This is a genomic window from Mycobacterium europaeum (assembly GCF_002102155.1).
GTDB lineage: Bacteria > Actinomycetota > Actinomycetes > Mycobacteriales > Mycobacteriaceae > Mycobacterium > Mycobacterium europaeum.
Window position 1 is genome coordinate 1 of the sequence record NZ_LQOU01000040.1, and the last position, 56,798, is coordinate 56,798.

The 56,798-nt window shown below is 69.2% G+C and carries 56 protein-coding genes and 2 pseudogenes (1 of these 58 running past the window's edge); 33 read left to right on the forward strand and 25 right to left on the reverse strand.

Going from position 1 to position 56,798, the window contains the following annotated elements; genetic code table 11:
• Positions 1–91: 91 nt before the first annotated feature.
• The 10 genes from AWC03_RS18300 to AWC03_RS18345 all read right to left on the reverse strand — a co-directional run bounded on the left by AWC03_RS18300 (position 92) and on the right by AWC03_RS18345 (position 11,579).
• Complete coding sequence (locus tag AWC03_RS18300; RefSeq protein ID WP_085242142.1) at positions 92–1,207, reverse strand: acyltransferase family protein; 1,116 nt, start codon at positions 1,205–1,207, stop codon at positions 92–94.
• Positions 1,204–2,295: an acyltransferase family protein gene (locus tag AWC03_RS18305; protein ID WP_085242143.1), complete on the reverse strand. Its 1,092-nt coding sequence runs from the start codon at positions 2,293–2,295 to the stop codon at positions 1,204–1,206. Before AWC03_RS18305 ends, AWC03_RS18300 begins: the two co-directional genes overlap by 4 nt.
• A gap of 100 nt (positions 2,296–2,395) precedes the next feature.
• Entirely contained in the window at positions 2,396–3,520 is a 1,125-nt protein-coding gene (locus AWC03_RS18310; protein ID WP_085242144.1) for an acyltransferase family protein, read from the reverse strand.
• Between the two features lie 91 nt (positions 3,521–3,611).
• Positions 3,612–4,790 carry an acyltransferase family protein gene (locus AWC03_RS18315; RefSeq protein ID WP_085242145.1) on the reverse strand — a complete coding sequence of 393 codons (1,179 nt, stop codon included), beginning with the start codon at positions 4,788–4,790 and terminating at the stop codon, positions 3,612–3,614.
• Positions 4,791–5,020: 230 nt separating this feature from the next.
• Positions 5,021–5,629 carry a dTDP-4-dehydrorhamnose 3,5-epimerase gene (rfbC, locus tag AWC03_RS18320; RefSeq protein WP_085242221.1) on the reverse strand — a complete coding sequence of 203 codons (609 nt, stop codon included), beginning with the start codon at positions 5,627–5,629 and terminating at the stop codon, positions 5,021–5,023.
• A 1-nt stretch (position 5,630) separates the two neighbouring features.
• Positions 5,631–6,626: a dTDP-glucose 4,6-dehydratase gene (rfbB, locus tag AWC03_RS18325; RefSeq protein ID WP_085242146.1), complete on the reverse strand. Its 996-nt coding sequence runs from the start codon at positions 6,624–6,626 to the stop codon at positions 5,631–5,633.
• Positions 6,627–6,652: 26 nt separating this feature from the next.
• Complete coding sequence (locus AWC03_RS18330) at positions 6,653–7,519, reverse strand: LLM class F420-dependent oxidoreductase (protein ID WP_085242147.1); 867 nt, start codon at positions 7,517–7,519, stop codon at positions 6,653–6,655.
• 22 nt (positions 7,520–7,541) lie between these two features.
• Entirely contained in the window at positions 7,542–8,384 is an 843-nt protein-coding gene (locus AWC03_RS18335; RefSeq protein WP_085242148.1) for an LLM class F420-dependent oxidoreductase, read from the reverse strand.
• 29 nt (positions 8,385–8,413) lie between these two features.
• Positions 8,414–9,889 carry an ATP-binding protein gene (locus AWC03_RS18340; protein ID WP_085242149.1) on the reverse strand — a complete coding sequence of 492 codons (1,476 nt, stop codon included), beginning with the start codon at positions 9,887–9,889 and terminating at the stop codon, positions 8,414–8,416.
• 4 nt (positions 9,890–9,893) lie between these two features.
• Positions 9,894–11,579, reverse strand: coding sequence for an NAD(P)/FAD-dependent oxidoreductase (locus AWC03_RS18345; protein ID WP_085242150.1), 1,686 nt, complete (start codon positions 11,577–11,579; stop codon positions 9,894–9,896).
• 275 nt (positions 11,580–11,854) lie between these two features.
• On the opposite strand from AWC03_RS18345, the gene infA reads away from it, so the two are divergent.
• From infA to truA, 8 genes are all read left to right on the forward strand, one after another.
• A complete protein-coding gene (gene infA, locus AWC03_RS18350; RefSeq protein ID WP_003418601.1) occupies positions 11,855–12,076 on the forward strand; it encodes a translation initiation factor IF-1 in 222 nt (73 codons plus the stop codon).
• Between the two features lie 42 nt (positions 12,077–12,118).
• Entirely contained in the window at positions 12,119–12,232 is a 114-nt protein-coding gene (gene rpmJ, locus AWC03_RS18355) for a 50S ribosomal protein L36 (protein ID WP_003879483.1), read from the forward strand.
• A 234-nt stretch (positions 12,233–12,466) separates the two neighbouring features.
• Positions 12,467–12,841, forward strand: a complete 375-nt coding sequence (gene rpsM, locus AWC03_RS18360; protein ID WP_007167900.1) for a 30S ribosomal protein S13 — start codon at positions 12,467–12,469, stop codon at positions 12,839–12,841.
• Positions 12,842–12,847: 6 nt separating this feature from the next.
• Positions 12,848–13,264, forward strand: coding sequence for a 30S ribosomal protein S11 (rpsK, locus tag AWC03_RS18365; protein ID WP_007167901.1), 417 nt, complete (start codon positions 12,848–12,850; stop codon positions 13,262–13,264).
• A gap of 10 nt (positions 13,265–13,274) precedes the next feature.
• Entirely contained in the window at positions 13,275–13,880 is a 606-nt protein-coding gene (rpsD, locus tag AWC03_RS18370; protein ID WP_085242151.1) for a 30S ribosomal protein S4, read from the forward strand.
• Between the two features lie 76 nt (positions 13,881–13,956).
• Positions 13,957–15,000, forward strand: a complete 1,044-nt coding sequence (locus AWC03_RS18375; RefSeq protein WP_068059401.1) for a DNA-directed RNA polymerase subunit alpha — start codon at positions 13,957–13,959, stop codon at positions 14,998–15,000.
• 119 nt (positions 15,001–15,119) lie between these two features.
• A complete protein-coding gene (rplQ, locus tag AWC03_RS18380; RefSeq protein WP_085242152.1) occupies positions 15,120–15,785 on the forward strand; it encodes a 50S ribosomal protein L17 in 666 nt (221 codons plus the stop codon).
• Positions 15,754–16,623, forward strand: coding sequence for a tRNA pseudouridine(38-40) synthase TruA (gene truA, locus AWC03_RS18385; RefSeq protein ID WP_085242153.1), 870 nt, complete (start codon positions 15,754–15,756; stop codon positions 16,621–16,623). Before rplQ ends, truA begins: the two co-directional genes overlap by 32 nt.
• Here truA and AWC03_RS18390 read toward each other — a convergent pair.
• Positions 16,620–17,240 carry a cutinase family protein gene (locus AWC03_RS18390; protein WP_085242222.1) on the reverse strand — a complete coding sequence of 207 codons (621 nt, stop codon included), beginning with the start codon at positions 17,238–17,240 and terminating at the stop codon, positions 16,620–16,622. The genes truA and AWC03_RS18390 overlap by 4 nt on opposite strands.
• Positions 17,241–17,297: 57 nt before the next feature.
• On the reverse strand, positions 17,298–18,155 hold the full coding sequence (locus AWC03_RS18395; protein WP_085242154.1) for a cutinase family protein: 858 nt from the start codon (positions 18,153–18,155) through the stop codon (positions 17,298–17,300).
• A 118-nt stretch (positions 18,156–18,273) separates the two neighbouring features.
• On the opposite strand from AWC03_RS18395, the gene eccB reads away from it, so the two are divergent.
• On the forward strand, positions 18,274–19,638 hold the full coding sequence (eccB, locus tag AWC03_RS18400; RefSeq protein ID WP_085242155.1) for a type VII secretion protein EccB: 1,365 nt from the start codon (positions 18,274–18,276) through the stop codon (positions 19,636–19,638).
• On the opposite strand, the gene mycP is transcribed toward eccB, so the two are convergent.
• Positions 19,609–20,880: a type VII secretion-associated serine protease mycosin gene (mycP, locus tag AWC03_RS18405; protein WP_085242223.1), complete on the reverse strand. Its 1,272-nt coding sequence runs from the start codon at positions 20,878–20,880 to the stop codon at positions 19,609–19,611. The genes eccB and mycP overlap by 30 nt on opposite strands.
• A 23-nt stretch (positions 20,881–20,903) precedes the next feature.
• Complete coding sequence (eccD, locus tag AWC03_RS18410; RefSeq protein ID WP_085242156.1) at positions 20,904–22,325, reverse strand: type VII secretion integral membrane protein EccD; 1,422 nt, start codon at positions 22,323–22,325, stop codon at positions 20,904–20,906.
• A 77-nt stretch (positions 22,326–22,402) separates the two neighbouring features.
• Here eccD and eccCa point away from each other — a divergent pair, with 77 nt between their 5' ends.
• The 9 genes from eccCa (at position 22,403) to AWC03_RS18455 (ending at position 32,403) form a co-directional block, all read left to right on the forward strand.
• A complete protein-coding gene (gene eccCa / locus AWC03_RS18415; RefSeq protein ID WP_085242157.1) occupies positions 22,403–26,092 on the forward strand; it encodes a type VII secretion protein EccCa in 3,690 nt (1,229 codons plus the stop codon).
• Complete coding sequence (locus tag AWC03_RS18420) at positions 26,089–27,321, forward strand: type VII secretion-associated protein (RefSeq protein ID WP_142278430.1); 1,233 nt, start codon at positions 26,089–26,091, stop codon at positions 27,319–27,321. The genes eccCa and AWC03_RS18420 overlap by 4 nt, the downstream gene beginning before the upstream one ends.
• Before the next feature lie 49 nt (positions 27,322–27,370).
• Positions 27,371–27,688, forward strand: a complete 318-nt coding sequence (locus tag AWC03_RS18425) for a WXG100 family type VII secretion target (RefSeq protein WP_085242224.1) — start codon at positions 27,371–27,373, stop codon at positions 27,686–27,688.
• 16 nt (positions 27,689–27,704) lie between these two features.
• Positions 27,705–28,001 carry a WXG100 family type VII secretion target gene (locus AWC03_RS18430; protein WP_085242159.1) on the forward strand — a complete coding sequence of 99 codons (297 nt, stop codon included), beginning with the start codon at positions 27,705–27,707 and terminating at the stop codon, positions 27,999–28,001.
• Between the two features lie 232 nt (positions 28,002–28,233).
• Entirely contained in the window at positions 28,234–28,677 is a 444-nt protein-coding gene (gene rplM / locus AWC03_RS18435) for a 50S ribosomal protein L13 (protein ID WP_085242160.1), read from the forward strand.
• A 17-nt stretch (positions 28,678–28,694) separates the two neighbouring features.
• Entirely contained in the window at positions 28,695–29,174 is a 480-nt protein-coding gene (gene rpsI, locus AWC03_RS18440; RefSeq protein WP_090423388.1) for a 30S ribosomal protein S9, read from the forward strand.
• Between the two features lie 151 nt (positions 29,175–29,325).
• Positions 29,326–30,663, forward strand: a complete 1,338-nt coding sequence (glmM, locus tag AWC03_RS18445) for a phosphoglucosamine mutase (protein WP_085242162.1) — start codon at positions 29,326–29,328, stop codon at positions 30,661–30,663.
• A gap of 43 nt (positions 30,664–30,706) precedes the next feature.
• Positions 30,707–31,036 carry a type VII secretion target gene (locus tag AWC03_RS18450; RefSeq protein ID WP_085242163.1) on the forward strand — a complete coding sequence of 110 codons (330 nt, stop codon included), beginning with the start codon at positions 30,707–30,709 and terminating at the stop codon, positions 31,034–31,036.
• Positions 31,037–31,038: 2 nt separating this feature from the next.
• A complete protein-coding gene (locus AWC03_RS18455; RefSeq protein ID WP_085242164.1) occupies positions 31,039–32,403 on the forward strand; it encodes a hypothetical protein in 1,365 nt (454 codons plus the stop codon).
• Positions 32,404–32,407: 4 nt separating this feature from the next.
• Here the strand turns inward: AWC03_RS18455 and AWC03_RS18460 are convergent, their stop codons facing one another.
• The 4 genes from AWC03_RS18460 to AWC03_RS18475 are packed head-to-tail and all read right to left on the reverse strand — an operon-like array spanning position 32,408 to position 34,962.
• Positions 32,408–33,451: an LLM class F420-dependent oxidoreductase gene (locus AWC03_RS18460; protein ID WP_085242165.1), complete on the reverse strand. Its 1,044-nt coding sequence runs from the start codon at positions 33,449–33,451 to the stop codon at positions 32,408–32,410.
• A gap of 50 nt (positions 33,452–33,501) precedes the next feature.
• Entirely contained in the window at positions 33,502–33,852 is a 351-nt protein-coding gene (locus tag AWC03_RS18465; protein ID WP_085242166.1) for a nuclear transport factor 2 family protein, read from the reverse strand.
• Positions 33,853–33,877: 25 nt separating this feature from the next.
• A complete protein-coding gene (locus AWC03_RS18470) occupies positions 33,878–34,717 on the reverse strand; it encodes a dienelactone hydrolase family protein (protein ID WP_085242167.1) in 840 nt (279 codons plus the stop codon).
• Positions 34,718–34,740: 23 nt separating this feature from the next.
• Positions 34,741–34,962 carry an Rv1535 family protein gene (locus AWC03_RS18475; RefSeq protein ID WP_085242168.1) on the reverse strand — a complete coding sequence of 74 codons (222 nt, stop codon included), beginning with the start codon at positions 34,960–34,962 and terminating at the stop codon, positions 34,741–34,743.
• A 642-nt stretch (positions 34,963–35,604) separates the two neighbouring features.
• Here AWC03_RS18475 and glmS point away from each other — a divergent pair.
• From glmS to groL, 13 genes are all read left to right on the forward strand, one after another.
• Positions 35,605–37,470, forward strand: coding sequence for a glutamine--fructose-6-phosphate transaminase (isomerizing) (gene glmS, locus AWC03_RS18480; protein WP_085242169.1), 1,866 nt, complete (start codon positions 35,605–35,607; stop codon positions 37,468–37,470).
• A gap of 92 nt (positions 37,471–37,562) precedes the next feature.
• Positions 37,563–38,474, forward strand: a complete 912-nt coding sequence (locus AWC03_RS18485) for a DUF4436 domain-containing protein (RefSeq protein ID WP_085242170.1) — start codon at positions 37,563–37,565, stop codon at positions 38,472–38,474.
• 74 nt (positions 38,475–38,548) lie between these two features.
• Complete coding sequence (locus tag AWC03_RS18490) at positions 38,549–39,226, forward strand: rhomboid-like protein (protein WP_085242171.1); 678 nt, start codon at positions 38,549–38,551, stop codon at positions 39,224–39,226.
• 45 nt (positions 39,227–39,271) lie between these two features.
• A complete protein-coding gene (locus AWC03_RS18495) occupies positions 39,272–40,693 on the forward strand; it encodes an NAD(P)H-hydrate dehydratase (RefSeq protein WP_085242172.1) in 1,422 nt (473 codons plus the stop codon).
• A gap of 15 nt (positions 40,694–40,708) precedes the next feature.
• Positions 40,709–42,091, forward strand: coding sequence for a glutamate decarboxylase (gene gad, locus AWC03_RS18500; protein ID WP_085242173.1), 1,383 nt, complete (start codon positions 40,709–40,711; stop codon positions 42,089–42,091).
• A gap of 227 nt (positions 42,092–42,318) precedes the next feature.
• The gene (gene alr, locus AWC03_RS18505; protein ID WP_085242174.1) at positions 42,319–43,494 is read left to right on the forward strand and encodes an alanine racemase; all 1,176 of its coding nucleotides are present in this window, start codon (positions 42,319–42,321) and stop codon (positions 43,492–43,494) included.
• A gap of 52 nt (positions 43,495–43,546) precedes the next feature.
• Entirely contained in the window at positions 43,547–44,599 is a 1,053-nt protein-coding gene (locus tag AWC03_RS18510; RefSeq protein ID WP_142278433.1) for an alpha/beta fold hydrolase, read from the forward strand.
• On the forward strand, positions 44,592–45,056 hold the full coding sequence (gene tsaE, locus AWC03_RS18515) for a tRNA (adenosine(37)-N6)-threonylcarbamoyltransferase complex ATPase subunit type 1 TsaE (protein WP_085242176.1): 465 nt from the start codon (positions 44,592–44,594) through the stop codon (positions 45,054–45,056). The genes AWC03_RS18510 and tsaE overlap by 8 nt, the downstream gene beginning before the upstream one ends.
• Entirely contained in the window at positions 45,053–45,676 is a 624-nt protein-coding gene (tsaB, locus tag AWC03_RS18520) for a tRNA (adenosine(37)-N6)-threonylcarbamoyltransferase complex dimerization subunit type 1 TsaB (protein WP_085242225.1), read from the forward strand. Before tsaE ends, tsaB begins: the two co-directional genes overlap by 4 nt.
• Complete coding sequence (gene rimI, locus AWC03_RS18525) at positions 45,673–46,140, forward strand: ribosomal protein S18-alanine N-acetyltransferase (RefSeq protein WP_085242177.1); 468 nt, start codon at positions 45,673–45,675, stop codon at positions 46,138–46,140. Before tsaB ends, rimI begins: the two co-directional genes overlap by 4 nt.
• A complete protein-coding gene (gene tsaD, locus AWC03_RS18530; RefSeq protein ID WP_085242178.1) occupies positions 46,137–47,168 on the forward strand; it encodes a tRNA (adenosine(37)-N6)-threonylcarbamoyltransferase complex transferase subunit TsaD in 1,032 nt (343 codons plus the stop codon). Before rimI ends, tsaD begins: the two co-directional genes overlap by 4 nt.
• Before the next feature lie 200 nt (positions 47,169–47,368).
• Positions 47,369–47,671 (forward strand): co-chaperone GroES, encoded by a 303-nt coding sequence (gene groES, locus AWC03_RS18535; RefSeq protein ID WP_007167930.1) that lies wholly within the window; start codon positions 47,369–47,371, stop codon positions 47,669–47,671.
• Between the two features lie 81 nt (positions 47,672–47,752).
• Positions 47,753–49,375: a chaperonin GroEL gene (gene groL, locus AWC03_RS18540; protein WP_085242179.1), complete on the forward strand. Its 1,623-nt coding sequence runs from the start codon at positions 47,753–47,755 to the stop codon at positions 49,373–49,375.
• 324 nt (positions 49,376–49,699) lie between these two features.
• Here groL and AWC03_RS18545 read toward each other — a convergent pair whose 3' ends face one another.
• The gene (locus AWC03_RS18545) at positions 49,700–50,962 is read right to left on the reverse strand and encodes a fatty acid desaturase family protein (protein WP_085242180.1); all 1,263 of its coding nucleotides are present in this window, start codon (positions 50,960–50,962) and stop codon (positions 49,700–49,702) included.
• A 133-nt stretch (positions 50,963–51,095) separates the two neighbouring features.
• Positions 51,096–51,338, reverse strand: a complete 243-nt coding sequence (locus AWC03_RS27050) for a hypothetical protein (RefSeq protein WP_142278431.1) — start codon at positions 51,336–51,338, stop codon at positions 51,096–51,098.
• Between the two features lie 404 nt (positions 51,339–51,742).
• Between AWC03_RS27050 and AWC03_RS18550 the strand changes: the two genes are divergently transcribed.
• Together AWC03_RS18550 and AWC03_RS18555 are read left to right on the forward strand one after the other, a co-directional pair.
• Entirely contained in the window at positions 51,743–52,024 is a 282-nt protein-coding gene (locus AWC03_RS18550) for a hypothetical protein (RefSeq protein ID WP_085242181.1), read from the forward strand.
• A gap of 6 nt (positions 52,025–52,030) precedes the next feature.
• Positions 52,031–53,111 (forward strand): annotated as a pseudogene (locus AWC03_RS18555) (ATP-binding protein); the annotation flags it as partial.
• 36 nt (positions 53,112–53,147) lie between these two features.
• Here AWC03_RS18555 and AWC03_RS18560 read toward each other — a convergent pair.
• From AWC03_RS18560 to AWC03_RS18580, 5 genes and pseudogenes are all read right to left on the reverse strand, one after another.
• Positions 53,148–53,414, reverse strand: a pseudogene (locus AWC03_RS18560) (hypothetical protein); the annotation flags it as partial.
• A 106-nt stretch (positions 53,415–53,520) separates the two neighbouring features.
• Entirely contained in the window at positions 53,521–53,898 is a 378-nt protein-coding gene (locus AWC03_RS27935; protein WP_244275356.1) for an HPF/RaiA family ribosome-associated protein, read from the reverse strand.
• A gap of 252 nt (positions 53,899–54,150) precedes the next feature.
• Positions 54,151–55,629 (reverse strand): glycoside hydrolase family 130 protein, encoded by a 1,479-nt coding sequence (locus AWC03_RS18570; RefSeq protein ID WP_085242182.1) that lies wholly within the window; start codon positions 55,627–55,629, stop codon positions 54,151–54,153.
• Positions 55,626–56,648 carry a glycosyltransferase gene (locus tag AWC03_RS18575; RefSeq protein ID WP_085242183.1) on the reverse strand — a complete coding sequence of 341 codons (1,023 nt, stop codon included), beginning with the start codon at positions 56,646–56,648 and terminating at the stop codon, positions 55,626–55,628. Before AWC03_RS18575 ends, AWC03_RS18570 begins: the two co-directional genes overlap by 4 nt.
• Positions 56,645–56,798, reverse strand: the end of a protein-coding gene (locus AWC03_RS18580; RefSeq protein WP_244275513.1) for a glycosyltransferase. The gene runs 947 nt beyond the window's last position; the window shows 154 of its 1,101 coding nt (coding positions 948–1,101); its start codon lies off the right edge, out of view; its stop codon occupies positions 56,645–56,647. The genes AWC03_RS18575 and AWC03_RS18580 overlap by 4 nt, the downstream gene beginning before the upstream one ends.

Consider the following 56,798-nt stretch of genomic DNA (forward strand, 5'->3'; position numbering starts at 1 on the left):
CCCGCTCCCCAGCGGACAGCACGATCTCGGCGGCATGAGGCGTCGGCACAACCCAGTCTAACAACTAGATTGCAATTAATGACTCAGGACACTAGGCGGGCTCGGGGAGTTCGTCGATCGGCTTTTCAGCGATGAGGTCCGTCGCAGCGACGGCTTCCTCTTCGGCCGCCCACTTCCGCAACAGCCGAGACTTCAGCGACATGGCGGGCTTCTCGACCAGGAACCAGCTCAACGCGGCCAACGGCAGCGTGGCGATCGTCGCAACGATCGCGTGCGCGACCCCATTCGGCTTGCCGGGCCAACAGATCACCAGCAACTGCTGAATCGGGAAGGCGTAGATGTACACGCCATAGGACAGGTCCGTGCGTAGCCTCAGGCGTTTGGTCCGCAGCAGCGCACCGGAGGCGATGACGGCGTACGCGAGCGGAATCCCGCCCAGCAGCCGGTAATGCGGAAGCAGGGTGCCGCCCAACGCGACCACGACTGCGCTCACGGCGACGAGCCACCAGCGGGCGGGGATCTTGTCGCGCCACTGGTAGAGCAACGCCCCCGCCGCGAACATCACGGCGAAGCGCGAGGCCACCGAAGCGAACTGGCCTGCCCACGGCTGGCCCAAAGCGATGGGCGGCGATAACGCCTCGCCGACAACTGCCACCGCCAATATCACGGGAGAGACCCACCGGCGGTGGGCAAGCCGGGCCATGCCGATAGCGGCGACCGCGGCATAACACGCCAGCTCGAAAGCCAATGTCCACAGCGAACTGTTCCAGCTCCCCGGATAGGGGATCCCCCGGGGCGTCCCGCCGACATCGGCCTTGAGCAGGACCACCGCGCTGTTCATGGCGACGTACTCGAACGGCGCAGTGGACAGGAGCAGTTTGAGCGCGGCGCCGCCCTGCATCGCCACGCCGATCGGCGCGATGACGAACGCGGTGACGACCAGGCAGACGTAGTAGCCGGGAAGGATACGCAGGGCTCGGGCCGCGGAATAATCCCGCAGGTGCGGGTGGCGAAGCCAGCTCGCGGTGATGAGGAAGCCCGAGACGGCGAAGAAGCCGTCGACCCCGGCGTCGGCGATGTAATGCGCGCCCGGCCATTCGTGGCCCGTGAGGATGAACGAGTGACCGACGATGACTGAGGTCGCCAACGTCAGCCGCCAGGCATTGAGCGCATTCTGCCGGGGGTCGAAGGCCTGTCCGAGGTTCATGTCTCAACCGCCATCGATGCGGGAGCGCGATCACCTTCATTCGAAGGTGCGGTCCATCTCTGTTTGAGTCGGCGCTTGAGGGACAGCGAGGGCTTCTCGATCACGAACCAGCTCAGCGCGGCCAGCGGCAGCGTGCCCAGGGCGCTGAAGACGAAGAACAGGAACGGATTCAGGCCCGCGAGGCCCCAGACGGCAAGCATCTGCTGAGTGGGGAACGCGTAGATGTACAGGCCGTAGGACAGGTCCGTGCGCAACCGCAGCCGCTTGTGGCGCAGCAGGGCACCCGACACGATGACGGCATAGGCGAGCGGAAGGGCCGCGACGATCCGGTAATCCGGCAGCAGCCCGGCCGCGAACACGATCACGACGCTCAGCCCGACCAACGACCACCGGGCCGGAATAACGTCGCGCCATTGATACAGCAGCGAGCCGGCCGCGAACATGATGGCCGATCGGGCGGCGAGCTGCGGCGCGGTCCAAACGCCCGGGAAGGTCAACGGCGGCAGCTGCGTGGCCGCGACCACCCCCAGCGCCAATATTGCCGCGGGCACCCATCGGCGGTTGGCCAGCCCGGCCAGGCCAATGCCGGCGACGGCCACGTAGCACAGCACTTCCCAGATGAGCGACCACATCGAGGCGTTCCAGACGCCGGAATGCGGGATCCCGCGCGGTGTTCCGCCGACGTCGTGATGGAGGTAGGCCATGCCGATGTTCTTCAGGACGTACTCGAGGGGCGCCGTGGAGCGCAGGAGCTGCCACGCCGAGCCGCGCTGGATGAGCACGCTGAGCGGTGCGAAGACGAACGCCGTCACCAGCAGGCAGACGTAGTAGCCGGGCAGGATGCGCAGGGCCCGCGCGGCGAGATAGTCACGCACGCGCGGGTCGGTCAACCAACTCCTGGTGATGAGGAAGCCCGAGATGGCGAAGAAACCGTCGACTCCCGCCGAGAAGAAGACCTGAAGGATCGGCGCGGGTGGTATGCGGCCGGTCGCGGGCCAGCAGTGCCAGAGCATCACCTCGGCCGCCAAGGCCAAACGCAGCGCGTTGAGCGCGTTCCTGCGCGGATCGAACACTTGCCCGAGGGTCATTGGCCTCCGCCCACGTCGCCCCCGCAGCCGTCCGCGGCATACTATGTCACGCCGCCGGGCGCGTCGGGAATTTTGACGTTTTGACCCTACTGGCCCGGGCCTAGGCGGCGCCCGGGGCCTGGCCAGCGGGCCGGTCGGCGACGAGGTCGTCGGGTTGTTCGCCGCCCGGGCCTGCGGGCGCGGGTACGCCCCATTTCTGCTTGAGCCGGCGTTTCAGGGACATTGCGGGCTTTTCGATGACGAACCAGCTGGCCGCGGCCAGCGGCAGCGTGGCCAGGGCGCTGGCGCCGAAGAACACGAACGGAGTCAAAGTCGCGAGCCCGCAGACGGCCAGCATTTGCTGAGTGGGATACGCGTAGATGTACACGCCGTAGGACAGGTCCGTGCGCAACCGCAGCCGCTTGTGGTGCAGCAGGGCACCCGTCACGATGACGACGTACGCCAGCGGGAGTGCGGCGACGACGCGGTAATCGGGCAGGAAGCCGGCCGCAACAACGATCACCGCGCACACCGCCACCAGCGACCAGCGGGCGGGAATGACGTCGCGCCACTGATACATCACCGCTCCGGCGGCGAACATGATGGCCGATCGCGCCGCGAGTTGGGGGATGGTCCACGTACCGGGGAAGGTCAGCGGCGGAAACGACAGCGCCGCACACACGGCCACCACCAGCAGCACGGGAGAAACCCACCGGCGGTTGGCGAGCCCGACGACGCCGATGAGGACAACGGCGAGGTAGCACAGCAATTCCCAGATGAGAGACCACAGCGAAGCGTTCCACGTGGGTCCGCCGGGCAGGTCATGCAATGTGCCGGCGATGTCCGGCTTCAGGTAGGCCACCGCGCTGTTCTTCAGGACGTACTCGATCGGCGCGATGGAGCCCAGCAGCTTGAGGGCCGACCCGCCCTGGATCAGCACACTGATGGGCGCGAAGACGAACGCCGTCGCCAGCAGGCAGACGTAGTAGCCGGGCAGGATGCGCAGGGCCCGCGCGGTGAGATAGTCACGCACGCGCGGGTCGGTGAGCCAGCTCCTGGTGATGAGGAAGCCGGAGATCGCGAAGAAGCCGTCGACACCCACGGAAAAGAACAGCTGATTGATCGCTGCGGGCGGCTGGCGTCCCGTGATGGCCCACGAGTGGAAGAGCATCACCTCGGACGCGAGGGCTAACCGCAGCGCGTTCAGGGCATTACTGCGCGGATCGAATACCTGTCCGAGCTTCATCCGTCTCCGACCGTCGTCCCCCATCGAACTGTCCGCGTCATCGTATCGGCCCGCGGTCGTCGGTGTGAGCGGTTGGCTGTCGCCGGCTAGGCTAGGCGGTGCCCGGCAATTCCGGGGGGAGCGCGGATTCGGCGGCCTCGTGGGTCGGTCGCACCATCGCCGGTTGTCCCTGGCTTTGGTCTTGGAACTGGTCCTGTGGGGCGGGCAGGTTTTTCCTGAACCGGGATTTGAGGCGACGCGCCGGCTTCTCGATCAAGAACCAACTCGCCGCGGCCAGCGGCACCGTGGCGGCGGCGGTGACGCCGGTCAACAGCAGCGGGTTCAGCGTGACGAGCCCGCAGACCAGCAGCAGTTGCTGGGTCGGGTACGCGTAGATGTACATGCCGTAGGACAGGTCCGTCCGCAGCTGCAGGTGCTTGTTGCGGATCAGGGCGCCCGAGACGACCACGGCGTAGGCCAGGGGAAGGGCGCCGACCACCCGGTAGTCGGGCAGGAAGCCGGACGCGAGGACGATCACCACGCTCACCGCCACCAGCGACCAGCGGGCGGGGATCACCTCGCGCCATTGATAAAGGAGCGCACCCGCCGCGAACATGATGGCGGTCCGGCAGGCCAGGAAAAACAGGGCGGTGCGGACGTCGCCCTCGTGTTGCGTCATCACGTCGGGGAATTTCAGACCCGGCAGCGTCATCGCCCCGGCCGTCGCCAGCAATAAGAACACCGGGGAAACCCACCGGCGGTTGGCGAGCCCGACGACACCGATGACGGCCACGATGAGATAGCACATCACTTCCCAGATCAGCGACCACAGGGAAGCGTTCCAGACGCCCGCGCTGGGAATCCCCGTGGGTGTGCCGCCGACATCGAATTTGATCAGCGCCATCGCGCTGTTCATCAAAACGAACTCCAGTGGCGCACCCGAGGCGACGAGCTTGCCGGGCGAGCCGCCCTGGATCGCCACGCTGAGCGGTGCGAAGACGAACGCGGTCACCAGCAGGCAGACGTAGAACCCGGGCAGAATGCGCAGCGCGCGGGCGGCGAGATACTCACGCAGGCGCGGGTTGCCGAGCCAACTCGCGGTGATCAGGAATCCCGAGATGGCGAAAAACCCGTCCACCCCTCCGCATAGGAGTAGCTGCAGAACAGCCCGAATGTTGGGAAGGTGGCCCCTGATCGGGAAGGTGTGCCAAAAGATCACCTCGCCCGCCAGTGCCAGCCGCCAGGCGTTCAGTGCATTGTTGCGCGGATCGAAGACCTGCCCGAGTTTCATCCGCCTCCCCCGTAGTCCGCACAGGGCCTATCGGCGTATCGTATCGCGACCATGCACCAAAATGAGCTGGTTCACGGTAGCTGAGGTATCGCGCAATGGCAAATACGTGCTGGACCCTCAACAGCTAATGGAGCTGGTCGACTGTTGAATACATTTTTGTCCGCGATTAGGCGCCAAGTGCGTTGTGGGATAACGGCCGTCGCGTTCGGCGGAATTGCGCGGTCTGGTACTTATCGGTGACGCAATTCCGCGATGAAGTGCTGCGTCTCTTCCCAGCTGGGCAAAAGCCCAGCGGCGCGCACTTCTTCGAGGCTGGGGGCCGCGGCATCGCGGTCGGAAAGACTGGGGGCGACGCCGTTCACCAGCGGCCAGTCCACCCCGATCGCCGGATCGGTCGCGCAAATGGTGTGCTCGCGCTGCGGGCTGTATTCGGCCGAGCACAGATACATCACCGTCGAATCGTCCTGCAGGGCAAGGAAGCCGTGCCCCAGGCCTTCGGACAGGTAAATCGTCCTGCGGTCCTTGTCGTCGAGCAGCACCGAATCCCACTGGCCGAACGTCGGCGAACCCTCGCGGATGTCCACCACGACGTCGAACACCGAGCCGCGCACGCAGGTCACATATTTGGCCTGGCTCGGGGGCAGCTGAGCGAAATGCAAGCCGCGCAACACACCGGCCGACGAAACCGAACAGTTCGCCTGCCGAACATCCAGGCGGTGACCTGCGAATTCGGTGAACCCGTGGTCGGTAAGCCATTCGAAGAACAGGCCACGGGAATCGCCGTGAATGGTGGGGGTGATCTCCCATGCGCCGGGGATGGCGAGTTCGCGAACCTTCATCTCACTGACCACGCTCTTCGTAACGGGCTTCCGCGGCGTCCTTCAAAGGGCGCCACCACGATTCGTTGGCACGATACCAGTCGATGGTGGCGCTCAAGCCCTCCTCGAAATCGGTATGCTTTGGCGCCCAACACAGTTCGTCGTACAACAGCGACGGGTCGATGGCGTAGCGCAGGTCGTGACCGACTCGGTCGGTCACGTGGTCGAAGTCGTCGGGGTCGCGGCCCATCATCGTCAGCACGGTGCGCAGCACGCTGAGGTTGTCGCGCTCGCCCTCGGAGCTGATCAGGTACGTGCGGCCGATCTCGCCCTTTTCCAGGATCCGGCGCACAGCGCTGTTGTGGTCGTCGACATGGATCCAGTCGCGGACGTTGGCGCCGCTGCCGTACAGCTTGCACCGCCGGCCGGTGAGCACGTTGGTGATCTGGCGCGGAATGAACTTCTCGACGTGCTGGTAGGGCCCGTAATTGTTGGAGCAGTTCGAAATCGTCGCGCGCACGCCGTAGGACCGCACCCAGGCCCGGACCAGCATGTCGGCGGCGGCTTTGGTCGCCGAGTAGGGGCTCGACGGGTTGTACGGCGTCGACTCGGTGAACCGGTGGGGGTCGTCGAGCTCCAGGTCGCCGTAGACCTCGTCGGTCGAAATGTGGTGCAGCCGCACACTGTGGCGCCGCACCGCCTCCAGGATGGTGAACGTCCCGACCACGTTGGTGTGCAGGAACGGCCCCGGGTCGTCCAACGCGTTGTCCACGTGGCTTTCGGCGGCGAAGTGCACCACCGCGTCGGACTCGGCGACCAGCCGCGAAACCAGCTCGGCGTCGCAGATGTCGCCCACCACCAGCCGGATGGCGTCCTCGACGTCGGCCAGCGACTCCCGCCGGCCCGCGTAGGTCAGGGCGTCGAGCACCGTCACGGAATCCTCCGGGTGCTCGCGGACGGTGCTGTGCACGAAATTCGCGCCGATGAAGCCAGCGCCGCCGGTGACCAGTAGCCGCATGCTCAAACCCTAACCGAGCGGGCCGGTCAGCTTGTGGGAGTCAGCCCCAGCGGCCCGGCCAATTCGGCCAGCGTCGAGACCAGCGCGTCCTCGTCCTGGCTGCCCAGCACCTGGACGGCCACGTGATCGGCCCCGGCGTCGAGGTGTTCGCGGAGTCGCTGCGCGATCGCCTCGGGGGTGCCGTACGCGACCACCGCGTCGATCAGCCTGTCGCTGCCCGGCTTGCGGACGTCGGCTTCGGTGAAGCCCAGCCGCAGCCAGTTGTTCACATAGTTGCTCAGGCCCAGGTAGAACTCGACCGTCTGGCGGCCGATCGCGCGGGCCTGCTCGGCATCGGTGCTGAGGACGACCTTGTGTTCCGGCGCCAGGAACACCGACCCGCCCAGCTGCTCGCGCGCCTTGGCCGTGTGCTGCGGGGTGGTCAGGTACGGGTGTGCGCCGGCGCTGCGCTGCGCCGCCAGCCGCAACACGCGCGGCCCGAGCGCCGCGAGCACCCGGCGGCTGGTCGGCACCACCGCCGCGTCGAGCTCGTCGAGGTAGGCGACCAGCGCGTCGTACGGCTTGACGTATTCCTGCGTATGCTCGGGATGCCCGACGCCGACGCCCAGCAAAAACCTTCCCGGATAAGCGCTTTCGATGCGCTGGAAGGATTCGGCCACCGGCTTGGCGGGCGCGGTCCAGATGTTGACGATCCCGGTGGCCAGCTGCAACGACGTCGTCTGCGCCAGGGCCGGTTCCACCCAGGACAGCTCGGCATCCGGTGAACCGCCGATCCAGGCGGCGCCGTAGCCCAGCGACTCGATGTGTGCCGCCAGCTCGGGGGTGATGGAGCGGGTCGGCAGCCATACGCCGAACCGGCCCAGGTCGGGTTTGAGTGCTACTGACTCGGTCATCGAAAGTCCCCCTCTGCGTCTGTTAGCCCAGTCCGAGCGGCCCCGCCAATTGGGCCAGCGCCGGCACCAGGTTGTCATCCCGCGTCAGGACCTGCACGGGCACGTGGTCGGCGCCCGCGTCGAGGTGCTCCTTCAGCCGGGCCGCGATCGCTTCCGGCGTGCCGTAGGCGACCACCGCATCGACCAGACGGTCGCTGCCCGGCTTCGTCACCTCCTCGTCGGTGAAGCCGAGCCGCTTCCAGTTGTTGCGGTAGTTGGCGAGCTGGAAATAGATGTCGAGTGCCCTGCGGCCCACCGTACGGGCCTTCGCGGCGTCGGTGGTCAGCACCGCCTTGTGTTCGGGCGCCAGGAAGGCCGACGGGCCGATCAGCTCGCGGGCCCCCGCGGTGTGCTCGGGGGTGGTGAGGTACGGGTGCGCCCCGGCGGCGCGCTCGGCCGACAGCTTGAGCACGCGGGGACCGAGCGCGGCCACCACCCGGCGGTTCGCGGGCACCCCGTACTCGTCGAGCTGCTGTAGGTACTCGGCCAGCGCGTCGTACGGCTTGCGGTATTCGGTGTGCGCCTCGGGATGGCCGACGCCGATGCCGAGCAGGAAGCGTCCGGGGTAGGCCTTGTCGATGCGGCGAAACGATTGCGCCACGGGCTCGGCGGCCGCGGTCCAGATGTTGACGATTCCGGTGGCCACCTGCAGGGTGGTCGTCGCTTCGAGCAGGGGCTCGACCCAGGCCAGCTCGGCCGGCGGTGAACCGCCCACCCAGACGGCCCCGTAGCCCAGGGCTTCGATGTCTTTGGCTTGCGCAGGTGTGACGCCGCGTCCGAAAACTCCGAACCGGCCGAGATCGGGCTTGCTCGCTGCATCGGTCATGGTTGTTCCCAACCGGCACAGCGGGTGCCCTATTCCGCAGGCTCCATGTCCACGATCGGCGGGGCCTCCAGCGGCAGCAGCACGACGAATCGGGTGTCACCGGGCTTGGACTCCACCCGCAGATCCCCGCGGTGCTTCTTGACGACGATGTTGAACGCCAGGTCCAGCCCCAGGCCGGTGCCCTCCCCGAACGGCTTGGTGGTGAAGAACGGCTCGAAGATGCGCTCGCGCACCTCGTCGGGCACCCCCGGGCCGGTGTCGCAGATCTCGACGCGGACCATGTTCTCGCCTTCCCGGGCGGTGCGGATGGTCAGCGTGCCGCCCGCCTCGCCCATCGCGGCGATGGCGTTGTCGATGATGTTGGTCCAAACCTGGTTGAGATCGCCCGGATAGCAAGGGATTTCGGGAAGTGAGCGGTCCAATTCCTTGACCACCTGGACGCCGGTGTCTTTGCCCAGCCGGTCGGCGAACATCACCAGCGTGCTGCGCAGCAGTTCGTGGACGTCGGCCACCTGGAAGGGGGCCCGGTCCATCTGCGAATACTGCTTGGCGTCGGCGACCAGCGCCGAAATCCGCTTGCTCGCCTCCAGGATCTGGTTCAGCAGCAGCTCGCTCTCGACGGTGTACGTCAACCAGCCGATGGCTTTCTGCAGCGACGCCGACGCACCGAGCTCCTCGGTGGCCGCGGCGATGCGCTCCAGCCAATCGGTGTCGATGCCGCCCTCGACGAAGGTGGGCGCGATGTCCCAACCACCCTCGATGCCGTGGCCGTCGAGCCATTCGCCGACGGCGTCTTCGGCGTCGGCGGTCTCGATCGCGCTCATGTTCGCCGAGGCCGCCTTGGCGACCTGGGCCGCAACCTCCTCTTGCAGGCGCACCAGCGCCCGCAGGGCCTCCGGGCTGACGGTCCCGTCGGCGAGCATCGCGAGTTTCTGGCGCATGCCGGCGACTCGCTGCCGCAGCTCCGAAGCCGCTCGGACGGTGGCCGCGGCGGGGTTGTTCAGCTGGTGGGTCAGCCCGGCGGACAGCTGGCCCAGCGCCAGCAGCTTCTCGCGGTTGTCGATGATCCGGCGGGTGCGCTCCTGTCCGACCGCCATCCCGTCGAGCAGGTGGACCGCCATCGGGAACTGGTCCTTCATGAACCGGGCGAACGCCGGCGCGTCGAGCACGAAGAAGCGCGACGGCTTGGTGACGTACACCGACGCGTCGTAGCTCTGCTGCTGCAGCTGGCCGGTGAACGCCCGCCACGCGCCGCAATACACCCCGCGCTGCGACGTCCGATTGGTCTCGATCTCCTGGCCGCCCGACAACTTGGCCATCGACAGCTCGCCGTCGAGGAGGACGTACAGGCAGGTCGCCGGCTCGCCCTCGACACAGATCGGGCCCGGTGGATAGTCCTCGACGTGCCCGTTGGCGCACAACACGGCCAGCTGCTCGTCGGTGAGCGCCTCGAACAGGAACAGGGTGCGCAGCTCGTCGGGCTCGCACGGCACTCGGGTCGTCATGCCGTCACGACTCGGCCAGGTAGCGGTGCACCAGCATCACGGCCATCGACCCCTCGCCGACCGCGGCCGCGACGCGCTTGGCGGACTCGGCCCGCACGTCGCCGGTGGCGAACACCCCCGGCACGCTGGTCTCGAGGTGGTGGGGCGGCCGGTCCAGCGTCCACCCGCACACGTTGCGCAGGTCCGGTCCGGTCAGGACGAAGCCGTGGCTGTCGCGGGCGAGCACCCCGTCCAGCCATTCGGTGCGTGGGGCGGCGCCGATGAAGATGAACATCCGCGCGCAGGTGACCTCCTCGGTGTCCCCGGTCCGGTTGTCGACCAGGGTGAGCCGCTCCAGGTGGTCGTCGCCGACGGCGCGATGCACCTCGGTGCAGGTGCGCACGGTGATGTTGGGCCGCTGCTTGATCTGCTGGATGAGGTAGTAGGACATCGAGGCGTCCAGCGAGGGGGCACGCACCACGATGGTCACCGACTTGGCCGCACGGGACAGGTACATCGCGGCCTGGCCGGCGGAATTGGCCCCGCCGACGACGTAGACCTCTTCGCCCGCGCAGTCCGACGCGATCGAGACGGCCGCCCCGTAGTAGACGCCGCGGCCGGTCAGGTCGCTGCAGCCCTCCGCCGGCAGCTGGCGGTAGGCGACGCCGGTGGCCAGGATGACCGCGTGCGCGTCGATCGAGCCGCCGTCGGCGAACCGCACGGTGCGCTTGGGGCCGTTGACCTCCAGCGCCGTCGCGGTGCGGGCGGTGATCAGCTCGGCCCCGAACTTCTCGGCCTGCCGCCGCGCCCGGTCGGCCAGCTGGCCGCCCGACACCCCGTCGGGGAAGCCCAGGTAGTTCTCGATCCGTGAGCTCTGGCCCGCCTGACCGCCCGTCGCCGTGCGTTCGATGAGCACCGTGCGCAGCCCCTCCGACGCGCCGTACACGGCGGCGGCCAGGCCCGCCGGCCCGCCGCCGACGACGACGAGGTCGTAGAACTCCTGTGACGGCGTGGTGCTCAGGCCCAGGGTGTCGGCCAGCTGCGCGTCGGTGGGTTCGACCAGGGTGTCGCCGCGTTCGGTGACGATGACGGGCAGCCGCAGGCCGTCCTCACCCGCGGCCTTGAGCAACCGCTGGCCGTCGGGGTCGTCGGCCATGAACCACGAGTAGTGCAGGCCGTTGCGGGCCAGGAAGTCGCGCACCTGCCAGGACCGCTCCGACCAGCGGTGCCCGATCACCTTGGTGTGTGGGACCGGGTGTTCCGGCGCCGCCCGCCAGGCCTCCAGCAGTCCGTCGATGACGGGATAGAACTTCTCCTGCGGCGGGTCCCACGGCTTGAGCAGGTAGTGGTCCAGGTCGACGACGTTGATCGCGTCGATTGCGGCGTGCGTGTCGGCGTAGGCGGTGAGCAGCACGCGGCGCGCCGCCGGGTACAGGTCCATCGCCTGCTCGAGGAATTCGATGCCGCTCATCTGCGGCATCCGGTAGTCGGCGATCAGCACCGCGACGGTCTCGCCCCGCAACTTGAGCTCCTTGAGCGTCTCCAGGGCGTCGGGTCCGGAGTCGGCCCGCACGATGCGGTGCCGGTCACCGTATTGACGGCGCAGATCGCGGGCGACCGCACGCGAGACCGAGGGATCGTCGTCGACAGTCAGCAGGACCGGCTTGCGAGGCTGGGGGGAGGGGGCTGCGGGGCTCGCGGGGCTCGTCATCGGGTTCAAGTATGCCCTCGTCAGGGCCCTCGCGGCAGGTCGAGGCGGCGGCTGGATGGCCGGCCCGATTTCGCCGTCGGCGATTTTGGGTCAGGGCCCCGGACCGGGTATCGTGGGACAACGGTGCGTCATCCGCGCCGACTTTTTGCGTGCCCTGTCTTAGGAATTCCCTGGAATTTCCTGCCCTTGGCTCACGTTTCTAGTCGGGCGAATGCTGCGCCGGAATGGGCGCACATCAAGGATACGAAACCAAAGACGAGGATTGCTGAACAGTTATGGCCAAGAAGGACGGTGCCATAGAGGTTGAGGGCCGCGTGGTCGAGCCTCTGCCCAATGCGATGTTCCGCATTGAGCTGGAGAACGGTCACAAGGTGCTCGCCCACATCAGCGGCAAGATGCGGCAGCACTACATCCGCATCCTGCCCGAGGACCGGGTGGTGGTGGAGCTGTCTCCCTACGACCTGTCCCGGGGCCGCATCGTGTACCGGTACAAGTAACAGCCCGAATTTGGATCACGAGAAGAACAGGATCGAACAGCCGTGAAGGTGAACCCGAGCGTCAAGCCAATCTGTGACAAGTGCAGGGTGATCCGTCGGCATGGGCGGGTCATGGTGATCTGCTCCGATCCGCGCCACAAGCAGCGCCAGGGCTAGACCCTGTCCGGTGACGATGCAGGCCGTGAAACGGCCTGAGGAGGAGCCGGACAACCCAACCCCAGCGCTTGCCGCACAACTGAATGCAGACCTCCCAGCACCACTGAACGGCTCGCATCTTTAGAGATAGGCCAGTTCATCCACGCCCGGACGGAGGCCGGGCCCCGCCCTCAACTGGGAGCGGGAACGGGCTGGGAACAGACCTCCGCCTAGAAAAAAGAGGAAACGCCACCTATGGCTCGATTAGTAGGCGTCGATCTTCCGCGCGACAAGCGGATGGAGATCGCGCTGACCTACATCTTCGGCGTCGGCCGCACCCGGTCGAACGAGATCCTGGCAGCGACGGGGATCGACAAGGACCTGCGCACCAGGGACCTGACCGACGACCAGCTGACCCACTTGCGTGACTACATCGAAGCGAATCTGAAGGTTGAGGGTGACCTGCGCCGCGAGGTGCAGGCCGACATTCGCCGCAAGATCGAGATCGGCTGCTACCAGGGCCTGCGGCACCGCCGCGGCCTGCCGGTGCGCGGCCAGCGGACCAAGACCAATGCGCGCACCCGCAAGGGCCCCAAGCGCACCATCGCAGGCAAGAAGAAGGCCAGGTAACCGCCCATGCCACCAGCCAAGAAGGCAGCCTCTGCGCCCAAGAAGGGGCAGAAGACCCGCAAGCGGGAAAAGAAGAACATCCCGCACGGCGCCGCGCACATCAAGAGCACGTTCAACAACACGATCGTGAGCATCACCGACCCGCAGGGCAACGTCATCGCCTGGGCGTCGTCGGGCCACGTCGGCTTCAAGGGCTCGCGCAAGTCGACCCCGTTCGCCGCGCAGCTCGCCGCCGAGAACGCCGCGCGCAAGGCGCAGGAGCACGGCGTGAAGAAGGTCGACGTGTTCGTCAAGGGCCCGGGCTCGGGCCGGGAGACGGCGATCCGCTCGCTGCAGGCCGCGGGCCTGGAGGTCGGCGCGATCTCCGACGTCACCCCCCAGCCGCACAACGGCTGCCGTCCGCCCAAGCGCAGAAGGGTCTAGGGAAGAAATCATGGCTCGTTACACCGGACCCATCACCCGCAAGTCGCGGCGGCTGCGCACCGACCTGATCGGTGGCGACCAGGCCTTCGAGAAGCGTCCCTACCCGCCCGGCCAGCACGGCCGCGCGCGGATCAAGGAAAGCGAATACCTGCAGCAGCTGCAGGAGAAGCAGAAGGCCCGCTTCACCTACGGCGTGATGGAGAAGCAGTTCCGCCGCTACTACGAAGAGGCAACCCGCCAGCCCGGCAAGACCGGTGAGGAACTGCTGCGCATCCTGGAGAGCCGGCTGGACAACGTCGTCTACCGCGCCGGGCTCGCCCGCACGCGCCGGATGGCCCGCCAGCTGGTCAGCCACGGCCACTTCAGCGTCAACGGCGTGCACGTCAATGTGCCCAGCTACCGGGTGTCGCAGTACGACATCATCGACGTGCGGGAGGGCTCACTGAACACGGTGCCGTTCCAGATCGCCCGGGAGACGGCGGGCGACCGCCCGATCCCGAGCTGGCTGCAGGTGGTGGGGGAGCGTCAGCGCATCCTCGTCCACCAGCTGCCCGAGCGGGCGCAGATCGACGTGCCCCTCGCCGAGCAGCTGATCGTCGAGTTCTACTCGAAGTAAAGACCCCTGCGCTGAACCCGGCGTAGGTCTTACCGGCATCAAATAGCGGGTGCCGAGAAGGAGAAGAAGAAACACCATGCTGATCTCTCAGCGACCCACACTGTCGGAAGAAGTCCTCTCCGACAACCGCTCGCAGTTCGTCATCGAGCCCCTGGAACCCGGATTCGGCTACACCCTGGGCAATTCGCTGCGCCGGACGCTGCTGTCGTCGATTCCCGGCGCGGCCGTCACCAGCATCCGCATCGACGGCGTGCTGCACGAGTTCACCACCGTCGCCGGGGTGAAGGAAGACGTCACCGCGATCATCCTGAACCTCAAGAGCCTGGTGGTGTCCTCGGAGGAGGACGAGCCGGTCACCATGTACCTGCGCAAGCAGGGCCCGGGCGCGGTCACCGCGGGGGACATCGTGCCGCCCGCCGGCGTCACCGTGCACAACCCCGACATGCACATCGCGACGCTGAACGACAAGGGCAAGCTCGAGGTCGAGCTCGTCGTCGAGCGTGGCCGCGGCTACGTGCCGGCGGTGCAGAACCGGGCCTCGGGCGCCGAAATCGGCCGCATCCCGGTCGATTCCATCTACTCGCCGGTGCTCAAGGTGACCTACAAGGTCGACGCGACCCGTGTCGAGCAGCGCACCGACTTCGACAAGCTGATCCTGGACGTCGAGACCAAGAGCTCGATCACCCCGCGTGACGCGCTGGCGTCGGCCGGCAAGACCCTGGTCGAATTGTTCGGCCTGGCACGGGAACTCAACGTCGAGGCCGAGGGCATCGAGATCGGGCCGTCGCCGGCCGAGGCCGACCACATCGCCTCGTTCGCGCTGCCGATCGACGACCTGGACCTGACGGTGCGGTCGTACAACTGCCTCAAGCGCGAGGGCGTGCACACCGTCGGCGAGCTGGTGAGCCGCACCGAGTCCGACCTGCTCGACATCCGCAACTTCGGGCAGAAGTCGATCGACGAGGTGAAGGTCAAGCTGCACCAGCTGGGCCTGTCGCTCAAGGACAGCCCGGCGAGCTTCGACCCGTCGCAGGTCGCGGGCTACGACGTGGCCACCGGCACGTGGTCCACCGAGGGCGCCTACGACGACCAGGACTACGCGGAAACCGAACAGCTGTAAAAAGGCCGTCCGGTGACGATGCGGCCGTGCAGCGGCCGCTGAGGAACCGGACACAACTGACGAAAGTCCGTCCCGGCCCTACCTGATACGGGGGCCGGCCCCGATGAGGAGATAGTGCAATGCCCAAGCCCACCAAGGGCCCCCGCCTCGGCGGGTCGTCTTCACACCAGAAGGCCCTGCTGGCCAACCTGGCCACGTCGCTGTTCGAGCACGGCCGGATCAAGACGACCGAGCCCAAGGCGCGCGCCCTGCGGCCGTATGCGGAAAAGCTGATCACGCATGCGAAAAAGGGGACGCTGCACAACCGTCGAGAGGTGCTCAAGAAGATCCGCGACAAGGACGTGGTGCACGCCCTGTTCGCGGAGATCGGGCCGTTCTTCGCCGACCGCAACGGCGGCTACACCCGCATCATCAAGGTCGAGCCGCGCAAGGGCGACAACGCCCCGATGGCGGTCATCGAATTGGTGCGGGAGAAGACGGTGACCTCCGAGGCCGACCGGGCGCGTCGCGTCAAGGCTTCCAAGAAGTCCCCCGAAACCAAAGACGCGCCCGTCGCCGCGGCGGCCGCCCCCCAGGCGGCGGTCGAGCCCGACGAAGCCGTCGGCCCGACGGCCGACGAGGTGACCGAGCCGGCCGAGACCGAGGCCGGCGAGGCGACCGAGGCCGGCGAGGCCACCGAAGCCCAGGCCAAGGCCGAGGAGAAGGCCGACAAGGCCGTCGCCGCGCGGGCCGAAGCCGAAAAGGCCGCCGAGGCTGACGAGGCTGACGAGGCTGACGAGAGTTAGCGAGGCCGTCCGTCTGCGGCTCGACATCGCCTACGACGGAACGGAGTTCGCGGGCTGGGCGCCCCAGTCCGGTCAGCGCACCGTCGCCGGTGTGCTTGACGAGGCGCTGACCACCGTCTTCCGCACGCCGATGCGGCTGCGGGCGGCCGGGCGCACCGACACCGGCGTGCACGCCACCGGTCAGGTGGCCCATGTCGACGTGCCCCCGGACGCGCTGCCGAACGCCTACCCGCGCTCGTCGCGCGCGGGCGAGTCGGAATTCGAGCCCCTGGTGCGCCGGCTCGGCCGGTTCTTGCCCAACGACGTCCGGGTGCTCGACATCGCGCGCGCTCCAGCGGGTTTCGACGCGCGGTTCTCGGCGCTGCGGCGCCACTACGTCTACCGGTTGTCGACGGCACCCTACGGTGTGCAGCCGCAGCAGGCCCGCTACGTCACCGCCTGGCCGCGGCCCCTGGACGTGGACGCGATGGCCGCCGCGTCGCGAGAACTGCTGGGCCTGCACGACTTCGCCGGGTTCTGCCGGCACCGGGAGAACGCCACCACCATCCGCGACCTGCAGCGCCTGGACTGGTCGCGCGACGGTGACCTGATCACCGCGCATGTCACCGCCGACGCGTTCTGCTGGTCGATGGTGCGCTCGCTGGTGGGGGCGCTGCTGGCCGTGGGCGAGCACCGCCGCCCGGTGTCGTGGTGTCGCGAATTGCTCACCGCCACAAGCCGTTCCAGCGATTTTGCGGCCGCGCCCGCGCACGGGCTGACGCTACAGAGCGTCGATTATCCGCCCGACGACCAGCTGGAGGCGCGCAACCTGATCACCCGGGACCTGCGCACCCGCTAGACCTTGCTCGCGACGAACCTGGCGGCCTGATTGGTCAATCCGGGCACATAGCTCAGGTGCGACGCCCACCGCGTGCCGCCCGAGCAGATCGGGTCCCCGGGATTGCACAGGTCGATGGTCTTGCCGGCGAACTCCGGGGTCAGGGCGCTCATCAGCCCGCCCGCCCGGCTCGACGGATTCCCGAACAGCGCGACGGCCGCGACGTGATCGGCGGCCGCGGGCGGCAGCGGCTGGCGAAAGCCCAGCCCGGGCAACGGCGCTGCCGTGACGATGTCGACGACGGCCGCACCCTGGGAGTACCCGCCGAGCACCAGTTTGGTGCCGGGGCAGTTGCCGGCCATCTGCTGAATGTGGTTGCTGGCGTCGTTGGCGCCGTCGGCAGCGGCCAGGAAGTCCTTGTTCGCCGGGTAGTTCACCCCATACGCTCCAACGCTTTTGGAAGTCTGCTGACGCAGCGAGTTGACGAAGGCGCCGCCGACCTTGCCGACACCGGGCGGTTCGTCGGTTCCGCGGGCGAACACCACCTCAACGCCGGGGCAGGAGGCGAAGGCCTGCGGAAGCAGTTGGGGAGCAACCACTATCGCGGCGCCGGCGAGCAGCCCGGCGCCCAGCGTCAATGGAATGAGCCGCACCCCACGATGTTAGGGGCGCGTTGATCTCGCGCCGGTAACGATTCAGACGAGAGGTGCTTGCGGAGTCACCGTGGTGGGTGCGGAGGGTGCCGCGGGCCCGGGGGCCGTTCCGCCGTGGATCGAGGGCGGCGACCCGGGCGGGGTCTGCTGCCCGTACACCGGTGACGGCGTGGAGCCGGGCTGGTTCGGAACGGGGCCCAGCGGCGGCCCGAACGCGGGGCTGGACGGGCTCGAGCCGGCCAGCTTCTGAGCGACGAACGCCGCGGCCTGGGTGGTGTAGACGGGGACGTAGCCCTCGGTGTGCCCGCTCCACTCGTTACCGGGGCCGGCGTGGCAGATCGGGTCATTGGGGTTGCAGTAGTCGGCGGCCTTCGAGCCCAGCAGCGCGCTCTGGGTGGGCAGCGTGCCGCCGGCGCGGTCGGCCACGTCACCGAACGTGACGACGGCCGCGATGTTGTTGGCGTACTGCTCGGGCAGCTTGTTGCCCCAGCTGATGCCGCCGATCGGGACGCCGGCCACGATGTCCATCACCGACGCGCCCTGCGAGTAGCCGCCCAGCACGATCTTGGTGTTCGGGCAGGTTTCCACGCTCTTCTTGACGCGGTCGATGGTGTCGTTGGCGCCGTCGCCGCCGTGCAGCTGCAGTTTGCTGGCGGCGTAGTTGACGCCGTAGGGCAGGATGTTCAGGCCGGTCTGCTGGCGCAGCGAGTCCACGAAGGCATCGCCGACCCGGCCCAGGCCGGGCGGCTCGTTGGTGCCGCGGGCGAAGATGACCTCGACGTCCGGGCAGTCGAAGGCGTGCGCGATCGGCGCCGCCGCGGGGGATAACAGCAGGCCAGACGCAGTGACCAGTGCAGAGGCCCCGAGCCCGATGCCGCGACCCATGCGGTGAGAAAACACGGCGCTACTGTACCCACCCTGGGCAGGGTTTGAAACTTCGCTGACCTGTGGATCAGTTAAGCGCTCCCGCGGCCGGCCGCCTTAACGTGTGCGCAACGACTGCGCAGGGAGGGGATCGGTGCCGGGTCGGCCGACCATGTGGCTGCACGTCAGCGGCTACCGATTCCTGCTGCGTCGTGTCGAATGTGCGTTGCTGGGCGGAAACATCCACACCCTCGGCGCCGGTTCGCGCGCACCGGCCGCGGCGCTGACGGTCGGGTGCGTGCTGGCGGTGATCGCCGTGGCGGCAGCCGCGCTCCTCGCGATGCTGCGGCCACGGGTGACGCTGGACGGCGCCGAACTGGTGATGGGCCGGGACTCCGGGGCGCTGTACGTGCGCGTCGGCGATACCTGGCACCCGGTGCTGAACCTGGCGTCGGCGCGGCTGGTCGCGGCGACGGCGGCCAACCCCCTGCGGGTACCCGAAGCGGATCTGGCGCGGGCCAAACGGGGGCCGCTGCTGGGCATCCCCGGCGCACCGGAGCTCGTCGGCCGGCCGTTGGCGGCGGACGAATCGGCGTGGACGATCTGCGACTCGGACGGTGCCGGCGCGACCACGGTGATCGTCGGCCGGCCCGACGAGGCGACGGTTCGTCGCCCGAGTCCCGGGCAGGCCCTTCTGGTCGCGCCCGCCGGGGGCTCGCCGGCCTACCTGCTCTACGACGGTCAGCGTGCCGTGGTGGATGTCAGCGACGCCGCGGTGGTGCGCGCGCTCAGGTTGGAGGGGCGCGTGCCGCGGACGGTCTCGCCGTCGTTGCTGAACGCGATTCCCGAGATGCCTCCGATCAGGCCTCCGCGGATTCGCGGCGCCGGCGATAAGGCGGCCGCGATGCCCGGATTTGCGGTGGGCAGTGTGCTGCGCGTCATGCGGGCCGGGGGTGACGAGTATTACGCGGTGTTGGCGGCCGGGGTCCAGCGCATCGGTGCGGTGGCGGCCGACCTGTTGCGCTTCGCCGACTCCCGGGGCGCCGCCGATGTCGTGACCGTGGCGCCCGACGCCATCCGCGCGGCTCCGATCGCCGACTCGCTGCCGGTGGCCGGTTTTCCCGACCGGGCGCCGGCGCTGTCGGATGCCGGGGCCGTGTTGTGCGTTTCCTGGCAGGCGGCGCCGTCGGGCCAATCCGGCGTCACGTTCCTCGGGGGCGCCGGGCTCCCGCTGCCGGCCGGTCGGGCGCCGCTGACGTTGTCACAGGCCGACGGCGACGGCCCCGCACTGGACGCGGTGTATATGCCGCCCGGCCGGAGCGCCTACGTGCGCGTCGGCACGCGCTACCTGATCACCGACAGCGGGGTGCGGTTCGCTATCCACGACGACGACGCCGCGCATGCCCTCGGCCTGCCCGAGCCCAACCCTGCGCCCTGGTCGGTCCTCGGAGCGCTGCCGACGGGACCGGAGCTGAGCCGGGAGAAGGCGTCAATCGCCCGTGACTCGGCGGCCCCGTAGCCGGCTCCCGGCCAGCCCGGCGGCCAGCGCCATGCCCAGTACCGCGAGGCAGACGGCGGCGCCGCGGAACGCGGTGTTGCGCGCATGGGCATCCGGCGGCGTAACCGCCGCCGGCGGGGTGATGGGCGCGGGCGCCGCGGGCGGCGTGGTCGCGGGGGAGCCGACATCGGTGCTGACGGCCGCCAGCGCGTCGACGGTGCCGCTGCCGACCAGCGGATCCCAGCCGGCGGGCGGGTGATGCGCCGTCGACTCGATGCGCCGCATCACCTGGCGTGCGGTCAACGCCGGGAACCGCGACCGGATCAGTGCGGCCAGCCCGCTGACCACCGGTGTGGCATAACTGGTGCCCGACACCGGTTGCGAGCCGAGCGGCGTCACCGCCTCGCCGGGGGCGGCGACGTCCACCCAGGGGCCGGCAAGGGTGAATGCCGACGGCGCGCCTTCGGCATTCACCGAACCGACCGTCAGCACATAGTCGTCGTACCATGCCGGGCTGACCGCGACCGTGACGTTCTCCCAGCCGGCATCCGGCCGCTGGGGTGGGCACTGCCCGGCTCCGCCGGTGTTGCCGGCCGCGGCCACGACGACGGCGTTCTTGACGTCCACGGCGTAGGCCAGCGCGGCGCCCAGCGCGCGGTCATCGAGCGCCGCCGCGACCGGAACGCACGCGACCGAGGAGATGTTGATCACCGAAGCGCCGAGATCGGCGGCGGTGCGGACGGCTTTCGCCATGGTGTCGACGTCGCCGACGCCGGCGCGGGACCGATCGGCGGCGGGGGAGAACTTCCCGCTGGACTGGCGAATGCCGATCAGGGTGGCTTCGGGCGCCATCCCGCTCAAGCCGGCCGTCGGCGAATCGGCTGTCGCGGCGATGATCCCGGCCACCAGGGTGCCGTGCGCGTCGCAGTCCTGGGTGCCGTCGCCGCCGGACACGTAGTCGCCGCCGGGTACCACTTCGGGTAGCAGGGGGTGCCGCGAGACACCGGTGTCGATGACCGCGACGCGTTGTCCGGCGCCGCGGGTGAGCCGCCAGACCGGCGCCAGGTCACGGGGTTCCGCCTGCCGGTTGGGCGCCGATTCCGTCGTCATCGTGGCGCACGTCTCGCGTTGCACCGTGGGCCACGGCGGGGCGGGGCGCGCGGGCTTCGGTAACCACCGGTCGTCAACCCGCGGCGGCGAAACCGCATGCGCCGGTGGCGTTCCGGTGACCGACACCGCGACCAACGCCGACACCGACAGGATGCACGCGCCGCGGCGTGGCGCCCTCACGGGACACTCAATCCCCGGACGGTGCCATACAGGCCACAGATCCAAAAGGTCAGCGGGACCAGTGCGGCCAGCGCCAGCCACTCCAGCGCCTCGGCCGTTCGGCGGGCAAGCGGCGGAAGCGATATCGCGGGGGCGGCGAAGCCGAGGTACATCGCCGCGGCCGCCAGCGTTGCCGTCGCCACGGCTACCCACGGCCCGCGCCCGGGGCTGCCGAAGGCGGCGACCCCGAAAGTCGTTCCGATGACGGCCATCCCGGTGACGACGAACGCCGGTATCCGCCTGCTGTCGGCGCAGCGTGCCCGCAGCAGCAACAAGGCGCCGGTGATGCCGCCGAACGCCATGCACGACAGGCGCGGCGCTCCGGCCACGACGGTGACGGCGGCACCGACGGCCGCTGACGACGAAAACCCCGCGAGCAGACTCGACAACCAGGCGTCGGCACGAAGCGTTTGGCCCGCGACGCGGGCCTCATCCGCTGCCGTCTCGTCGGCGTCCGGGGTCGGCGGCAGCCGGGGCGACAAGCCCGCCAAGACGACCGATATCCGCGCCGCGCACCCGAGCGCGCCGAGCGACACCAGCGCCGATACCGCGCCGATGGCGTGCGGCGGGCCGGCGGTGAGGACACCCGCCAACGCCGCCACTGCGACGACCGTCGCGACGCATGACGCCGCGGTCAATGCGACCACGAAGCGGCCCGCGGATCGCGCCGCCAATACGCAGGTGGCCGCCGCGGCGGTCGCGGCCAGCAGCAGGTGGCTGACGCCCGGGCGGCCGGGCACGGCCAGAAACCCGGCAACCGCGGCGAACGCGGCGGCGATCGCGCTGAGCGCCAGCCCGGCACCCGCGTCCCGATAGACGCGCTGGGCGACGGCGGCGCAGAGCAGGGCGACCAGGGCCGCGCCCGTCGCCACCCCCACCGTGGCCGGGGCGTCGCGGGCGCCGACAGCGTTGGTGGCCAACGCCAGTACGCCGACGGCGGTCAGACAGTTCCCGGCGATCGCACCGGCGAGCCGGGCCGCCGTCCGGCGCCGCACGCCGGCCCCGGAATCCACGATCAGCGCCCCCGACACGGCCTCCGCGACGTCGTGGTGGCGAGTGGCGGGGGGCGGGGCCGACGGCCGGCTCAGCAGCAGGATGTCACCGTCCGCGATTCCGCTCTGGGCCAGTGTCTTCGACGGGTCCAGGGCCGCGGACCCGGGAAGCGACAGGTGGTAGCGCCCGGCAATGCGGGCGTCGCCGGCGTCCAGCAGATCCACGATCGACGGGGTCAGCAGGGCGACGGGGATCCCGGCCGGCAGCGCCACGTCGGCGGCGGTGGTGCCGGAGTGGACCGACACCCGGCGCAGCCCCGGATCGGTTGCAGGCAACGGTGACCCCTTTTGATCGGAATGCCGCGAATCTAGCCGGGTTTCGGGCATCGGGTCTGCCGCTGTCCACAGGTGAGTTGTCCCCGTTCCGCGTGCTGCCTACCGTTCGTCCCACGGGGAGGACCGAGATGACCCAGCGTTTCGTGCCGGTGGCGCGGCAGCCGCCGCCCGCGGTGGCCACCGCGGACCTCGTCGTCGACGCGCCGCCCGAACCACCGGCTCTGGCCGGGGCGGGCCTCCTGCCACTGCTGTTGCCGGCCGTGCTGGCGCTGGCCGGTGCGGGCGTCATGGCCGCGGCATGGAGGTCGGGGCCGGGTGGCGGCCGCACCCCCGCCGTGTGGGCCGTCCCCATCATGATGCTGGCGTCATCGCTCGTGACAATGCTGTCCGGGCGCGTTCGCCGCCGGGGCGCCGGCATCCAAGCCGATCGCCTCGACTACCTCGGATACCTCAGTAGGCTGCGCACCACGGTGGTCGAAACGGCTGCCGCGCAGCGGCTCTCACTGCAGTGGAGCCACCCCGACCCGGACACCCTGTGGACATTGATCGGTGGCCCCCGGATGTGGGAGCGACGAGCGGCCGACCCCGATTTCTGCCTCGTCCGAGTGGGCATCGGAGGCCGGCCGCTCGCCACCCCATTGGTAGCCGCGCGGGTGAGCGAGTCCGGTGATCCGGTCACCGCGGCCGCGTTGCGTCGCTTCCTGCGAACGTATTCGACGATCGACGCGCCGATCGCCGTCGGCCTGCGCGGAATCCCGTGCGTCAGGATCGACGGCGACGCGCCCGCGGCGCGCGGGCTGCTCCGCGCGATGCTCTGCCAACTCGCCGTCTGCCATCCCCCCGATCAGCTGCTGATCGTCGCGGCGATCAGCGAGCGGAACCGCCGGCAGTGGGAGTGGCTGAAATGGTTGCCGCACAACCAGCACCCGGCCGCGGCCGACGGGGTGGGCGCGGTCCGGATGGTGTACCGCAGCATCGGCGAGGCGCAAGACGCGCTCGCCCGGGCGCGGCCGGCACACGCGGTGCTGGTCGCCGATCTGGACGAATCCGTTGCCGGGTGCGCGGGCGCGACCGTTGTCGAAGTCGTCGGCGGTCCTGCGGGCGCACCGGTCGCCATCAGCCGGGGGGACGAGACTCATCGGCTTTCCCGGCCGGACCGGATGGAGCCCGTGGACGCGCTGGCCTGCGCTCGCCGGCTGGCGAGATACCGGGCCGGCGCGTCCCTTCTCGGCGGCGACGGCGCGGACTGGCCGGCGCTATTGGGAATCGACGACGTCGACCGATTCGACCCAATCGCGTTGTGGCAGAGCAAATCGCACCGCGATCGGCTTCGGGTCCCCATCGGGACCGGCGCTGACGGCACGCCGCTGGAACTGGACATCAAGGAAGCCGCCGAAAGCGGCATGGGCCCGCACGGGCTCTGCGTCGGCGCCACGGGGTCGGGCAAGTCGGAGCTGTTGCGCACGATCGCGCTGGGCATGATGGCACGCAACTCTCCAGCCGCGTTGAATCTGCTGCTCATCGACTTCAAAGGTGGCGCAACCTTTCTCGATTACGCGCGGGCTCCGCACGTGGCGGCGGTGATCACGAATCTCGCCGACGAGGCACCGCTGGTGGCCCGGATGCGCGACGCCTTGGCCGGTGAGATGAATCGCCGGCAACGGCTGCTGCGGGCGTCGGGCTGCGTCAGCGCCGCGGCGTATGAAGCCCGGCGGCGCGCGGGTGCGGCAGCACCGCCCTTGCCCACCTTGTTCATCATCGTTGACGAGTTCTCCGAATTACTCAGCCAGCATCCGGATTTCACCGACATGTTCGTGGCGATCGGGCGGCTCGGCCGTTCGCTGGGCATGCACCTACTGCTGGCCAGCCAGCGGCTCGACGAGGGCCGGCTGCGGGGACTGGACGCCCACCTGTCGTATCGGATCTGCCTGAAAACCCTGTCGGCCAACGAGTCACGCGGGGTGCTGGGAACACTCGACGCGTACGAATTGCCGAACGACCCGGGGGCGGGCTACCTGCGCACGAGCGTGGGAGAGCTGATTCGTTTCTCCTCGGCGTATGTTTCGGGACCGACTGCGGCCCGCGCGCCGGCCGGAGGGCCCGTGGTGAGGGCTTCCGTGCAGCGGTTCGGCACTCGTAGGGTCGGCGAGACCGCCCGCACCGTCGAGGACCCTGCGCCGTCGGAACGGACGGTCCTGCAGTCCGTCCTGGATCGGCTGGCCGGTCACGGACCGCTCGCGCACCCCGTCTGGCTGCCACCGCTGGACGCGGCGCCCGGGCTGCACACGCTGCTTCGCGACGCGGTGCCCGCGCCGGGTGAATTGACGGTTCCCCTGGGCATCGTCGACCGGCCCTTCGAGCAGCGCCGCACGCCGCTGGTGGTCGATCTGCGTGCGGCCGCGGGCAATGTGGCGGTGGTCGGGGCGCCCCGGTCGGGCAAGTCAACGGCGCTGTGCACCCTGGTGACGGCGCTGGCGGCCACTCATGAGGCGGTGCGGGTGCAGTTCTACTGTCTGGACTTCGGCGGCGGAACGCTGACATCGACACGGACGATCCCGCATGTCGGTGCGGTTGCCGGCAGGGCTCAACCGGGGCTCGTCACGCGGATCGTCGCCGAGTGCGAGTCGGTCATCCGCTCGCGGGAGGCCATTTTCAGCGACCGTGGAATCGGCTCGATCGCCGAATACCGTCGGCTCCGGGCGCAGCACCAGCCGTTCGACGACGATCCGTTCGGGGAGGTTTTCCTCGTCGTCGACGGCTGGGCGACCGTACGCGACGAATTCGGTGCGCTGGAGGCGTCGATCACCGCCATTGCGAGTCAAGGACTTTCGTTCGGTGTACATGTGGTGCTGGCGGCGTCGCGGTGGGCCGAGATCAGGCCCGCCCTGCGCGACCAGATCGGGACCCGCATCGAGCTGCGGTTGGGTGATCCCGCCGATTCCGAGTTGGACCGCAAAGCGGCCCAACATGTGCCCCAGGGCAAACCGGGTCGCGGTCTGTGCGGGGACGGGGCGCACATGATGATCGCGTTGCCGCTCACCCACATTGACGGGGGTGACGCTGTTGCGCCGCCGATCCCGCTGCTTCCGGAGCGGGTGGAGCGCGACACGGTCGTGGACCGGGCGGGCGACCGCATCCTGCTGGGCATCGACGAGCGTCGACTGCAGCCGGTGACGTGCGACTTCGACCGGCAGGGGCACCTGTTGGTGCTCGGCGACAACGGGTGCGGGAAGACCGCGACGCTGCGGACGCTGTGCCGCGAGATCGTCCGGACGAAGACCGCGGCGCAAGCCCGCGTGGTGATCATCGATTTCCGGCGCTCGCTGCTCGGTGTCGTCGAGTCGGAGCATCTCGGCGGCTATGCGGTGTCACCGGGCGCCCTGCGCGCATTGCTGCCCGATCTGCTCGATCTGTTGCGGAGCCGCATGCCTGCGCCCGACGCCACCCAGGCGCAACTGCGGACGGGGTCCTGGTGGTCGGGGCCCGACATCTACGTCGTCGTCGACGATTACGAACTGGTCACCGCCCCGGCCGGCAACCCGTTGTCGCCGCTCACCGAATACCTGCCCTACGCCGCGGATCTGGGCCTGCACCTGGTGCTGGCCCGGCGCAGCGGCGGAGCGGAGCGCGCGCTGTTCGAGCCCCTGCTCGCCGGGCTGCGTGACCTGGGCTGCATGACCCTGGCGATGAGCGGATCCGCCGGCGACGACGTGCCGTTCGGGCGCCGTCGCCCCGCGCGGTTGCCGCCCGGACGAGGTGTCCTGCTTTCCCGCGACGGCGACGAACGGCTCATCCAGGTGGCCTGGAGCGCACCGTGAAAGCGCATCGCGCCGTCATCGAGGTGGGCCCCGGCACGATCCGCCGATTATGTTGCGGCACAAGCGAGGTCGACGACGATAGCCCGCCGTCCGAGGTTGTCGGGGCCGCGCTCGGCGCGATAGACGACCGCGTGGCGCTGGTGGCCGAGCACCCGGTTGCCGTGGCCTCGCTGTGGAGCGCTGTCCTGCGGTCGGCGATCTGCGCCGACGGTAACGGCATCGTCGTGCTGCACCCATCCTGGTGGTCGTCGTCGCGCATCCGGGTCTTGAGCTCGGCCGCGGCCACCGTGTCCGACGACGTGCTCGTGCGGCCCCGGTCGTGGTTGCTGCGGCGGGCCGCCCATGCCCGTGCCGGGTCGACGCTCGTGGAGATCACCGGGGGGATGGTGGTGATCGACGGTGACCACGCCGTCGCGGTACCGCGACGGCCCCCGCGGCGTCCGGTAGCCGACGAGGTGCTGGCCACCATCGCGGGCATGCCCGCGACCGTCGTGCTCATCGACACGCCGAGCGCGGTCCCCGGGGCGTCGGCTCTGGCCGCGGCGATCGCTGACGGCGCGGGCGGCATCGGGCGGACGGCGGTGCGCATCGACGGGGCCCGACTGACCCGGCTGGCCCGATCGGCGGCGTCCGACCTCGATGAGCCGACCGGGCGGCGCGATCGCCGTGACCGTCTCCCGTGCCGCGCCCGGACCCTGGGCGGCGTCGGTGCGGCCGCCATTGTGCTCGCCGCGGCGGCCCCGGCCGTGATCACGGTGGGCCGGCACGGCCCGCCGGCCCCACGGCCGGTAACAGCCCCACCCACCACATTCCTCGTGGAGGGCCGGGTGGCGGTGACGGTGCCCGCGGACTGGTCAACGCAGCGGGTGACCGGTGGGCCGGGATCGGCGCGCGTGCAGGTCACCTCGCCGTCGGATCCCGAAGTGGCCTTGCATGTCACACAGTCGCCGGTGGCCGGCGAGACGTTGAGTGGCGCCGCCGAGCGGTTGAAACGGGCCATCGACGCCGAGCCCGCGGGAACGTTCGTGGACCTCAATCCCACCGCAACCAGCGCCGGCAGGCCGGCGGTGACGTACCGCGAAGTCCGCGCCGGCCACGACGTGCGGTGGACGGTGCTGGTGGACGGGCCGGTGCGGATCAGCCTCGGATGCCAGAGCCGGCCCGGCAACGAAGAGGCCGTCCGCGCTGTCTGTGAGCAGGCGGTGCGGTCGGCGCACGCGATCGGATGAGCTCCGGATCGGATGGAACCAAATGAACGTCGTCGCGGTCGAATCCAATATGGCTACACCGAACACACTGACCACCGACTTCGACCTGATGCGGTCGGTCGCGGGAACCACGGACGCCCGCAACGAGGAGATCCGGGCCATGCTGCAGGCGTTCATCGGCCGGATGAGCCAAGTGCCGCCTTCGGTATGGGGCGGGGTCGCCGCGGGGCGGTTCAAAGACGTGGTGGACCGCTGGAACGCCGAGTCGTTGCGCCTCTACCACGTCCTGCACGCGATCGGCGAGACCATCCGGCACAACGCGGCCACCCTGCAGGACGCCGGCCACAACCACGCGACCCACATCGCCGCCGCCGGCGGAAACCTCTAGTCGACAGGAGTCATCCATGGAATCGGCGCTGTCCTATGACTTCGGCGAGATCGAATATTCGGTGCGCCAGGAAATCCACACCACGTCGGCCCGGCTGAATGCGGCGCTGGAGGAACTGCGGTCGCAGATCGCGCCGCTGCAGCAGTCCTGGACCCGTGAGGCGGCGGCCGCCTACCAGGTCGAGCAGCAGAAATGGCACCAGTCGGCGACCGCCCTCAACGAGATCCTCGTCGATCTCGGAAACGCCGTGCGCGACGGCGCGGAAGAGGTGGAAAACGCCGACCGGCGGGCGGCCGGAGTCTGGGGTAGGTAGCCGCAACACCCATGATCGTCTGTGTGGTCCCGGCGGGGGAGAGCCGCTGGGACCACACAGTCGTTTTGACCTGCGGGGACGTGCATCGGTAAGCTGCTCGGTTGGCGTGCGGTACGCCGGGACTCGGGTCAATGTCGGTCGCCGAGAACCCTTCCTTTTGGACCCACCGCCAACGCCTGACCGGCACCCGGCTCGACCCGGGATCCACCTCGAGAAAGAAAAGGTAAGCGCTGTGCCCACCTACGCGCCAAAGGCGGGTGACACCACGCGGTCGTGGTACGTCATCGACGCCACGGACGTGGTGCTTGGCCGCCTTGCCGTCGCGGCAGCCACCCTGCTGCGCGGCAAGCACAAGCCGACGTTCGCCCCCAATGTCGACGGCGGTGACTTCGTCATCGTCATCAACGCCGACAAGGTCGCCCTGAGCGGCGACAAACTGCAGAGCAAGCTGGCTTACCGCCACTCGGGGTATCCCGGCGGCCTGCACTCGCGCAGCATCGGCGAACTGATGGACAAACACCCCGACCGCGTCGTCGAGAAGGCGATCGTCGGAATGCTGCCCAAGAACAAGCTCAGCCGTCAGATCCAGCGCAAACTCCACGTCTACGCCGGCCCCGAGCACCCGCACGCCGCTCAGCAGCCGGTTCCGTACGAGATCAAGCAGGTGGCCCAGTGACCGAAACGACCGAGGCCCTGGACGACACCACGGCCACCGCCGAGACCCCGGAAACACCGGACGTCCCGGCCGAGGCGCCCGCGCCCGCGGCCGCCGACTCGTTCGTCTTCGACCGGCCCATCCAGACCGTCGGCCGCCGCAAGGAGGCCGTGGTGCGGGTGCGCCTGGTCCCCGGCACCGGCAAGTTCGACCTCAACGGCCGCAGCCTGGAGGATTACTTCCCCAACAAGGTGCATCAGCAGCTGATCAAGGCCCCGCTGGTCACGGTCGACCGGCTGGAGAGCTTCGACATCTTCGCGCTGCTGCACGGCGGCGGGCCGTCGGGGCAGGCCGGTGCGCTGCGCCTGGGCATCGCCCGGGCGCTGATCCTGGCGCAGCCCGAGGACCGGCCCGCGCTGAAGAAGGCCGGATTCCTCACCCGCGACCCGCGGGCCACCGAGCGCAAGAAGTACGGCCTGAAGAAGGCCCGCAAGGCGCCTCAGTACAGCAAGCGCTGATCAACCACATCACTTTCTGGCCAAAACGGGGCCTCAAACGGGGTAGTCACGCGCCTTCGTCGGCGTGTCTGCGCGCAAACGCGCCCCGTTTCGGTCAGAAAAGAACGGGCACGTTAGGTGCTGAACCGTCAATTGTGAGAGGTTTGTCCGCATGGGTCGACTATTCGGCACCGACGGTGTCCGTGGGGTCGCCAACCGGGAGTTGACCGCCGAGCTGGCGCTGGCGCTGGGCGCCGCGGCCGCGCGGCACCTGGCCAGCGCGGGCGGGCCGGGCCGGCGCGTCGCCGTGATCGGGCGCGACCCCCGGGCCAGCGGCGAGATGCTGGAGGCCGCGGTGATCGCCGGGCTGACCAGCCAGGGCGTCGACGCGCTGCGGGTCGGCGTGCTGCCCACCCCCGCGGTGGCCTATCTGACCGGCGCGTACGACGCCGACTTCGGGGTGATGATCTCCGCGTCGCACAACCCGATGCCCGACAACGGCATCAAGATCTTCGGCCCCGGCGGCCGCAAGCTCGACGACGACACCGAGGACCGGATCGAGGCGCTACTGGCCGCCGAGGCCGGGTTGCGGCCGGTCGGCGCCGGGATCGGCCGGGTCATCGACGCCGAGGACGCCGCCGACCGCTACCTGCGCCACCTGAGCAAGGCCAGCACGATGCGGCTCGACGGCCTGACCGTGGTGGTCGACTGCGCCCACGGCGCCGCGTCGTCGGTGGCGCCGCGCGCCTACCGCGCGGCCGGCGCGCGGGTCATCGCGATCAACGCCGAGCCCAACGGGCTCAACATCAACGACAACTGCGGCTCCACCCACCTGGATTCGCTGCGCGCCGCCGTCATCGCGCACCGGGCCGACCTCGGCCTGGCCCACGACGGCGACGCCGACCGCTGCCTGGCCGTCGACGCCAACGGCGAACTCGTCGACGGCGACGCGATCATGGTCGTGCTCGCGCTGGCGATGCGCGAGGCCGGCGAGCTGGCCTCGGACACGCTGGTAGCCACCGTGATGAGCAACCTCGGGCTGCACCTGGCCATGCGCTCGGCCGGGATCAGCGTGCGCACCACCGGCGTCGGAGACCGCTACGTCCTCGAGGAGCTGCGCGCCGGCGACTACAGCCTGGGCGGCGAGCAGTCCGGTCACATCGTGATGCCGGCGCTGGGCTCCACCGGCGACGGCATCGTCACCGGGCTGCGGTTGATGACGCGCATGGTGCAGACCGGCTCGTCGCTGACCGAGCTGGCCGCGCCCATGCAGACGCTGCCGCAGGTGCTGATCAACGTCCGGGTGGCCGACAAGGACATCGCCGCCGCGGCCCCCGCGGTGCGCATCGCGGTCGACGACGCCGCGGCCGAACTCGGCGACACCGGCCGAATCCTGTTGCGGCCGTCGGGAACCGAGCCCGTCATCCGGGTCATGGTGGAGGCGCCCGAGGCCCACGTCGCCCAGCGCGTCGCGAGCCGGGTCGCCGAGGCGGTCAGCTCCGCGCGCTGAATCTCCCGGGAACCCGGGCGTGTTCCCGGGCGTCGGATTAGGCATGAGATTCGACAGGGGAGTACGGCCGGCCACCGTGGCACGCACCGAGATCGACGTCCCGGCGACGCACCGAGTCGCTGCCCAATTCTGTGCCGCTGCCGACATCATCGACCGCGCCGTCAGCGATCACCTGGGCCGGCTCGCCTTCGGTGGGGCCAGCGCCGGGCGGGCGCACACCGCCCACGGCGAGGCGCTGCGCGCGGAGCTGGAGCGGCTGGCCGCCGACGTGGCGCAGTGGTCACGCGCGTCCGTGGAGATCGCGGCCGCCCTGCGCGCGAGCGCCGACCAGTACGCGGACGCCGAACTGTATGCCGCGGCGCGGATCGCCTGACCATGGCCGACCGGTTGAACGTCGCCGCGCGCCTCGCCGAAGGACTGCCCGCGGTCGAGCACACCGAGCGCTACGTGCGAGCCTGCCACGCCCTCGGCTACCAGCATCCCGACCTCACGGCGCATCCCTCGCAGGTCCGCGACTGGTACGACACCGAAGAGGGTCTGGACCTGCGCGCCCTCGACCGTGATTGCGCGGAGTTGCGGGCCGCGGGCGACGCGGTCTTCGACGCGCTGCGCATGCAGCGCGCCCAGGTGGCCGAGCTGTCCGCGGCGTGGACCGGGCCCGGCGGGGACGCCGCCGTCCGGTTCGTGGAGCGCCACTGCGACGCCGCCAGCGCGGTGGCGACCGAGCTGCGCGCGGCGGCGCAACGGTGTGAATCACTGCGCGACAACCTGTGGTACCTGGTCGACTCGAAGGTCGCGACCGCCATCGCCGTCGACGACCGCGCACAGGCGCTACGGCCGGCGTGGCTGGCCGCCGCCGCGACGGTCACGACCGGGGCCGGGGATCGGCCAGCCGCCGAAGGGGTGGTGCGTGAGCAGGTGATGCCTTACGTGGACAACGAGATCCGCGACGACTGGCTGACCACTATGCGCTCGACGCGCGACGGTGTGGCGACCTCCTACGACATGGTCACCGAGAGGATGGCGGCCGCCCCGGCAGCACGCTTCGAAGCTCCCGGCGAACTCGGGCCCGGTTACCAGCCCCTGCGGCCGGCCCCGCCCGCCTCGCCGCCCGCGGCGGTCACGCCCGTTGCCGCCGCCCCGGGCCCGCCGTCGGATCCGGCACCGACCGCGCCGACCGTTGCGCCGTCTCCGGTTCCCGCCACCCCGCAACCGGATTGGGGATCCGCGCTCGGGGATGCGGCCGGCATGCCGGCGGGCGATCTGGGCGGCGGAATCGGTAGCGGGCTCGGCAGCGGCGGCGGTGCGGGTCTCCTCGGGCTGGCCGGCAGGATCGTCGACGCGGTCGGTGGCCTGATCGGCTCGGTAGCCGACGGCTCCGAACCGACCGATCCCTCCGATGCCGGAAACCCCTTCGACGACAACCCCTTTGACGCCGACGACACCGATGACGAGCCGGCGAAGGCGGAAGACGGCGGCGACACCGAAGTGGCCGAGCCCGGCGCGGCTCAACCGCTCGACGCGGCGCTCCCCGCGGACGCGCCCGCGCCCGCGGACGGAACACCGCCAGCGGACGCGCCCGCGCCGGCAGAGGGGGAGCCGCCACCGGCGGCTGCACCACCGATCGACGGGCCCGCACCTGTCGCGGCGCCCGCGGCGGGTGAGCCGGCCCCCGCGGCGACCGAGGGGAAGACGCCGTGCGAAATCGCCGCGGACCAGCTGCCGCAGGCGGGGCCGTGACCGTTCAGGCGGGGCGCAGCCGCAGCACGTCCTCGACGAAGCGCACGGATTCGGCGCGGTCGGTGGCCAGGGGGCTGAGCAGCAGCGTCGTCACGCCGGACTCGGCGAACGCGGCCAGGCGTTCGGCGACGTACCCGCGCGGGCCCACCAGCGACATGCCGCGCACCAGTTCGTCGGGCACCGCGTCGATGGCCTCGCGTTTGCGGCCGGAGAGGTACAGCTCCTGGATCCGGTCGGCGACCTCGCCGAACCCGTAACGCGTCGCCAGGGCGTGATAGAAATTGCGGCCCTTGGCGCCCATCCCGCCCAGGTACAGGCCGAGCTGCGGCTTGACCCACGCCAGCCGTTCGTCGACGTCGTCGCCGATGGCCACCGACGCGTGCACCATGACGTCCAGTGGGCCCAGCGCCGGGTCGCGCTTGGCGGTCCCGGTCGCCAGCGCGTCGCCCCATACCGACGCGGCCTTCTCCGGGAGGTAGAAGACGGGCTGCCAGCCCTCGGCGATCTCAGCGGTCAACTCGACGTTCTTCGGACCCAGCGCGGCGATGGTGATCGGGATACGTTCGCGCACCGGGTGATTGATGAGCTGCAGGGCCTTGCCCAAGCCCGTTCCGCGGTCGGGCGGCAACGGGATCTGGTAGTGCTTGCCGTTGTGCTGCAGCCGCTCGCGGCGCCACACCTTGCGGCAGATCTCCACGATCTCGCGGGTGCGGCCCAGCGGGGCGTCGAACTCCACGCCGTGGAAGCCCTCAATCACCTGCGGCCCGGACGTGCCGATCCCCAGCCGGAAGCGCCCGTCGGACACGTAGTCAAGGCCCGCGGCCGTCATCGCCAGCAGCGAGGGCGTGCGGATGTAGATGGGAAACACCCCCGACGCCAGCTCGACGGTGGTGGTCTTGGCGGCCAGATACCCGAGCTGGCTCACCGCGTCGAAGGCGTACGCCTCGGCCACCACGGCGATGTCGATGCCGGCCTTCTCGAGTTCGACCACGCGGTCCACGGCCTGATGAAATCCGCCCGAATAATCCAGGGCGATCCCGATTCGCATCAACGACAGATACCACGACCGCGCCCGCCGTCCGCGGGGACGCGGCAGCCTCAGCCCGCCGACGTGCCCGTCCAGTACTCCGCGAACCGCCGGCCGTCGCCGGCCAGGCGCAGGATGTCGTTGCCGGTGAAGGAGACCGGCCCGTCGGGGCCGCGGCCCGTGCCCACCCATCGGCCCGCGACCAGGCCACCCTCGTGCAGCGGACCGATCTCGACGGCAAACGTCAAGTCCGCGAACATGTTTCGGGTCTCGGCGACGATCCGCTGAAGTTCCTCCGGCCCGTGCACGTCCCGACCCGGCCAGTGCCCCACGAAGTCGTCGGTGACGATCTCGGACGCGACGGGCCGTCCGGCCCACAACTCGGTGATCCAGCGGTCGTACAGCGCTTCGACGGTCGACACGGTGGGCGAGTACCCCGTTGCCGCGTCACTTCAACAACGCGACGATCTTCTCTTCCAGGGCAACCGGCGGCGCGTCGGGATCCAGCGGATCGGTCTTGGGCAGGTGGGCGTCGGGATCGGCGAACTCGCGATACGCCTTGTCGCCGCCCAGCGTGGCGAGCAGGTAACCGGTCAGCAGCGCGCGCACCGTCCGCTGCGTGCGCCGGTGCGGGCCGGCCAGCCCGAACGCCTTGGCCAGCCGCCGGCCCTCGACCAGCCCGCCGGGCTGGGCCTTGCTCACGACGCGCAGCGTGGCGGCGTCCCACGCGCGGCTCAGCGACAGCGCGTTGGAGTTCAGCGACTGCGGGTCCCCGGGCGCGGTCAGGATCAACCCGGGCAGCTTCAGCGTCGCGGCCGGCTGTTCGGCCGGGGGGCTGGTGGCGGCGGGGAACAACGCGGCCGCCGCCGCCAGTTTGTTCGGCATGCCGGCGGCGGCGAACACGGCGGCCGAGCCGCCGAAACCGTGCCCGACGACGCCCAGCTTGGCGGGGTGCACGCTGATCTTGCCCGGCCCGAGCCGCACACCGGACACGATGTCCAGCGCGGTGCCCAGGTCGAAGGCGAAGTTGAGGACCGAAGGCGCCAGGCCGCGTTCGGTGTCGGGGGCGCCGGCCACGATGCCCCACGACGCCAGGTGCTCGAGGAGACCCGAATAGTTGGCGGACCGGGTAAGCCAGTCGTGGCCGAACGCGATCCCGGGCAGTCCCAGCCCCGCCTCCGGGGTGTACACCACGCCCGGCAGACCGGCGAAGGCCAGGTCACCCCGCAGAACCCGATGCGGGCCGCGGCGGCTGAGGGCTGCGAACAGCTTGCGGGTGCGGGCCACGCGTCGACGTTAGCGCATCGACGCTAGGCCCTGACCTCGATGACGCCCACCCGCCAGAGCGCCGCATACATGTGGCGCAGCGGGATGCTGAGCAACCGGGCGGCCGCGTCCACCATCGGGTCCCCGCCGCCGATCGGCTCGCGGTGACGCCGCTTGGGCGCCGGTTGCGGCGCCGGAGCCAGCGTCAGACCCGGCGCGGGCGCGGACGAACGAGCCACCACATCGTCGAACAGAACAGCAGTCATGATTTTCCCCTTGAAGGTCTGCGAAATTTCGGATTAACAACGATCAACGGTTACCTATCCGGTGGCTTAAGCGTTCATCGAATTTTCGCGACAAATCGAATTGATTACGACGGTGAGAAACGCGCTTACCGGATAGCTGGACAATCGGCATTGATGTCTGTCATAAACGGTTATTGCTCTAAGGATTGGGTTGCGCTGCGCGCATATTAGCTGTTGAACCGGGTGGCTCACCCAGCCGGTGACGATCAGGCGGGCGTCAACGATCTGTCCTTTCTGCTGGCTCTGGCGGTTGCCATTGGAGCCGATAAGCAGAATGTTAAATAGCTGAATTGCTTGAGCGATGACGCAGATGAAAACGCCACGAATACATCAGGTGAAAAACGCCTCTCCTCTTTATGAAGACAGCATGAGGACGGTCAGCGGCCCGTGCGGTGGAAAGCCGGGCGGATTGTCGACCACGGTCGCCGGGCCCCGTCCCAGTAGCGGTGCCCGGGCCCCGAGGGGTCGCCGTACCACCCCGGCGGCGGACCGCAGGCCGAGCGCGGGGCGGGTCGCTCTGAACGGGCCTTCCGTGCAGGTGGGCGGGCTAATCACAACCGCGGAGTGCGGGGCTTGGGGTCCGCCTGCACTACCCTGGTTCGAATGTGCGGAATTGTCGGCTACGTCGGGCAGCAGCCCGCCTGCAAGGTCGTCATGGACGCGCTGCGCCGGATGGAGTACCGCGGCTATGACTCCTCGGGGATCGCACTTGTCAACGGCGCCGGGATGCTGACCGTGTGCCGCCGCGCCGGCCGGCTGGCCAATCTGGAGGACGCGGTCGCGCACATGCCGCCGGAGTCGCTGGCCGGCACCACCGGCCTGGGCCACACGCGCTGGGCCACGCACGGGCGCCCCACCGACCGCAACGCGCACCCGCACCGCGACGCCGCCGGCAAGATCGCCGTCGTCCACAACGGCATCATCGAGAACTACCCGAGCCTGCGCCACGAACTAGAGGCCCAGGGCGTGGAATTCGCCAGCGACACCGACACCGAGGTCGCGGTGCACCTGGTGGCGCAGGCATATCGGCACGGCGCGACCGCGGGCGACTTCGCCGCCTCGGTGCTGGCGGTGCTGCGCCGGCTGGAGGGCCACTTCACCCTGGTGTTCACCAACGCCGACGTGCCGGGCACCATCGTGGCCGCCCGCCGCTCCACGCCGCTGGTGCTCGGCATCGGTGACGGCGAGATGTTCGTCGGCTCCGACGTCGCCGCGTTCATCCCGCACACCCGCAACGCCGTCGAACTCGGCCAGGACCAGGCCGTGGTGCTCACCGCCGACGGCTACCGGATCACCGACTTCCACGGCAACCCCGACGTCGAGTACCGCGAGTTTCACATCGACTGGGACCTGGCCGCCGCGGAAAAGGGCGGCTACGAGTACTTCATGCTCAAGGAGATCGCCGAGCAGCCGGCCGCGGTGGCCGACACCCTGCTCGGGCATTTCGTCGACGGCCGGATCGTGCTCGACGAGCAGCGGCTCTCCGACCAGGAGCTGCGCGAGATCGACAAGGTGTTCGTGGTGGCCTGCGGCACCGCCTATCACTCCGGGCTGCTCGCCAAGTACGCCATCGAGCACTGGACCCGGCTGCCGGTCGAGGTGGAACTGGCCAGCGAGTTCCGTTACCGCGACCCGGTGCTGGACCGCAGCACCCTGGTGGTCGCCATCTCGCAGTCCGGGGAAACCGCCGACACCCTCGAGGCCGTCCGGCATGCCAAGGAGCAGAAGGCCAAGGTGCTGGCCATCTGCAACACCAACGGCTCGCAGATCCCGCGCGAGTGCGACGCCGTCCTCTACACCCGCGCCGGCCCCGAGATCGGCGTCGCCTCGACCAAAACGTTCCTGGCGCAGATCACCGCGAACTATCTGGTCGGCCTGGCGCTGGCGCAGGCCCGCGGCACCAAGTACCCCGACGAGGTCGAGCGGGAGTACCAGGAGCTGGAGGCCATGCCGGACCTGGTCGCGCGGATGCTCGCGATGATCGAGCCGGTGGCCGCGCTGGCCTACCGGTTCGCCCAGTCCTCGACCGTGCTGTTCCTGGGCCGCCACGTCGGCTACCCGGTGGCGCTGGAAGGCGCGCTGAAACTCAAGGAACTGGCCTACATGCACGCCGAGGGTTTCGCCGCCGGCGAGCTCAAGCACGGCCCGATCGCGCTGATCGAGGACGACCTGCCGGTCATCGTCGTCATGCCCTCGCCCAAGGGGCAGGCCACGCTGCACTCCAAGCTGCTGTCCAACATCCGCGAGATCCAGGCCCGCGGCGCGATCACCATCGTGATCGCCGAGGAAGGCGACGACACCGTGCGGCCCTACGCCGACCACTTGATCGAAATCCCTTCGGTGTCAACCCTTTTGCAGCCGTTGCTGTCGACCATCCCGCTGCAGGTGTTCGCCGCGTCGGTGGCGCAGGCCCGCGGTTACGATGTCGACAAGCCGCGAAACCTGGCCAAGTCCGTCACCGTCGAGTAGGCAGCACCGCTTCGGCCGTATCGCCGTCACACCCCCCGCGGTTCCGTTAGATTGCCTTGGGGAACAACGCACTCCACAGGGGTAGGAGCAGCATGCGGTCGGCGGCCATCAGGTTCGGCTTCGCAGGTCTTGTCTTGGTTGTCGTCGGGGCATACATCGCCTCGGTGGCGCTCTACGCCAAGGGTGGGGGGCACCGCCACCCCGAAATCCCGCCCGGCGGTCAACAGAACACGGCCACGCTGGTCATCGAGGACGTCCAGTCCAACTACAGCGTGCTGATGGCCGACCTGTCCATCTCGCCGGGGTCGGCCCTGCTGGATCCGCAAACCCAGCACTTGAACGAAGACGTCAGTCTGCGAGTGCGATCGGTGGCAACGCCGACCCGCCGCACCTGGACCAAGGGCATGCTCCCCGGTGTCTTCCCCGTCCCGCTGACCATCGCGGGGGAGATCGAGAAGTGGCCGTTCGACCGCTACAGCTCGGGGCCGGTCGAGATCGAGCTCGTGCACGGCCCCGGGAACGTGCCCGAACGTCTGCCGGTGACGTTCGTCAATCACCTTTCCGGGTGGCAGGTGTCCGTCGACGGGTCCGGCCCCTACCGGGTGAGCCTGCACCGCTCGCTCAGCGCGGCGGCGTTCGGCATCGTCATTTGCGGGGTGCTCATCGCGATCGCCGGCCTGGGGCTCTTCGTCGCCGTCCAGACCCTGCGTGACAGACGGAAATTCCAGCCGCCGATGACCACGTGGTACGCGGCGATGCTCTTCGCGGTGGTACCGCTGCGCAACGCCTTGCCCGGCTCACCGCCCTTCGGCGGCTGGATCGACATCACGCTCGTGCTGTGGGTGCTCGTCGTCTTGGTGATCTCGATGCTGCTCTACATCATGTGCTGGTGGCGGCACCTGCGTCCGGAGGCCGCCGTGCCCGCCGCGGCGGCACCCGCGGCGACGCCCGATCCGCTCCCGGCAACCGCCGAGCCGATGGAAGGCTCGCGCACCGCCGGGTAACTCGCGCGACGCAGCAACCGGCGTGCGAAGGTGATGACGTGACGAATGCACCGGTGGGGTCCCGACTGCGCGGCATGGGGCTCGCGGTCTGGCATTACGTCAGCAGCGCGCCGTTGACCTACGGGTGGCTGCTCGTCCTGCTGATCACGACCTTCATCCAGCACTGGCTTCCCCAGCGGCAACTGCACTGGATGCTGATGCACCATTCCACCAACATCCACGGCCTGGCGCGTGATCCGCTCGACGTGTTGTTCTCCAGCCTGTTGTGGATCGACGGGGACAACCTGGCGCCCTACCTGATCCTGTTCTCGTTGTTCCTGGCGCCCGCCGAGCACTGGCTCGGGCAGTTGCGTTGGCTGACAGTGGGATTGAGCGCACACATCCTGTCCACCTATTTCAGCGAGGGCCTGCTGTATCTGGCGATCGAGCAGCACGACGCGTCCGAACGGCTGGTGCATGCCCGCGACATCGGCGTGAGCTACTTTCTGGTCGGGGTGATGGCCGTGCTGGCCTATCACATCGCGCGACCGTGGCGCTGGGGCTATCTCGGCGTGCTGTTCGTCATCTTCGGCTTCCCGCTGATCGCGATGGACCGGATCGAGTTGAACTTCACCGCGATCGGGCACTTCACCTCGATCCTCGTCGGGCTCTGCTTCTACCCGATGACCCGCCACCAAGACCCCCGACAGCTGACCCCCGCGCGACTGCGGGCCATGGCGCGCCGGCGCGGTTCGCCCGAGGCATCGGCCTGAGCGGCACCGCCCAACCGCGTCGCCCCTACCCGTAATGTGGCTGAGGTGCGGCACTACTACTCCGTAGACGCGATCCGCCAGGCCGAGGCGCCGCTGCTGGCCAGCCTGCCCGACGGGGCCCTGATGCGGCGCGCGGCCTTCGGGCTCGCCGCCGAGATCGTCGCCGAATTGCGCGCCCGCACCGGGGGCGTGGCCGGCCGCCGGGTGTGCGCGGTCGTCGGCTCGGGCGACAACGGCGGCGACGCGTTGTGGGCCGCCACATTCGTACGTCGTCGCGGTGCGGCCGCCGACGCGGTCTTGCTCAACCCGGAGCACACCCACCCCAAGGCGCTGGCGGCGTTCCGGAAGGCCGGCGGGCACGTGGTGGAAAGCGTCCCGCCCACAACGGATCTGGTCATCGACGGGGTGGTGGGCATCTCCGGCTCCGGACCGCTGCGCCTGGCCGCGGCCGAGGTGTTCGCCGCGGTCGACGAGGCGGGCATCCCGGTGGTGGCCGTCGACATCCCCAGCGGCATCGACGTGGCGACCGGGGCGATCGCCGGCCCCGCGGTGCACGCCGTCCTGACCGTCACCTTCGGCGGCCTCAAGCCCGTGCACGCGCTCGCCGACTGCGGCCGGGTGAAGCTGATCGACATCGGCCTCGACCTTCCGGACACCGACGTGCTCGGTTTCGAGGCCGCCGACGCCGCCGCGCGCTGGCCGGTGCCCGGCCCGCACGACGACAAGTACACCCAGGGCGTGACCGGGGTGATGGCCGGCTCGTCGACGTATCCGGGCGCGGCCGTGCTGTGCACCGGGGCCGCCGTCGCTGCGACGTCCGGGATGGTCCGTTACGCGGGCAGCGCGCACCGCGAGGTGCTCGCCCACTGGCCCGAGGTGATCGCGTCACCCACCCCGGCATCGGCCGGGCGGGTCCAATCCTGGGTCGTCGGGCCCGGATTGGGCACCGACGACACCGGGGCCGCGGCGCTGTGGTTCGCGCTGGAGACCGACCTGCCGGTGATCGTGGACGCCGACGGGCTGACCATCCTGGCGGCGCATCCCGAGCTGGTCGCCAACCGCAAGGCGCCCACGGTTCTGACCCCGCACGCCGGTGAATTCGCCCGCCTGGCGGGTAACCCCCCCGGGGACGACCGGGTGGGCGCGTGCCGCAAGCTCGCCGACACCTTCGGCGCCACGGTGCTGCTCAAGGGGAACGTCACCGTGATCGCCGATCCGGGCGGCCCGGTGTACCTCAACCCGGCCGGGCAATCCTGGGCGGCCACCGCGGGCTCCGGCGACGTGCTCTCCGGCATGATCGGCGCGCTGCTCGCGGCGGGCCTGCCGGCGGCCGAGGCGGCCGCGGCGGCGGCGTTCGTCCACGCCCGGGCGGCGGCGCTGTCGGCCGCCGACCCGGGGCCCGGTGACGCGCCGACGTCATCGTCCCGCATGGTTCCGCACATCAGGGCCGCGCTGGCCGCCCTCTAGAAAGGACTTTCCGCAGTGCCCCAACATCCTTCCCTGCCCGCCCACGCGATCGCCCCCGCCTACACCGGTCGCTTGTTCACCGCGCCGATACCCGCGCTGCGAATGCCCGACGAGTCGATGGACCCCGAGGCGGCCTACCGCTTCATCCACGACGAGCTGATGCTCGACGGCAGCTCGCGACTGAACCTGGCGACCTTCGTGACGACCTGGATGGACCCCGAGGCCGGGAAGCTGATGGCCGAGACGTTCGACAAGAACATGATCGACAAGGACGAGTATCCGGCGACCGCGGCCATCGAGCAGCGCTGCGTGTGCATGGTGGCCGACCTGTTCCACGCGGACGGCCTGAACGACGCCGACCCCTACAGCGCCTGCGGCGTGTCCACCATCGGCTCCAGCGAGGCCGTGATGCTGGGCGGGCTGGCCATGAAATGGCGATGGCGGGCCAAGGTCGGGAAGGGCTGGGAGGGCCGTCGGCCGAACTTGGTGATGGGCTCCAACGTCCAGGTGGTGTGGGAGAAGTTCTGCCGCTACTTCGACGTCGAGCCCCGCTACTTGCCGATGGAGGAGGGCCGCTACGTCATCACCCCCGAGCAGGTCGTCGACGCCGTCGACGAGGACACCATTGGGGTGGTGGCGATCCTGGGGACCACCTACACCGGCGAGCTGGAACCGGTCGCCGACGTCTGCGGGGCGCTGGACAGACTGGCGGCCGGCGGGGGCGTGGATGTCCCAGTGCACGTCGACGCCGCCAGCGGGGGGTTCGTGGTGCCCTTCCTGCATCCGGAGCTCAAGTGGGACTTCCGGCTGCCCCGGGTGGTGTCGATCAACGTCAGCGGCCACAAGTACGGGCTGACCTACCCCGGCGTCGGGTTCGTGGTGTGGCGCAGCAAGGAGTATCTGCCCGAAGAGCTGGTGTTCCGGGTGAACTACCTCGGTGGCGACATGCCGACTGTCACGCTGAACTTCTCCCGCCCCGGCAACCAGGTGGTCGGCCAGTACTACAACTTCCTGCGCCTGGGCCGTGAGGGCTACACCAAGGTGATGCAGACGCTGTCCGGGACGGCGCGGTGGCTGGGCGAGCAGCTCCGGGTCAGCGACCACTGCGAGCTGGTCTCGGACGGTTCGGCGATCCCGGTGGTCGCGTTCCGGCTCGCCGGGGACCGCGGGTACACCGAGTTCGACGTCTCCCACGAGCTGCGGGGTTACGGCTGGCAGGTGCCCGCCTACACCATGCCCGACAACGCCACCAACGTCTCGGTGTTGCGCATCGTGGTGCGCGAGGGGTTCTCGGCCGACCTGGCCCGCGCGCTGCACGACGACGCCGTCTCCGCGCTGGCCTCGTTGGACAAAACCAAGCCCGGCGGCCATTACCACGCGCAGCATTTCGCGCACTGAAGCAACTCGACGCTCGGCGGCTATAGCGAAGATCACAGGTACTTCGGGCGACACCAGACGGTTTGAACCGGACATGTTCCCCAGCTCGTCGCGCCCGACGTGTCGCTCGGAGGCGGGCACATGCGGTGCCGCCCGGTGCGGGGGCGCATGGGGCGCCTGCGGCTGCTGGGGCATCGGGGGGCGGTGGGCGGGCGGCGCCTGCGGCCGGTTCTGGGACAATGGCGGCCATGAAAGGGTGGGCCGTTACGCCGATCTCCCTGACGCCGGGCCTGGTCGCCGAGGCCCTGGTGGACCTGGGCGCGATCGAGCACAACGTGCGGTTGCTGTGCGAGCACGCCGGCCGCGCGCAGGTGATGGCCGTCGTCAAGGCCGACGGCTACGGCCACGGGGCCACGCAGGCCGCGCGGGCGGCGCTGGCCGGGGGCGCGGCCGAGCTGGGCGTCGCCACGGTCGCGGAGGCGCTGGCGCTGCGCGCCGACGGGATCGCCGCGCCCGTGCTCGCCTGGCTGCACCCGCCCGGCATCGACTTCGGGCCGGCGCTGCTGGCCGATGTGGAGATCGCGGTCTCCTCGGAGCGTCAGCTTGACGAGCTGCTGGACGCGGCGCGCCGCACGGGCCGGACCGCCACGGTCAGCGTCAAGGTCGACACCGGGCTGAACCGCAACGGCGTGCACCCCAGCCAGTACCCGTCGATGCTGACCGCGCTGCGCCGGGCCGTCGCCGACGAGGCCGTTCGGCTGCGCGGCCTGATGTCCCACATGGTGTTCGCCGATCAACCGGCCAACCCCGTCAACGATCTTCAGGCCCAACGCTTCAGCGACATGCTCGAGCAGGCGCGCGAGCAGGGGGTGCGGTTCGAGGTGGCGCACCTGGCGAACTCGTCGGCCACCATGTCGCGGCCGGACCTGGCCTTCGACCTGGTGCGGCCCGGGGTCGCGGTGTACGGGCTGAGCCCGGTGCCCCAGCTCGGCGACATGGGGCTGGTGCCGGCGATGACGGTGAAATGCCCGGTGGCGCTGGTGAAGTCGATCCGCGCCGGCGAGAGCGTCTCGTATGGGCACACCTGGACCGCGGAACGCGACACGAACCTGGCGCTGCTGCCGGTCGGCTATGCCGACGGTGTCTTCCGGTCGCTGGGAGGACGATTGGACGTGTTGATCAACGGCAGGCGGCGGCCGGGGGTCGGCCGGATCTGCATGGACCAGTTCGTCGTCGACCTCGGCCCCGGCCCGACCGACGTGACCGAGGGTGACGAGGCGATCCTGTTCGGGCCCGGCAGCAGCGGGGAACCCACCGCGCAGGACTGGGCCGACCTGCTCGGCACCATCCACTACGAGGTGGTGACCAGCCCCCGTGGGCGCATCACCCGGACCTACCGCGAGGCGCGAACCATTGAGCCGTGAGAAAGCCCGCGGGCGCCAGAACGGGAGGGCGTGGCTCGCGGGCGGCGCGGGGGTGACCGCCCTGGCGACCATCGTCGGAGCCTCGGCCCGCCGCTCGATGATCCAGCGCGCCCGCGGCGCCGAAGACCCCTACGCCGACGAGGATTTCGACCGGATCGACGACGACCGCCGCTCGGTGGTCACCACCCCGGACGGGGTGTCCCTGGCGATCCGCGAGGCCGGGCCCGCGGACGCCCCGCTGACCATGGTCTTCGTTCACGGATTCTGTCTGCGCATGGGCTCCTTCCATTTCCAGCGGACGCGGCTGCCCGAGCACCTGGGCCCGGACGTCCGGATGGTCTTCTACGACCAGCGCGGGCATGGGCAATCCGACGAGGCGCCGCCGGAGACCTACACGCTGACCCAACTCGGCAAGGACCTGCAAAGCGTGCTGCAGGTGGTCGCGCCGCGGGGGATGGTGGTGCTGGTGGGCCACTCCATGGGCGGCATGACGGTGTTGTCGCACGCCCGCCAATTCCCGGACCAGTACGGGTGCCGGATCGTCGGGGCCGCGCTGATCTCGTCGGCGGCCGAAGGCGTCGCCAGGTCCCCGTTGGGCGAGATCCTGAAAAACCCGGCGCTGGAAGCGTTCCGGTTCACCGCGCGGTCGGCACCCAAGCTGATGCACCGCGGCCGCAACGTGTCTCGCTCGCTGATCGGCCCCGTCCTGCGGGCCGCCTCCTACAGCGACCTGCACGTCAGCCGCAGCCTGGACGCCTTCTCCCAGCGGATGATGAACGGCACGCCCATCCCGACCATGGTGGAGTTCCTGGAGGCCCTGGAGGCGCACGACGAAACCGCCGGCCTGTGGACCCTGCTGCGCATCCCGACCCTGATCGCCTGCGGCGACCACGACCTGCTGACCCCGGACGAATACTCCCGCAAGATGGCGGCGTCGCTGCCGCAGTCCGAGCTGGTCATCGTCCCCGGCGCCAGCCACCTCGCGCTGCTGGACAAGCCCGAGGCCATCAACGACGGCCTGATCCGGCTGGTCAAGCGGTCGACTCCGGGCCGCGCGCGGCTCGCGTTGCGGCGTGCGTGGGAACGGTTGCGGCGCCATGGATGATTCCGGGGGCGCGGTCACGCTGGATCGCGTCGAGGACACCGTCGCCCTGGGGTCGCGCCTCGGTGAGCAGCTGCGCGCGGGCGACGTGGTGGTGCTCACCGGTCCGCTCGGCGCGGGAAAGACCGTGCTGGCCAAGGGGATTGCCGCGGCGATGGACGTCGACGGCCCGGTCACCTCACCGTCGTACGTGCTGGCGCGGGTGCACCCGCCGCGGCGGCCCGGCGCACCGGCGATGATTCACGTCGACATGTACCGCCTCTTGGACACCGACGGCGCCGACCTGCTCGGCGAGCTCGACTCGCTGGACCTCGACACCGAACTCGACGACGCGGTCGTCGTCGTGGAGTGGGGGGAGGGCATCGTCGAACGCCTCGCCGAGCGTCACCTCGACATCCGCCTGGAACGCCTCAGCGGATCCGACGTGCGGATCGCTTCCTGGCAGTGGGTGCGTTCGTGACGCTTGTGCTCGCCCTCGACACCGCCACCCCCGCGGTGACCGCCGGGATCGTGCGCCGCGACGACCTGGCCGTGCTGGCCGAGCGGGTCACCGTCGACGCCCGGGCGCATGCCGAACGGCTCACCCCGAACGCGCTGGACGCCCTCGCCGAGGCCGGGCTGACCATGGGCGACCTGGATGCCGTCGTGGTGGGCTGCGGCCCCGGCCCGTTCACCGGCCTGCGCGCCGGGATGGCCACCGCCGCGGCCTACGGCCACGCGCTGGGCATCCCCGTGCACGGCGTGTGCAGCCTGGACGCCATCGGGGTGCGCACCGCCGGCGAGGTGCTGGTGGTCACCGACGCCCGCCGCCGCGAGGTCTACTGGGCGCGCTACCGCGACGGGTTCCGCGTGGAAGGGCCGGGAGTCGACGCCCCCGCCGACGTCGATCCCGGCGCCGCGCAGGCGGTGGCCGGCTCGAAGGAGCACGCGGCGTTGTTCGGCCTGCCGCACTGCGGGCCGGTCCACCCTACGCCGGCCGGCCTGGTGGCCGCGGTGCCCGACTGGTCGCAGCGCCCGGCGCCGCTGGTGGCGTTGTATCTGCGCCGCCCCGACGCCAAACCGATGGCGGCGCGCGGGTGACGGCCCCGAGCGAACCCGTGACGCTCGGCGCGCTGACCCCCGCCGACGCTGCGCGCTGCGCGGAGCTGGAACGGCAGCTGTTCGACGGTGACGACCCGTGGCCCGCGGCGGCCTTCAACCGGGAACTGGCCAGCCCGCACAACCATTACGTGGCCGCGCGCGCCGGCGGCGCGGTCGTCGGGTATGCCGGAATCTCGCGGCTGGGCCGCACCCCACCCTTCGAGTACGAGGTGCACACCATCGGCGTGGACACCGCCTACCAGGGCCAGGGGATCGGCCGCCGGTTGCTCGAGGAGCTGCTGGTCTTCGCCGAGGGGGGTGTCGTCTTCCTGGAGGTGCGCACCGACAACGAGGCGGCCATCGCGCTGTACCGCAGCGTGGGATTCGAGGAGATCGGCCTGCGCCGGCGCTACTACCGCGCCAGCGGCGCCGACGCCTACACCATGCGCCGGGGGGCCCAATGATCATCTTGGCCATCGAAACCTCCTGTGACGAAACGGGAGTCGGGATTGCGCGGCTCGACCACAACGGCGCCGTGACGTTGTTGGCCGACGAGGTGGCGTCCAGCGTCGACGAACACGTTCGCTTCGGCGGCGTGGTTCCCGAGATCGCGTCGCGGGCGCACCTGGAGGCGCTCGGCCCCACGATGCGCCGGGCGCTGACGACGGCGGGGCTGCAGAAGCCCGACATCGTCGCGGCCACGATCGGGCCGGGTCTGGCCGGTGCGCTGCTGGTGGGAGTGGCTGCGGCCAAGGCGTATGCGGCCGCGTGGGGGGTGCCGTTCTACGCCGTGAACCACCTGGGCGGGCACTTGGCCGCCGACGTCTACGAGCACGGTCCGCTGCCCGAGTGCGTGGCGCTGCTGGTGTCCGGCGGCCACACGCACCTGTTGCACGTGCGGTCCCTGGGCGAACCGATCGTCGAGCTCGGCAGCACGGTCGACGACGCCGCCGGCGAGGCCTATGACAAGGTGGCGCGGCTGCTGGGTCTGGGCTACCCCGGCGGCAAGGTGCTCGACGAGCTGGCCCGCAGCTGCGGCCGGGAGGCCGCAGAGATCCCCGTGTTCCCGCGCGGCATGACCGGCCCCGCCGACGACCCGTACGCCTTCAGCTTCTCCGGGCTCAAAACGGCCGTGGCCCGCTACCTGGAGAGTCACCCCGATGCGGTGAACGCCGATGTCGCCGCCGGGTTCCAGGAGGCCGTCGCCGACGTCCTGACGATGAAGGCGGTGCGCGCCGCGACGGGGCTCGGCGTTTCGACGCTGCTGATCGCCGGGGGAGTGGCCGCCAACTCGCGGCTGCGGGAGCTGGCCGAGCAGCGCTGCGCGGCGGCCGGGCTGACGCTGCGGATCCCCAGGCCGCGCCTGTGCACCGACAACGGGGCGATGATCGCCTCCTTCGCCGCGCACCTGGTCGCCGCCGGGGCGCCGCCCTCCCCGCTGGACGTGCCCAGCGACCCCGGCCTGCCGGTGGTAAAAGCCCAGGTCGGCTGATCGCTCATAGCGAATACCCAATACGCAGCGGGGCGCCCTTGAGTGCTAGCACTCTCGTGTATAGAGTGCTAGGTGGCAATCGGCCAAACCCTGTGTCGGCACCCGCGACGACGGCGCTCGGGCACGGACGACTGCCGAATCCCTTGATAATTCCGGGGCAGCCGTCCCGGACCCGATCTAACTAGTGGAGGGCTCCAATCGTGGCGAAGGTGAACATCAAGCCACTCGAGGACAAGATTCTCGTGCAGGCCAACGAGGCCGAGACCACGACCGCGTCCGGTCTGGTCATTCCTGACACCGCCAAGGAGAAGCCGCAGGAAGGCACCGTCGTCGCAGTCGGTCCCGGCCGCTGGGACGAGGACGGCGAAAAGCGGATCCCGCTGGACGTCTCCGAAGGTGACACCGTCATCTACAGCAAGTACGGCGGCACCGAGATCAAGTACAACGGCGAGGAGTACCTGATCCTGTCCGCGCGCGACGTGCTGGCTGTCGTATCCAAGTAAGGACCGTGTTCCGCCCCGGCGATCCCCGCGCACAACCGCGGGCGATTTCCGGGGCGGCATGCGTTCGGGTGAAGGAGCCTGATGAGCAAGCTGATTGAGTACGACGAAACCGCCCGCCGCGCCATGGAGGCCGGCGTGAACAAGCTCGCCGACGCGGTACGGGTGACGCTGGGGCCGCGGGGTCGGCACGTGGTGCTGGCCAAGGCATTCGGCGGGCCGGCGGTGACCAACGACGGCGTCACCGTCGCGCGCGAGATCGACCTGGAGGACCCGTTCGAGAACCTGGGTGCTCAGTTGGTGAAGTCGGTGGCCACCAAGACCAACGACGTCGCCGGCGACGGCACCACCACGGCGACCGTGCTCGCGCAGGCGTTGATCAAGGATGGCCTGCGCATGGTTGCCGCCGGCGCCAACCCCATCGAGCTGGGCGTGGGGATCGGCAAGGCCGGCGACGCGGTGTCCGAGGCGCTGCTTGCGGAGGCCACCCCCGTCTCCGGCAGGGAGGGCATCGCGCAGGTGGCGACGGTGTCGTCACGCGACCCGCAGATCGGTGAGCTGGTCGGCGAGGCGATGACCAAGGTCGGCGCCGACGGCGTGGTCAGCGTCGAGGAATCCTCGACCTTGAACACCGAGCTGGAGTTCACCGAGGGCGTCGGCTTCGACAAGGGTTTCCTGTCGGCGTATTTCGTCACCGACTTCGACTCGCAGGAGGCCGTGCTCGACGACCCGGTGATCCTGTTGCACCAGGAGAAGATCAGCTCGCTGCCCGACCTGCTGCCGATGCTCGAGAAGATCGCCGAGATGGGCAAACCGCTGCTGATCATCGCCGAGGACATCGAGGGCGAGGCCCTGGCGACCCTGGTCGTCAACTCGATTCGCAAGACGCTGAAGGCGGTCGCGGTCAAGGCGCCGTTCTTCGGTGACCGGCGCAAGGCGTTCCTCGAGGATCTCGCGGTGGTCACGGGCGGCCAGGTGATCAATCCCGACGCCGGCCTGCTGCTGCGCGAGGTCGGCACCGACGTGCTGGGTTCGGCCCGCCGCGTGGTGGTCAGCAAGGATGACACCATCGTGGTCGAGGGCGGCGGTTCCAAGGACGCGGTCGAGGCCCGCATCAAGCAGCTGCGCGCCGAGATCGAGAACAGCGACTCGGACTGGGACCGCGAGAAGCTGCAGGAGCGGCTGGCCAAGCTGGCCGGCGGCGTGGCCGTCATCAAGGTCGGTGCCGCCACCGAGACCGCGCTCAAGGAGCGCAAGGAAAGCGTCGAGGACGCCGTCTCGGCCGCCAAGGCGGCCGTCGAGGAGGGCATTGTCGCGGGCGGCGGAACGGCGCTCATCCACGCCCGCAAGGCGCTGACGGAATTGCGCGGGACGGTGAGCGGCGACCAGGCGCTCGGGGTCGACGTGTTCTTCGAGGCGTTGGCGGCCCCGCTGTACTGGATCGCCACCAACGCCGGGCTGGACGGCTCGGTCGTGGTCAACAAGGTCAGCGAGCTGCCCGTCGGGCAGGGGCTGAACGCCGAGACGCTCGCCTATGGCGACCTCCTCGGCGCCGGCGTCATCGACCCGGTCAAGGTGACCCGCTCGGCCGTCGTCAACGCGGCGTCGGTGGCCCGCATGGTGCTGACCACGGAGACGGCCATCGTCGAGAAGCCCGCCGACGCGGACGATGACCACGGCCACGGCCACGGGCATCACCACCACTAAACGCACCTCCTAACGAAGCGCCCCCGGTCAGTTGGCCGGGGGCGCTTTCGTTTTCGGAGAGGGGCGTTGCTCCTAGACGGGTTTGACCCAGAAGCATGGCAACGCGGACGACTACGGCCAAGCTCACTGAGCAGTCGGGACAGGGTCGGACTGGTCAGTCCCACTATGCCGCGTCCCGCGGCTGAGCGAACGCGACACCTGTCAGCGGGTTTTCAAGATCGATCCCGGCACTATTGATGATGGCAGTGCGGACGCGCTGGCTCCTATATGACGGTCAAAGCTGCTGCACTTGGCCACGCCGTGGGAGCGGCGCAGGCCCGACATCTACGCCTGATCGATGCCGCCCTTCATCGAGGCACGGGCGCGACGGTGTTGGCGGATCGCTGTGTTGAGCCCGCGACGGCGCCCTCTTCCTAGGTCAATGTCGGCGAAACCCGGCTCCAATTCGGTAAACATCCGCTCGCTGCGGGTCTCCGGAGCGTCGTCGGCGGTGTCGCGCAAATACTGGTTGGGCAGCGACAGCTTGGCCAGCGTGCGCCAGGTCTTGGCGTACTGCACCAGGAACGAGCCCGTGGTGTAGGGCAGGTCGTACTTGTCGCAGACCTCGCGCACCCGCACCGCGATCTCGTGCAGCCGGTTGCTGGGCAAGTCCGGGTACAGGTGGTGCTCGATCTGATGGCACAGGTTGCCGCTCATGAACCGCAACGCCGGCCCGGCCTCGAAGTTGGCGCTGCCCAGCATCTGGCGCAGATACCACTGGCCCCGGGTTTCGCCGATTATGTCGGGCTTGGTGAATTTGTCTGCGCCATCGGGGAAATGGCCACAGAAGATGACGGCGTTCGCCCAGACGTTGCGGATCACGTTGGCCACCACGTTAGCCTTCAGCGTCGATGTGTACGTCGCCGCTGGCGACAGCGAGGTCAGCGCCGGGAACGCAATGTAGTCCTTGACCACCTGCCTGCCGGCCTTGGCCGAAAACTCACGGATCCGCAGGAGGGTGAGGTCGCGCTCCGGTCCAGCCTTGAGAGCCTTGCTTAACTCGATGGGCTGCAAGCCAATTCCCCACTCGAATCCAAGAGCGAGGACGGCATTGAAGAGCAGGTTGCCGACGTTGAAGGGCTCCCAGGGTTGGTCACGGGTGACTCGCAGGATGGTGTAGCCCACATCGTCGTCCATGCCGACGATGTTGGTGTATTTGTGGTGCTGAAAGTTGTGGGTGAAGCGCCAGTGTTTTGACGCCGCACTCATGTCCCACTCCCATGTCGAGGAGTGGATCTCGGGATCGTTCATCCAGTTCCACTGGCCGTGCATGACGTTGTGGCCGATCTCCATGTTCTCGATGATCTTGGCCACACCCAGGGTCACCGTTCCCGCCCACCACACAGAGCGTTTCGAGCTACCGGCCAGCATGAGCCGGCCGGCCACCTCCAGGGCGCGTTGCGCGGCAATGGTGCGGCGGATGTAGCGCGCGTCGCGCGCGCCACGGGATCCCTCGATGTCGAGCCGGATCGCGTCCAGCTCAACGGCGAGATTTTCGATATCGGCGTCGGTCAGGTGAGCGAATGCCGGTATGTCGGTAATCGCCATCGTGTCCCCTCTTTCGGGCGTGTATGTCGGGTGCCGAGCGTTCTATCGGATGTTCGATAGGACTCAGTCTTTTGGGCGTCGTTTGGATTTACCTTGGCCGGTTTAGCCCTTTCCTGCCTGATCGGCGTGTCTTTCATTGCGCGACAGGGTTTTCCGGTGTCGCCGGCAGGTTGGTTCTTGCTTGGTCGCCGGTCGAGTGAATGCGGAACTGGTGGTACTCCGGATTCCGGCTAACGAGGGGATGGGCGGATTGTGCATGCTGTCTGGCCGCGACGGGGTCGAAATCGGAATGTGCGGCGGCGAGCGAATGCTCATCAAGTTCGGCGGCGTACAGCCAAACCTTCTCCGGACTGGCTGAAGGACTCAGCAACTGCAACGCTACACCCATCGGGTACGGGGGGCATCTCAGATTCAGTCCTTCCCAGGCGCTCAGCAGTACTGTTGGCGCTGTCTCAGTTGACGATCGCTCGGCCGGCTGCGCCCAATCATCCGGACTCACATGAAGACCGATCGGGTCGTGGCCGTTGTCGCCGTCGCGCCATCGGCGATCCGGATTGTTTCGCCCTGGGTGGGTTGGCTGACGCGGCAGCCCAGTCAACCCCTACTGCCGGCACCGAGCCCGCTACCGCGCCGATCCCGGGTAGGTACGAAATGGTGTAGCGTCAAGGTGCTGAGAACTTCAGCTGGTGCGGGATGAGTTTGGCCGCGTTCGCCGCTTACCTCTAGGAGCATTGGCTCCGAACCCTCACACGCCGGTGATCAACGGGACTTCAGATCACCATGACTACTTCACTTGCTTTCCGTGCCGACACCCGTGTTTTCCTGATTGACCTGACCCGGACCGAACCTACTGACGATCCGCAGGGGTCGCGGGACTGGTTCAACCGGGCGAAGATGCTCGAGTTCAACTCGCCGGCCGAGCCGATGGACACACTCCAACAGGCACCGACGGGTGCGACCACGGTCGACGCGCCGGGCGTGACAAGCTTCGTGACCGGCGCGAACGCGCTCGTCGTTGCCGTCCGCATCCCGATTGACAGGAATGACCATGTCTGCTGTTAAAGCGGCGAAGCGAAGCGTGACATCGGAACCGAACTACTCTCCGGTGCCGATGCCCGCAACGGTCTGTCGGCCCATCGCCCAGCAAGCTCTCGATCTGACGGGCGCAGAGATCACACTGGTCGCGGTCGCGATCAACCACGACATACCCACGTCGGAGGTGGCCGATCTGATGATCGTGGAAACCGCCGGCTCCGCAATAACCTCGACGCCGGGCCCTGTCATCCGCGTTGCCGGTACCTCAGTCGGGCAGGCCTTCGTGGAGCGAACCCCTCGACGTCTCAACAACTTCGACGTCGCCATCGACGGCGTCCAACGTGCCGGCCCGGCGCTGGTGCTTCCGCTGCGCACCACCGATACGGTGGTGGGGGTGTTGGTCGCGGTGCGGCGAGACGGCGCCCGGACGTTCAGCGACGAGCAGCTCGACATGATGGCCGCATTCACCGACCAGGCGGCGCTCGCCTGGCAGTTGGGGGCCACACAGCGCCGGGCGCGCCAACTCGACATTCTCGCTGACCGCGACAGAATCGCCCACGATCTGCAGGACCACGTGATTCGAGGGATCTTTGCGGTCGAACTGGATCTACAGGGGACCATTCCGCGGGCCCGATCTACTGAGGTGCAGCAGAGACTGTCCGGCAGCATTGCTGATCTTCAAGGCGTCATTCGGGAGATTCGCACCGCAATTTTCGGCCTGGACGGGGCACCGCCGGGCACCGCCCGGCTGCGACATCGGCTCGACGAGGCAGTCGCGCGCTTCTGCGGATCCGAACTGGAGACCACGGTTCAATTCGTAGGCCCCTTGTCGATTGTCGATGCTGCACTCGCCGATCACGCCGAAGCCGTTGTGCGCGAAGCGGTCAGCAACGCCGTCCGGCATGCCGCCGCGACCAGACTTGCGGTGACGGTCAAGGTCGAGGACGGCGTGTGCATCGAAGTGGTCGACGACGGTCGAGGCGTCCCCGGCGACGTAACCGGCAGCGGCTTGACCAACTTGCAGCACCGAGCGCGGCAGGCCGGCGGCGCGTTCACCATCGCGGGTGCCCCCGGTGGAGGCACCGTGCTGCGCTGGTCAGCACCGCTGCCGTGATCATCGCACCGCTGCGACCACGAGTGGCTCAGGGAGTTATCCAGCGGCGGTTGTATCTTCGGCGGTTGGGGGTTGTCCGTTGCCGCCGGTGAGCGTCGCGGTCATGCCGGGGAGCAGCAGATCGAGGAAGCGGTCCAGCTCGGCGGCGCCATCATAGGAGGCCAGGGCGGGTGCCAGGGCGCGCAGTTGAGGGAATTCGGTGATCGCGAGCCGGTGAAGACCAAGCCGGAGCACATGGTCGGTTTCCTCGGGTCGCTCGATAACCTCCTGCAACTCATTGAGGATGTGGCCGTACAGGTAACCGTCCCGTCCCTCTGTCTGCCCGCGAAAATGAGCTGCTGGTTGTGACGCTTCCTACCAAATAGGTCGATTTACAAAATATCGCGATCGAGAAGGGTGGAGGCGACCCCTAGTGGCGGATCGTCGCGCTGTTGCGCCGGCGGCCGCTCATGGGGTCGCGCGCTGACTTCTGGTGTTCAAGTTGCCGGATCAGCTCACGCTTTGCTTCGCAGATAGCGCGGGTGATGTCCGGGTTCTCAGCGGTCGCCACCAGTGGCGGACGGCCGGGCAGACTCGTGCGCAAAGTGACGCGCTGCTCCTTGCCGCCGCGGTCCTGCAACGAGACTTCCACATCGATGTCCCGCGGATCCCATCGTCCCAATAGGTGCGGACCGAGCGTCGACAACGTCTCCAATACATGTGGACGCTCCTGTTCTTTGAAACCCGCACCGACGTGAAGCACCTGCTCGCCGAACGCATCTCGTTGTTCGTTGTCAGGGTTGATCATGGTCGTCCTCCGTAGAACTGCAGGGTGCACGCGGGCGCTCGGCGTCTTTCCCGACGCGTGTCGTGGTCGTGCCATGTTCGAACCGAACTCCCGGTAACAGACGGAAACCCGTTGATCGTTCGGCGAACTCCAGATGAGTTCCGGCGATAGCTGGGTTTCCGGTATGTCTCAATTAGACGCCCTTCACCGCCGTATGTCAACAATGTTGACACATGCGTAAGCGTGCAGGTGTCGTTTGAAATGCCTTGGGCCTCAGCGGCTCAGCACTGTAAGGAGTTCGGGGAGCGGCACGGTGGCGATACCGATGGCGGTGTCAGCGATGCCGTACGGCAGCACCAGGGTGTCGGCGTGGACTAGCGCGCCACAGGAGTAGACCACGTTGGGCACGTAGCCGTCCCGCTCATCCGGAGCGGGGCTCAGCAGGGGCTGCGGTAGCTGACCAAGGATCCGTGTCGGATCGTCGAGATCAAGCAGAATCGCCCCGATGCGGTAGGTGCGCATCGGTCCGACGCCGTGGGTGAGCACCAGCCACCCAGCGTCGGTTTCGATTGGGGGACCGCAGTTCCCGAGTTGTAACGCCTCCCATGCTCGAATCGGGCTCTGGCAGGGGAGTGCGCTCGTCCAAACGGACAGGCGATCGGAGTAAGCAACCGTATTCGATTCGCGATCTGATCTCGACATGGCGGCGAAGTGACCGCGAATCCGGCGAGGAAACAGCGCCAGACCTTTGTTGGCAGCGGCGCGTCCGACGATCGGCGCGGAGGTGAAGGACTGGAAATCCTTGGTCGTGAGGAGTTGTTGGCCGATGTGGGATCCGCTGTAGGCCGTGTAGGTGGCGTAAAACGTGACAGATCCGTCGTCGTCGATGAAACGGACGAAGCGTGCATCCTCCATGCCGCCCTGCTCTGCACCCATCGAGGGCCACAAGACGCGCTCGGAAAGTGTTATGCAGTCCGCGAACTCGACGGCATACGTCCGTTCGGCGATGCTGCAGAATGCGGAAATCGTCTCCTCGGCGTGTGCGCGGGTGCTCAGATGAGTCTGGAGCTGGGCGAGTTGTTGATCGAGAGCAGCCCGGGTGAAGCTCTTGCCGAGCCGGCCGAGGATGTAGTCGGCGACCTCCCCGGCGTCGTCTAGCCGGGTGAGTTCGCTGCGGAAGACGGCCGCGTCGAGGAGCGCAGGCTTGGGCGTTCCGGCGGTGGCGAACGGAGCAGGATCGTCGATCGTGGTGCGGCCGGCTGCGTCGACAACGCCGGTCCGGAACCCGATGGACGAACGGTGTCCCTCACCGATGCCCCGGACGCTCAGTACGAATCGCAGGCTGCCTGCGACGGTTCCAGCCTGGTCGGGATGGGCCACGATGCTGGGGTTACACAACGCCGCACCTTCAAGGGCGTATTCACTCGTGAATGCCGCGCCCAGCAGCAACGTTCGCGCTTCGGAGAGTTCATTGCCGGGGTCCAGCCGATCGGCGAGTTCACGGGCGTGCCGGCGGAACGTGCCGGCAAGATCGCGGTGACGCCCGTCGAAGCGGACGACGACGTCGTCCAGCGAAGACCGCACCTGACCCTCGTCGAGGGCGAGGATTCGCGCCAACACCGCTCCCGCGCGGGACTCCTGGTGTTCGAAACCTTCCTGGCCCGGTACGAAGAGTCGGGTGATGACCCGCGATGGGTTGGCGATGAGCCTTACGGGGCTGCGTGTGACGAACGCAGCCTGCGCGGAAGTCATTGCCGCACAGTCGAGAAGCGTCTGGCGTGCTGCATCGTCGAGAGCACCGCCAGTGTTGACTCCGCGCCCTGGTTGTGGTTCACGCCATCGGCGCGCAGGCCGTCGAAGCCGGCGCCGGTCTCGGGGTCCCACATGAGCTGTTGCGCGTCGTTGACACCCATGAACCAGACCGCAGCGGCCAGGACCCCGTCGGGCCAGATCGAACCGGCGTCAATGGTAGCGGCACGCGCGCACGCGTCGGCGAGGGTGGAGACCTCGATTGGCTGCTGATCGAATGCGGGCTGAGGGTCGTCCGGCCCCCTGCCCGCTGCGGGAGTGGGCGAGAGGTGACCGTCTGCCGTCTCGTATTCGACGAGCCAACCCAGCAGATCCAAGCCCTGGTGCCGCAATGTCGGATCGTCGAGTGCCACGCCCGCCGCGATCATCGCCTCGGCGAGAACGGCATTCGCGTAGGTGAGTCGTGGCTCAGGCCATGGCCAGGCCCCGTCGCCGTTCGGTTTGGCCACGGTCTTGGCGTAGTCGGTGAGGAGTTCGCGTGCGGCCCGCTGCCCGGGGTCGACGGCGAGGAGTTCGGCGGCGCCCAACGCCGCGAAAGCCATCGCCCGAGGCCACGGCGATCGCGCCTTCGCGGCGCGTTCGAACTGAATGACGGCCAACCGGCGAACCAGGCCAACGTCACTATGCGCTGCCGCGGTGCCCAGTCCCCAGATGCTGCGGCCCCAGCTGTCCTCCAGCGAGGGCTCATCCTCCCAACGGCCCTTGCTGTCCATTCGGTTTCGGCAGGGGCCCGCATAGGACTGCGCATCGTTCAGGAACCGCACGGCAACGCCGGCAAGACCCTTCACCTGCCCATCAGGCTCGGGTTCCCGGGTCGCGACGATGAGGACTCGGGCCATGTCGTCGGTACAGTAGCCGTGCTCGCGCCGAGGTTCGGCGAAACGGGCGTGCTCGAACGTTCCGCGGCGATCTGTCAAACGCAACAGGTGGTCGAATCTCGGCTCCGGCGTGGTCGCGGTCATACCGGCGCCCGACGTGTGGCAAGAATCCGTTGTGCCAGAACCAGATAGGCATTGGCCACCACCGGCCAGGCCAGCGTCGGGGCCAACCGGCTGGCCTCCGCGGCCATGGCGCCGGCGAGGCGCGGTTCGGTCAGCACTCGGCGCAGGGCG

Excerpts from the sequence above, each read along its gene's own strand:
- AWC03_RS18300 (WP_085242142.1), bottom strand. The coding sequence starts at position 1,207 with ATGAACCTCGGACAGGCCTTCGACCCCCGGCAGAATGCGCTCAATGCC.
- AWC03_RS18305 (WP_085242143.1), bottom strand. The coding sequence starts at position 2,295 with ATGACCCTCGGGCAAGTGTTCGATCCGCGCAGGAACGCGCTCAACGCG.
- AWC03_RS18310 (WP_085242144.1), bottom strand. The coding sequence starts at position 3,520 with ATGAAGCTCGGACAGGTATTCGATCCGCGCAGTAATGCCCTGAACGCG.
- AWC03_RS18315 (WP_085242145.1), bottom strand. The coding sequence starts at position 4,790 with ATGAAACTCGGGCAGGTCTTCGATCCGCGCAACAATGCACTGAACGCC.
- rfbC (WP_085242221.1), bottom strand. The coding sequence starts at position 5,629 with ATGAAGGTTCGCGAACTCGCCATCCCCGGCGCATGGGAGATCACCCCC.
- rfbB (WP_085242146.1), bottom strand. The coding sequence starts at position 6,626 with ATGCGGCTACTGGTCACCGGCGGCGCTGGCTTCATCGGCGCGAATTTC.
- AWC03_RS18330 (WP_085242147.1), bottom strand. The coding sequence starts at position 7,519 with ATGACCGAGTCAGTAGCACTCAAACCCGACCTGGGCCGGTTCGGCGTA.
- AWC03_RS18335 (WP_085242148.1), bottom strand. The coding sequence starts at position 8,384 with ATGACCGATGCAGCGAGCAAGCCCGATCTCGGCCGGTTCGGAGTTTTC.
- AWC03_RS18340 (WP_085242149.1), bottom strand. The coding sequence starts at position 9,889 with ATGACGACCCGAGTGCCGTGCGAGCCCGACGAGCTGCGCACCCTGTTC.
- AWC03_RS18345 (WP_085242150.1), bottom strand. The coding sequence starts at position 11,579 with ATGACGAGCCCCGCGAGCCCCGCAGCCCCCTCCCCCCAGCCTCGCAAG.
- infA (WP_003418601.1), top strand. The coding sequence starts at position 11,855 with ATGGCCAAGAAGGACGGTGCCATAGAGGTTGAGGGCCGCGTGGTCGAG.
- rpsM (WP_007167900.1), top strand. The coding sequence starts at position 12,467 with ATGGCTCGATTAGTAGGCGTCGATCTTCCGCGCGACAAGCGGATGGAG.
- rpsK (WP_007167901.1), top strand. The coding sequence starts at position 12,848 with ATGCCACCAGCCAAGAAGGCAGCCTCTGCGCCCAAGAAGGGGCAGAAG.
- rpsD (WP_085242151.1), top strand. The coding sequence starts at position 13,275 with ATGGCTCGTTACACCGGACCCATCACCCGCAAGTCGCGGCGGCTGCGC.
- AWC03_RS18375 (WP_068059401.1), top strand. The coding sequence starts at position 13,957 with ATGCTGATCTCTCAGCGACCCACACTGTCGGAAGAAGTCCTCTCCGAC.
- rplQ (WP_085242152.1), top strand. The coding sequence starts at position 15,120 with ATGCCCAAGCCCACCAAGGGCCCCCGCCTCGGCGGGTCGTCTTCACAC.
- eccD (WP_085242156.1), bottom strand. The coding sequence starts at position 22,325 with ATGCCCGAAACCCGGCTAGATTCGCGGCATTCCGATCAAAAGGGGTCA.
- eccCa (WP_085242157.1), top strand. The coding sequence starts at position 22,403 with ATGACCCAGCGTTTCGTGCCGGTGGCGCGGCAGCCGCCGCCCGCGGTG.
- AWC03_RS18425 (WP_085242224.1), top strand. The coding sequence starts at position 27,371 with ATGGCTACACCGAACACACTGACCACCGACTTCGACCTGATGCGGTCG.
- AWC03_RS18430 (WP_085242159.1), top strand. The coding sequence starts at position 27,705 with ATGGAATCGGCGCTGTCCTATGACTTCGGCGAGATCGAATATTCGGTG.
- glmM (WP_085242162.1), top strand. The coding sequence starts at position 29,326 with ATGGGTCGACTATTCGGCACCGACGGTGTCCGTGGGGTCGCCAACCGG.
- AWC03_RS18450 (WP_085242163.1), top strand. The coding sequence starts at position 30,707 with ATGAGATTCGACAGGGGAGTACGGCCGGCCACCGTGGCACGCACCGAG.
- AWC03_RS18455 (WP_085242164.1), top strand. The coding sequence starts at position 31,039 with ATGGCCGACCGGTTGAACGTCGCCGCGCGCCTCGCCGAAGGACTGCCC.
- AWC03_RS18460 (WP_085242165.1), bottom strand. The coding sequence starts at position 33,451 with ATGCGAATCGGGATCGCCCTGGATTATTCGGGCGGATTTCATCAGGCC.
- AWC03_RS18475 (WP_085242168.1), bottom strand. The coding sequence starts at position 34,962 with ATGACTGCTGTTCTGTTCGACGATGTGGTGGCTCGTTCGTCCGCGCCC.
- glmS (WP_085242169.1), top strand. The coding sequence starts at position 35,605 with ATGTGCGGAATTGTCGGCTACGTCGGGCAGCAGCCCGCCTGCAAGGTC.
- AWC03_RS18485 (WP_085242170.1), top strand. The coding sequence starts at position 37,563 with ATGCGGTCGGCGGCCATCAGGTTCGGCTTCGCAGGTCTTGTCTTGGTT.
- AWC03_RS18490 (WP_085242171.1), top strand. The coding sequence starts at position 38,549 with ATGGGGCTCGCGGTCTGGCATTACGTCAGCAGCGCGCCGTTGACCTAC.
- alr (WP_085242174.1), top strand. The coding sequence starts at position 42,319 with ATGAAAGGGTGGGCCGTTACGCCGATCTCCCTGACGCCGGGCCTGGTC.
- tsaE (WP_085242176.1), top strand. The coding sequence starts at position 44,592 with ATGGATGATTCCGGGGGCGCGGTCACGCTGGATCGCGTCGAGGACACC.
- tsaD (WP_085242178.1), top strand. The coding sequence starts at position 46,137 with ATGATCATCTTGGCCATCGAAACCTCCTGTGACGAAACGGGAGTCGGG.
- groL (WP_085242179.1), top strand. The coding sequence starts at position 47,753 with ATGAGCAAGCTGATTGAGTACGACGAAACCGCCCGCCGCGCCATGGAG.
- AWC03_RS18545 (WP_085242180.1), bottom strand. The coding sequence starts at position 50,962 with ATGGCGATTACCGACATACCGGCATTCGCTCACCTGACCGACGCCGAT.
- AWC03_RS18550 (WP_085242181.1), top strand. The coding sequence starts at position 51,743 with ATGACTACTTCACTTGCTTTCCGTGCCGACACCCGTGTTTTCCTGATT.
- AWC03_RS27935 (WP_244275356.1), bottom strand. The coding sequence starts at position 53,898 with ATGATCAACCCTGACAACGAACAACGAGATGCGTTCGGCGAGCAGGTG.
- AWC03_RS18570 (WP_085242182.1), bottom strand. The coding sequence starts at position 55,629 with ATGACTTCCGCGCAGGCTGCGTTCGTCACACGCAGCCCCGTAAGGCTC.
- AWC03_RS18575 (WP_085242183.1), bottom strand. The coding sequence starts at position 56,648 with ATGACCGCGACCACGCCGGAGCCGAGATTCGACCACCTGTTGCGTTTG.